The organism is Marinoscillum sp. HNIBRBA16962 (assembly GCF_057801515.1).
This window is the reverse complement of the sequence record NZ_CM173603.1, coordinates 6,020,156-6,077,180: the sequence shown is the minus strand read 5'-3', so window position 1 is coordinate 6,077,180 and position 57,025 is coordinate 6,020,156. Positions and strand designations below refer to the sequence as shown.

57 protein-coding genes and 2 tRNA genes (2 of these 59 cut by a window edge) are annotated in these 57,025 nt (G+C 43.7%); 38 read left to right on the top strand and 21 right to left on the bottom strand.

From position 1 onward, the window contains the following. From AC3E9V_RS25360 to AC3E9V_RS25350, 3 genes are all read left to right on the top strand, one after another. A protein-coding gene (locus AC3E9V_RS25360) for a sensor histidine kinase (RefSeq protein WP_488750973.1) crosses the window boundary here: on the top strand, positions 1-536 show its 3' end. It extends 1,063 nt beyond the left edge of the window; 536 of the gene's 1,599 nt are visible here — the last part of the coding sequence; the start codon falls outside the window, past its left edge; its stop codon occupies positions 534-536. Next, complete coding sequence (locus AC3E9V_RS25355) at positions 523-1,218, top strand: response regulator transcription factor (RefSeq protein ID WP_488750972.1); 696 nt, start codon at positions 523-525, stop codon at positions 1,216-1,218. The genes AC3E9V_RS25360 and AC3E9V_RS25355 overlap by 14 nt, the downstream gene beginning before the upstream one ends. A 98-nt stretch (positions 1,219-1,316) precedes the next feature. Beyond that, entirely contained in the window at positions 1,317-2,045 is a 729-nt protein-coding gene (locus tag AC3E9V_RS25350) for a 1-(5-phosphoribosyl)-5-[(5-phosphoribosylamino)methylideneamino]imidazole-4-carboxamide isomerase (protein ID WP_488750971.1), read from the top strand. Here AC3E9V_RS25350 and AC3E9V_RS25345 read toward each other — a convergent pair. From AC3E9V_RS25345 to AC3E9V_RS25320, 6 genes are all read right to left on the bottom strand, one after another. Continuing rightward, positions 2,042-2,332 (bottom strand): hypothetical protein, encoded by a 291-nt coding sequence (locus AC3E9V_RS25345; RefSeq protein WP_488750970.1) that lies wholly within the window; start codon positions 2,330-2,332, stop codon positions 2,042-2,044. The two genes, AC3E9V_RS25350 and AC3E9V_RS25345, sit on opposite strands and share 4 nt — an antisense overlap. Positions 2,333-2,537: 205 nt before the next feature. Beyond that, positions 2,538-4,076: a YifB family Mg chelatase-like AAA ATPase gene (locus tag AC3E9V_RS25340; protein WP_488750969.1), complete on the bottom strand. Its 1,539-nt coding sequence runs from the start codon at positions 4,074-4,076 to the stop codon at positions 2,538-2,540. Positions 4,077-4,144: 68 nt separating this feature from the next. Continuing rightward, on the bottom strand, positions 4,145-4,714 hold the full coding sequence (gene lpcA, locus AC3E9V_RS25335; protein ID WP_488750968.1) for a D-sedoheptulose 7-phosphate isomerase: 570 nt from the start codon (positions 4,712-4,714) through the stop codon (positions 4,145-4,147). Positions 4,715-4,728: 14 nt separating this feature from the next. Continuing rightward, complete coding sequence (locus tag AC3E9V_RS25330; protein WP_488750967.1) at positions 4,729-5,142, bottom strand: hypothetical protein; 414 nt, start codon at positions 5,140-5,142, stop codon at positions 4,729-4,731. Positions 5,143-5,212: 70 nt separating this feature from the next. After that, positions 5,213-7,036, bottom strand: coding sequence for an ABC transporter ATP-binding protein (locus AC3E9V_RS25325; protein ID WP_488750966.1), 1,824 nt, complete (start codon positions 7,034-7,036; stop codon positions 5,213-5,215). Next, positions 7,036-8,691, bottom strand: coding sequence for a hypothetical protein (locus AC3E9V_RS25320; RefSeq protein ID WP_488750965.1), 1,656 nt, complete (start codon positions 8,689-8,691; stop codon positions 7,036-7,038). Before AC3E9V_RS25320 ends, AC3E9V_RS25325 begins: the two co-directional genes overlap by 1 nt. An 89-nt stretch (positions 8,692-8,780) precedes the next feature. On the opposite strand from AC3E9V_RS25320, the gene AC3E9V_RS25315 reads away from it, so the two are divergent. The 10 genes from AC3E9V_RS25315 to pncA all read left to right on the top strand — a co-directional run bounded on the left by AC3E9V_RS25315 (position 8,781) and on the right by pncA (position 17,982). Then, positions 8,781-9,029, top strand: coding sequence for a type B 50S ribosomal protein L31 (locus AC3E9V_RS25315; RefSeq protein WP_488750964.1), 249 nt, complete (start codon positions 8,781-8,783; stop codon positions 9,027-9,029). A gap of 100 nt (positions 9,030-9,129) precedes the next feature. Further along, the gene (locus tag AC3E9V_RS25310; RefSeq protein WP_488750963.1) at positions 9,130-10,317 is read left to right on the top strand and encodes a GlmU family protein; all 1,188 of its coding nucleotides are present in this window, start codon (positions 9,130-9,132) and stop codon (positions 10,315-10,317) included. A gap of 3 nt (positions 10,318-10,320) precedes the next feature. Further along, positions 10,321-11,445, top strand: coding sequence for a DNA polymerase III subunit (locus AC3E9V_RS25305; RefSeq protein ID WP_488750962.1), 1,125 nt, complete (start codon positions 10,321-10,323; stop codon positions 11,443-11,445). A 2-nt stretch (positions 11,446-11,447) separates the two neighbouring features. Beyond that, positions 11,448-11,879, top strand: coding sequence for an ATP-dependent zinc protease family protein (locus AC3E9V_RS25300; protein ID WP_488750961.1), 432 nt, complete (start codon positions 11,448-11,450; stop codon positions 11,877-11,879). Next, the gene (rimK, locus tag AC3E9V_RS25295) at positions 11,880-12,779 is read left to right on the top strand and encodes a 30S ribosomal protein S6--L-glutamate ligase (protein ID WP_488750960.1); all 900 of its coding nucleotides are present in this window, start codon (positions 11,880-11,882) and stop codon (positions 12,777-12,779) included. 180 nt (positions 12,780-12,959) lie between these two features. After that, positions 12,960-13,874: a hydroxymethylbilane synthase gene (gene hemC / locus AC3E9V_RS25290; protein WP_488750959.1), complete on the top strand. Its 915-nt coding sequence runs from the start codon at positions 12,960-12,962 to the stop codon at positions 13,872-13,874. A gap of 274 nt (positions 13,875-14,148) precedes the next feature. Further along, positions 14,149-14,982, top strand: a complete 834-nt coding sequence (locus AC3E9V_RS25285) for a peptidylprolyl isomerase (protein WP_488750958.1) — start codon at positions 14,149-14,151, stop codon at positions 14,980-14,982. A 3-nt stretch (positions 14,983-14,985) separates the two neighbouring features. Beyond that, entirely contained in the window at positions 14,986-15,876 is an 891-nt protein-coding gene (locus AC3E9V_RS25280; protein ID WP_488750957.1) for an SDR family oxidoreductase, read from the top strand. 85 nt (positions 15,877-15,961) lie between these two features. Then, the gene (locus AC3E9V_RS25275; protein WP_488750956.1) at positions 15,962-17,374 is read left to right on the top strand and encodes a nicotinate phosphoribosyltransferase; all 1,413 of its coding nucleotides are present in this window, start codon (positions 15,962-15,964) and stop codon (positions 17,372-17,374) included. Positions 17,375-17,376: 2 nt separating this feature from the next. Next, positions 17,377-17,982 (top strand): bifunctional nicotinamidase/pyrazinamidase, encoded by a 606-nt coding sequence (gene pncA / locus AC3E9V_RS25270; RefSeq protein ID WP_488750955.1) that lies wholly within the window; start codon positions 17,377-17,379, stop codon positions 17,980-17,982. Between the two features lie 50 nt (positions 17,983-18,032). Here the strand turns inward: pncA and AC3E9V_RS25265 are convergent, their stop codons facing one another. Genes AC3E9V_RS25265 through AC3E9V_RS25255 form a run of 3 tightly spaced genes read right to left on the bottom strand, consistent with a single transcriptional unit; the run spans position 18,033 to position 19,088 of the window. Beyond that, on the bottom strand, positions 18,033-18,569 hold the full coding sequence (locus AC3E9V_RS25265; protein ID WP_488750954.1) for an RNA methyltransferase: 537 nt from the start codon (positions 18,567-18,569) through the stop codon (positions 18,033-18,035). Position 18,570: 1 nt separating this feature from the next. Beyond that, positions 18,571-18,828 (bottom strand): Txe/YoeB family addiction module toxin, encoded by a 258-nt coding sequence (locus AC3E9V_RS25260; RefSeq protein WP_488750953.1) that lies wholly within the window; start codon positions 18,826-18,828, stop codon positions 18,571-18,573. Beyond that, positions 18,825-19,088: a type II toxin-antitoxin system Phd/YefM family antitoxin gene (locus AC3E9V_RS25255; protein ID WP_488750952.1), complete on the bottom strand. Its 264-nt coding sequence runs from the start codon at positions 19,086-19,088 to the stop codon at positions 18,825-18,827. The genes AC3E9V_RS25260 and AC3E9V_RS25255 overlap by 4 nt, the downstream gene beginning before the upstream one ends. 133 nt (positions 19,089-19,221) lie before the next feature. On the opposite strand from AC3E9V_RS25255, the gene mutS reads away from it, so the two are divergent. Next, the gene (mutS, locus tag AC3E9V_RS25250) at positions 19,222-21,834 is read left to right on the top strand and encodes a DNA mismatch repair protein MutS (protein ID WP_488750951.1); all 2,613 of its coding nucleotides are present in this window, start codon (positions 19,222-19,224) and stop codon (positions 21,832-21,834) included. A 62-nt stretch (positions 21,835-21,896) separates the two neighbouring features. Here mutS and AC3E9V_RS25245 read toward each other — a convergent pair whose 3' ends face one another. Then, complete coding sequence (locus AC3E9V_RS25245) at positions 21,897-22,172, bottom strand: hypothetical protein (protein ID WP_488750950.1); 276 nt, start codon at positions 22,170-22,172, stop codon at positions 21,897-21,899. A 287-nt stretch (positions 22,173-22,459) separates the two neighbouring features. Between AC3E9V_RS25245 and AC3E9V_RS25240 the strand changes: the two genes are divergently transcribed. Further along, on the top strand, positions 22,460-23,224 hold the full coding sequence (locus AC3E9V_RS25240) for a metallophosphoesterase (protein WP_488750949.1): 765 nt from the start codon (positions 22,460-22,462) through the stop codon (positions 23,222-23,224). A 14-nt stretch (positions 23,225-23,238) separates the two neighbouring features. On the opposite strand, the gene AC3E9V_RS25235 is transcribed toward AC3E9V_RS25240, so the two are convergent. Further along, a complete protein-coding gene (locus AC3E9V_RS25235; protein WP_488750948.1) occupies positions 23,239-23,433 on the bottom strand; it encodes a hypothetical protein in 195 nt (64 codons plus the stop codon). 43 nt (positions 23,434-23,476) lie between these two features. Between AC3E9V_RS25235 and AC3E9V_RS25230 the strand changes: the two genes are divergently transcribed. Continuing rightward, positions 23,477-23,614, top strand: a complete 138-nt coding sequence (locus AC3E9V_RS25230; RefSeq protein WP_488750947.1) for a hypothetical protein — start codon at positions 23,477-23,479, stop codon at positions 23,612-23,614. 265 nt (positions 23,615-23,879) lie between these two features. On the opposite strand, the gene AC3E9V_RS25225 is transcribed toward AC3E9V_RS25230, so the two are convergent. Further along, positions 23,880-23,965 (bottom strand) — tRNA-Leu (locus AC3E9V_RS25225). A gap of 203 nt (positions 23,966-24,168) precedes the next feature. Further along, a tRNA-Gly gene (locus tag AC3E9V_RS25220) sits at positions 24,169-24,241 on the bottom strand. A gap of 302 nt (positions 24,242-24,543) precedes the next feature. Here AC3E9V_RS25220 and AC3E9V_RS25215 point away from each other — a divergent pair. The 4 genes from AC3E9V_RS25215 (at position 24,544) to AC3E9V_RS25200 (ending at position 30,332) form a co-directional block, all read left to right on the top strand. Beyond that, complete coding sequence (locus AC3E9V_RS25215) at positions 24,544-24,837, top strand: hypothetical protein (RefSeq protein WP_488750946.1); 294 nt, start codon at positions 24,544-24,546, stop codon at positions 24,835-24,837. A 142-nt stretch (positions 24,838-24,979) separates the two neighbouring features. After that, positions 24,980-28,315, top strand: a complete 3,336-nt coding sequence (locus tag AC3E9V_RS25210) for a PAS domain-containing sensor histidine kinase (RefSeq protein WP_488750945.1) — start codon at positions 24,980-24,982, stop codon at positions 28,313-28,315. An 8-nt stretch (positions 28,316-28,323) separates the two neighbouring features. After that, positions 28,324-29,310 carry an ATP-binding response regulator gene (locus AC3E9V_RS25205; protein WP_488750944.1) on the top strand — a complete coding sequence of 329 codons (987 nt, stop codon included), beginning with the start codon at positions 28,324-28,326 and terminating at the stop codon, positions 29,308-29,310. 11 nt (positions 29,311-29,321) lie between these two features. Next, positions 29,322-30,332 (top strand): response regulator, encoded by a 1,011-nt coding sequence (locus tag AC3E9V_RS25200; RefSeq protein ID WP_488750943.1) that lies wholly within the window; start codon positions 29,322-29,324, stop codon positions 30,330-30,332. Positions 30,333-30,609: 277 nt separating this feature from the next. On the opposite strand, the gene AC3E9V_RS25195 is transcribed toward AC3E9V_RS25200, so the two are convergent. The 3 genes from AC3E9V_RS25195 to AC3E9V_RS25185 form a co-directional block, all read right to left on the bottom strand. Continuing rightward, a complete protein-coding gene (locus AC3E9V_RS25195; protein WP_488750942.1) occupies positions 30,610-30,864 on the bottom strand; it encodes a DUF6952 family protein in 255 nt (84 codons plus the stop codon). Beyond that, positions 30,845-31,156, bottom strand: a complete 312-nt coding sequence (locus AC3E9V_RS25190; RefSeq protein WP_488750941.1) for a thioredoxin family protein — start codon at positions 31,154-31,156, stop codon at positions 30,845-30,847. Before AC3E9V_RS25190 ends, AC3E9V_RS25195 begins: the two co-directional genes overlap by 20 nt. A 118-nt stretch (positions 31,157-31,274) precedes the next feature. Then, a complete protein-coding gene (locus tag AC3E9V_RS25185) occupies positions 31,275-34,394 on the bottom strand; it encodes a sensor histidine kinase (protein WP_488750940.1) in 3,120 nt (1,039 codons plus the stop codon). A gap of 187 nt (positions 34,395-34,581) precedes the next feature. Between AC3E9V_RS25185 and AC3E9V_RS25180 the strand changes: the two genes are divergently transcribed. Beyond that, positions 34,582-34,791 (top strand): hypothetical protein, encoded by a 210-nt coding sequence (locus AC3E9V_RS25180; RefSeq protein ID WP_488750939.1) that lies wholly within the window; start codon positions 34,582-34,584, stop codon positions 34,789-34,791. A gap of 320 nt (positions 34,792-35,111) precedes the next feature. Here AC3E9V_RS25180 and AC3E9V_RS25175 read toward each other — a convergent pair whose 3' ends face one another. Continuing rightward, a complete protein-coding gene (locus tag AC3E9V_RS25175; RefSeq protein WP_488750938.1) occupies positions 35,112-35,285 on the bottom strand; it encodes a hypothetical protein in 174 nt (57 codons plus the stop codon). A gap of 135 nt (positions 35,286-35,420) precedes the next feature. Here AC3E9V_RS25175 and AC3E9V_RS25170 point away from each other — a divergent pair, with 135 nt between their 5' ends. The 10 genes from AC3E9V_RS25170 (at position 35,421) to AC3E9V_RS25125 (ending at position 45,261) form a co-directional block, all read left to right on the top strand. Further along, entirely contained in the window at positions 35,421-35,750 is a 330-nt protein-coding gene (locus tag AC3E9V_RS25170; RefSeq protein ID WP_488750937.1) for an ArsR/SmtB family transcription factor, read from the top strand. 40 nt (positions 35,751-35,790) lie between these two features. Beyond that, positions 35,791-36,186, top strand: coding sequence for a VOC family protein (locus AC3E9V_RS25165; RefSeq protein WP_488750936.1), 396 nt, complete (start codon positions 35,791-35,793; stop codon positions 36,184-36,186). Between the two features lie 18 nt (positions 36,187-36,204). After that, entirely contained in the window at positions 36,205-36,618 is a 414-nt protein-coding gene (locus AC3E9V_RS25160) for an ArsI/CadI family heavy metal resistance metalloenzyme (protein ID WP_488750935.1), read from the top strand. Between the two features lie 47 nt (positions 36,619-36,665). Then, positions 36,666-37,559, top strand: a complete 894-nt coding sequence (locus tag AC3E9V_RS25155) for an arsenite methyltransferase (protein ID WP_488750934.1) — start codon at positions 36,666-36,668, stop codon at positions 37,557-37,559. A 19-nt stretch (positions 37,560-37,578) separates the two neighbouring features. Beyond that, the gene (locus AC3E9V_RS25150) at positions 37,579-38,199 is read left to right on the top strand and encodes an arsenate reductase/protein-tyrosine-phosphatase family protein (RefSeq protein ID WP_488750933.1); all 621 of its coding nucleotides are present in this window, start codon (positions 37,579-37,581) and stop codon (positions 38,197-38,199) included. Then, a complete protein-coding gene (arsB, locus tag AC3E9V_RS25145; RefSeq protein ID WP_488750932.1) occupies positions 38,196-39,251 on the top strand; it encodes an ACR3 family arsenite efflux transporter in 1,056 nt (351 codons plus the stop codon). The genes AC3E9V_RS25150 and arsB overlap by 4 nt, the downstream gene beginning before the upstream one ends. A 113-nt stretch (positions 39,252-39,364) precedes the next feature. After that, the gene (locus tag AC3E9V_RS25140; protein WP_488750931.1) at positions 39,365-40,354 is read left to right on the top strand and encodes an AAA family ATPase; all 990 of its coding nucleotides are present in this window, start codon (positions 39,365-39,367) and stop codon (positions 40,352-40,354) included. Positions 40,355-40,393: 39 nt separating this feature from the next. Next, positions 40,394-40,636 carry a DUF433 domain-containing protein gene (locus tag AC3E9V_RS25135; protein ID WP_488750930.1) on the top strand — a complete coding sequence of 81 codons (243 nt, stop codon included), beginning with the start codon at positions 40,394-40,396 and terminating at the stop codon, positions 40,634-40,636. 272 nt (positions 40,637-40,908) lie between these two features. Further along, positions 40,909-42,159, top strand: coding sequence for a hypothetical protein (locus AC3E9V_RS25130; RefSeq protein ID WP_488750929.1), 1,251 nt, complete (start codon positions 40,909-40,911; stop codon positions 42,157-42,159). A 225-nt stretch (positions 42,160-42,384) separates the two neighbouring features. Continuing rightward, the gene (locus AC3E9V_RS25125; RefSeq protein WP_488750928.1) at positions 42,385-45,261 is read left to right on the top strand and encodes a TonB-dependent receptor; all 2,877 of its coding nucleotides are present in this window, start codon (positions 42,385-42,387) and stop codon (positions 45,259-45,261) included. Between the two features lie 133 nt (positions 45,262-45,394). Here the strand turns inward: AC3E9V_RS25125 and AC3E9V_RS25120 are convergent, their stop codons facing one another. Beyond that, a complete protein-coding gene (locus tag AC3E9V_RS25120) occupies positions 45,395-46,006 on the bottom strand; it encodes a hypothetical protein (RefSeq protein ID WP_488750927.1) in 612 nt (203 codons plus the stop codon). Position 46,007: 1 nt separating this feature from the next. On the opposite strand from AC3E9V_RS25120, the gene AC3E9V_RS25115 reads away from it, so the two are divergent. From AC3E9V_RS25115 to uvrA, 3 genes are read left to right on the top strand one after another with little or no spacing between them, the layout of a single operon-like run. After that, the gene (locus AC3E9V_RS25115) at positions 46,008-46,907 is read left to right on the top strand and encodes a TIGR01777 family oxidoreductase (RefSeq protein ID WP_488750926.1); all 900 of its coding nucleotides are present in this window, start codon (positions 46,008-46,010) and stop codon (positions 46,905-46,907) included. Positions 46,908-46,948: 41 nt separating this feature from the next. Then, on the top strand, positions 46,949-47,680 hold the full coding sequence (locus AC3E9V_RS25110; RefSeq protein WP_488750925.1) for an LOG family protein: 732 nt from the start codon (positions 46,949-46,951) through the stop codon (positions 47,678-47,680). Positions 47,681-47,739: 59 nt separating this feature from the next. After that, positions 47,740-50,598: an excinuclease ABC subunit UvrA gene (gene uvrA, locus AC3E9V_RS25105; RefSeq protein ID WP_488750924.1), complete on the top strand. Its 2,859-nt coding sequence runs from the start codon at positions 47,740-47,742 to the stop codon at positions 50,596-50,598. A gap of 236 nt (positions 50,599-50,834) precedes the next feature. On the opposite strand, the gene AC3E9V_RS25100 is transcribed toward uvrA, so the two are convergent. Then, positions 50,835-51,131 (bottom strand): hypothetical protein, encoded by a 297-nt coding sequence (locus AC3E9V_RS25100; protein WP_488750923.1) that lies wholly within the window; start codon positions 51,129-51,131, stop codon positions 50,835-50,837. Positions 51,132-51,358: 227 nt separating this feature from the next. Here AC3E9V_RS25100 and AC3E9V_RS25095 point away from each other — a divergent pair, with 227 nt between their 5' ends. Beyond that, the gene (locus AC3E9V_RS25095) at positions 51,359-52,384 is read left to right on the top strand and encodes a sensor histidine kinase (RefSeq protein WP_488750922.1); all 1,026 of its coding nucleotides are present in this window, start codon (positions 51,359-51,361) and stop codon (positions 52,382-52,384) included. After that, entirely contained in the window at positions 52,381-53,100 is a 720-nt protein-coding gene (locus AC3E9V_RS25090; protein WP_488750921.1) for a LytR/AlgR family response regulator transcription factor, read from the top strand. The genes AC3E9V_RS25095 and AC3E9V_RS25090 overlap by 4 nt, the downstream gene beginning before the upstream one ends. Positions 53,101-53,302: 202 nt before the next feature. Here the strand turns inward: AC3E9V_RS25090 and AC3E9V_RS25085 are convergent, their stop codons facing one another. Beyond that, positions 53,303-53,668, bottom strand: coding sequence for a hypothetical protein (locus tag AC3E9V_RS25085; RefSeq protein WP_488750920.1), 366 nt, complete (start codon positions 53,666-53,668; stop codon positions 53,303-53,305). A gap of 30 nt (positions 53,669-53,698) precedes the next feature. Continuing rightward, entirely contained in the window at positions 53,699-54,832 is a 1,134-nt protein-coding gene (gene hemW, locus AC3E9V_RS25080; RefSeq protein WP_488750919.1) for a radical SAM family heme chaperone HemW, read from the bottom strand. A gap of 40 nt (positions 54,833-54,872) precedes the next feature. Here hemW and AC3E9V_RS25075 point away from each other — a divergent pair, with 40 nt between their 5' ends. After that, entirely contained in the window at positions 54,873-56,507 is a 1,635-nt protein-coding gene (locus AC3E9V_RS25075) for a BamA/TamA family outer membrane protein (RefSeq protein WP_488750918.1), read from the top strand. Further along, positions 56,507-57,025, top strand: the beginning of a protein-coding gene (locus tag AC3E9V_RS25070) for a DUF4271 domain-containing protein (protein ID WP_488750917.1). Its footprint extends 552 nt past the window's final position; the window shows 519 of its 1,071 coding nt (coding positions 1-519); its start codon is at positions 56,507-56,509; its stop codon lies beyond the right edge, outside the window. The genes AC3E9V_RS25075 and AC3E9V_RS25070 overlap by 1 nt, the downstream gene beginning before the upstream one ends.

The following is a 57,025-nucleotide window of genomic DNA, read 5'->3' as shown; positions in this document are numbered from 1 at the left end:
TGGGTGAGCAGGTGGAACGTGTGCTAAACATGGCCGCTCTGGATAAAAACGATATTGAACTGAAATGCGAGGCATTGGATATGGAATCAATGGTAGCAGCAGCTATCGATAAGACCTCCATCCAGGTAGAAAAACGTGGGGGGCAGATTAAGTTTATTGACAATGCGGACCGAAAAACGGTCTTTGGAGACAAAACCCATTTGACAAACATTTTGGTCAACCTGCTGGACAATGCTAATAAATATTCACCCGAGTCTCCCGCCATATCCATTCGGCTGTACAATAAAACGGATCAGCTGATGATAGCCGTTCAGGACCATGGCATTGGTATGACCAAAGAGGCGATCAATCATATTTTTCAGAAATTTTACCGTGTGCCTACAGGAAATATCCACGATGTGAAAGGCTTTGGTCTGGGACTGGCTTATGTGAAGACCATGACCGAGCTACACCATGGGTCCATCTCTGTGGAAAGCGAACCGGGAAAAGGAAGTAAGTTTACCATATCATTACCGCTACACCATGGAGAAGCCTAGACTATTAGTGGCCGAAGATGACCCCAACCTGGGTCAGATCCTTAATGAGTACTTGAGCCTCAAAGGATATGAAACCACCCTTTGTAAAGACGGAGAAGAAGGGGTGCGTAAATTTCAGCCGGGTAAATTCGACTTATGTGTCCTCGACCTGATGATGCCGAAGAAGGACGGATTTCAGCTCGCATCTGAGATCAAAGAAATTGAGCCGGAGATCCCCATTATTTTTCTCACGGCAAAATCCATGAAAGAGGACATCCTCCAGGGCTTCAAGATCGGGGCGGATGATTACATCACAAAGCCGTTTAGTATGGAGGTGCTGCTTATGAGGATCAAGGCAGTCCTCAACAGGACCATGAAAGAGGATCAGGACAAAGACCTTCCCAGGGAGGTAAAAATTGGTAGTCTGAGCTATGAATATGCCCAAAACAAGCTGGTAATGCCTTCGGGTGAGATCAAACTTACGACAAAGGAAAATGAGCTGCTCAAATTGTTTTTAGAAAACCTCAATCAAACGGTCAATCGTAGTATAGCTTTGAAAAAGATCTGGAAAGATGACTCCTATTTCAATGCCAGAAGTATGGATGTGTACATTGCCAAGCTCCGCAAATACCTTAAGGAGGAAGAGTCACTGAAGCTGTTGACAGTACATGGAGAGGGGTTTAAGATGGTTCACCTAAATTGATTTCCATTCGGTATATTTGTGACCGCTGAGAAACATTAACCAGCCCGTTTTTTATCTTGAGAAGCGGATTTCAAACTTTTAAGCCCCAACTTGAACCTATGCTTTTAGTCCCTTCCATTTCCGTCATTAAGGGTAGAACCATTCGACTCACTCAGGGAGATTACGAAAACGAAAAGGTCTATGATGTCAGTCCGCTGGATGTCGCGGAACGTTTCGTTGACCATGGCGTTTCCAGGATTCACCTTATAGATCTGGAAGGCGCCAAACAAGGTTCGCCGGTCAACTACCCTACGCTGGAAATGATAGCCGGCCACACAGATCTCAAGATTAATTTTGCAGGGGGATTGCATACGGACGGGGCTATACTGAAATCCCTGGAATATGGAGCTTCTGACATCACAGCAGCTACTATTGCAGCCTATAATAAGGAGCTTTTTGCTTCATGGATTATGTCTTATGGCCGTGAAAAAATCGCCCTGGGGGCCGATGCACTAAATGGCTTGATAAAAATAGGTGGCTGGCAAAAGGACACAAAGATTGATCTCATTGATCATGTTCAGTATTTTTATGATCGGGGGTTGAAGTATTTGAAGACTACAGACATCTCAAGAGACGGTGCACTTGAAGGACCTTCCTTTGATTTATATAAGGATTTGATGAAGCGCTTTCCTGAGCTTTGCATTTTTGCCAGCGGTGGAGTGCGGAATATGGAAGATATCAAGCAGTTGGAAGACCTTGGGGTATATGGAGTGATCTTCGGAAAAGCTTTTTACGAAGGTAAAATTACCCTGAAAGACATAGAGACCTTTATCAAAGAGTATAATTAAAATTGATATTCGTTGCCTACGGGGTCTTCGTTATACTTCAGCTTATAGATAAAGTAAAAAACAAAATTGAATTTGCTGAGTGAGTTAATGGTAGTGCTATCCTGACTTTTCTTTAATACCTCTGTCTCCGTCTCTTCAGGTATGATCTTCACCACAGGGGCCGGACTTTGTCCTTCAGGCTGGTTTTCTTTAAGTTCTTCTTTTTTACCTTCTTCTGTAGTGCCTGTATTTTTTGATTCGCCCGTATTTTCTGTGTTGTTATTGGTACTTGCATATGCAGGTCCCACCAGAAAGAGTGCGACGAAAAGGATCGATATGGAGACTAGTCGTTTCAGTTTAAGTAAGGTTAGTTCAGTAAAATTACGAAAAAGAAGTCTTAAGGTTGAGTTTTTATCACTTTTTATGAGGCAAAACGCTATAATCGAAATAAAAGATTGAAAATTTTATTTCTGTAAAATTTTAAGTGGATTTTTCGACGTTTCACCTGTTTTTTTAGCCTGCCCAGCCTTCACGATCCAGACTCCTGTATTGGATTGCTTCAGCTAAATGCTCGATTTTGATCTCTTCACTCTCGGCCAGGTCAGCGATGGTTCGCGATACTTTCAGGATCCGGTCGTAAGCTCTCGCAGAAAGGCCCAGCTTTTCCATGGCTGTTTTGAGCAGTGTTTTACCTGCGGCATTGATCTTACAAACTTCTTTGCTTTGGGTGGACCCCATCATGGCGTTGTTGAAGATTTCAGGGTTTTCTTTAAACCGCTTTCGCTGGATATCTCTGGCGCTGATCACCCGCTCTCGAATCTCAAGGCTTGACTCAGCTTTCCGGTCTGCAGTCATCTGGTCAAATGACACAGGAGTTACTTCTACATGAATGTCTATCCGGTCCAGAAGGGGCCCGCTTACTTTATTCAGGTATCGTTGTACAACACCCGGCGCACAGACACATTCTTTCTCCGGGTGATTGTAATAACCGCATGGACATGGGTTCATACTGGCTATCAACATGAAGTTAGCCGGGTAATCCAGGGATACTTTGGCTCTGGAGATAGTCACCCTTCGCTCTTCCAGTGGCTGGCGCATCACTTCAAGCACCGTCCGCTGAAACTCCGGGAGTTCATCTAAAAACAGTACGCCATTATTGGCCAATGAGATCTCGCCGGGCTGTGGAATACCCCCTCCGCCAACCAATGCAACATCTGAGATCGTGTGGTGTGGACTTCTGAATGGCCTGTTAGAAATGAGTTTTGCATTATCCCCCAGCCTGCCAGCTACAGAGTGGATTTTTGTAGTTTCCAAAGCCTCATGCAGTGATAAGGGTGGTAGAATAGACGGCAACCTTTTGGCAAGCATGGTTTTACCCGCTCCCGGGGGACCGATCATGATTACGTTGTGTCCCCCGGCCGCAGCAATCTCCATGGCCCGTTTGATGTTTTCCTGACCCTGTACATCCGCAAAATCAGAATCTACTTGATCCAGATCATGGAAAAACACGTCCCTGGTATCATAATCCAGTGGTTTTAATACTTCAGAGCCATCGAGGTGTCCTATAGCCTCCTGTAGGGTTTCTACTCCTATGACGTCCAGATCATCTACGATTGCTGCTTCAGAAGCATTTTCCATGGGAAGTATAAATCCGCTAAATCCCTTTTTGCGTGCTTCAATAGCTATTGGTAATGCGCCTTTGATTGGTCGCAGTATTCCATCTAGAGAAAGCTCTCCCATGATCACGTATTTTTCCAGCTCAGGAAACTCTACCTGCCCGGAAGCTTGTAAGATTCCCAATGCAATAGGTAAGTCATAGGAAGAACCTTCCTTTTTGATATCTGCAGGCGCGAGGTTTATGACGATCTTTTGGCGGGGCATTTTGTAACCAATGTGTTTTAAGGCAGAATCCACACGTTGTTCGCTTTCTTTTACAGCTGAATCGGGGAGCCCTACCATGAGAAACTTGGTCCCTTGTCCGACATTGATCTCTACGGTTATGGTGTACGCATTTACACCATAGACAGCACTTCCATAGGTCTTTGCAAGCATGGGTTCGAAGATAGCATAAAATGGGAAAGAGAAGAGATAATGATTGAGAATCTCGAGATTGTATTTAACTAAACAGCCTCTTCAATCAGCTGAATTAAAATATGGATTACTTTGATGTGCACTTCCTGAATTCGGTCGGAATAGCCAAAGTGCGGAACATTGACCTCTACATCCGCCAGGTCAGCCAGCTTACCACCATCATGCCCGGTTAGAGCCACCACCTTTATCCCTTTCTCGTGAGCAGCATGTACGGCGTTTAGGATGTTTTGGGAGTTGCCACTGGTGCTGATAGCTAAAAAGGCATCATCAGGACGGCCAAGGCTTTCAATAAAACGAGAAAAAACCGCATCAAAACCATAGTCATTAGCCACACAGCTCATATGGGTAGCATCTGAAATGGCTAAGGCTGGCAGGGATTTTCGGTCTTCTCTAAATCTTCCGGTTAGCTCTTCGGCAAAATGCATGGCATCACAATGAGATCCTCCATTGCCGGCAGCAATAATTTTGCCGCCGTTTTTGATGCATGCTGAAAGTAGCACGGCCGCTTCCTCAACAGCCCGGAGGTTTTTATCATCAGAAAGAAAGGCGTCAAGCGTTTTTTGTGCTTCTTGGAGTTCGGCCAGGATGGTTTTCTTCATACCAAATGCCCGACCTAAGCTAGTTTGTATTCGTCTTCCTTGTCCTCTTCTCCTTCATCCTCATCGTTCTCATTATCCGGGTCACTCTTGCTCACCTCCTCGTCTTCCTCATCATCCTCTGGTTCAGCGTGTGAGTCCTGAGTCCGATCATAAAGCTTTGCCTTTAGTCGCAAAACTTCCTCTTCTGCCTGACGAACCTTGCGGCGCATGGTAATGAGGTGAAAGTTTTCAGAAACCAGCTCTGTGATCATCAGGATACTGACGACCAGTAGCAGATATAAAAGGTATTCCGGTAGCTTTCTAAGCATGGTAAAATCCACCTTTTCCTTGTAAACATCCATGTTGGCCAGGATATCTATACTGAAATAGAGTACCAGAAAGGCGATCACCAGGTATACCGGATAAAAAAATATTTTGAACTTTCTCATTTGCTCGCTTATAATAGGGCGAAAAGTTAGAAAATTAATTGTGTCTCATCTAATCTTTTTGGATGAAGGCTTAAAAAGCCTGTATCTCCGAGAGCTTTTTATACAAACCGCTGGTTCGGGTCAATGTTTTATGAGTGCCTTCCTGAACAATTTCTCCATTATCTATTACGAGGATTTTGTCTGCATGTTGGACAGTGCTGATGCGGTGGGCAATAATAATGGCTGTCCGGTCTTTCATCAGGTTGGTGATGGCCTGCTGAACGGCCTTTTCGGATTCTGAATCCAGCGAGCTTGTGGCTTCATCCAGAATCAGTATGGGAGGGTTTTTGAGGATGGCTCGCGCTATGCTGATGCGCTGTCGCTGGCCGCCGGAGAGCTTGTTGCCCCGTTCACCAATATTGGTGTGGTATCCATTATCCATTTCCGTAATAAACTCATGAGCATTGGCAATTTTTGCAGCATTTTCTATGGCTTCCTGCGATGCGGTTTCTGTCCCGAAAGCAATATTGCTTTCCACTGTGTCATTAAACAGAATGGTTTCCTGGCTGACTACGCCGATCAGGTTCAGCAAGTCATCTGACCGCAGGTCTCTCAGGTCCTGACCATCCAGAAGTATCCTCCCGGCCGAGGGGTCATAGAACCGCAGAATGAGATCCGTAAGTGTGGATTTTCCTCCCCCGGAAGGACCTACCAGTGCCACAGCCGATCCTTTTTTGATTTCTAAATTGATGTTTTTGAGGACGGGTTTTTGCTCGTATGAGAAGCTTACATGCTCAAATTGTATCCCACTATCAAAGGACTTTACGGGCTTAGCGTTTTTCTTATCCTTTATTACAGGTTGAGTATCCAGGAGTTCAAATACCCGCTCCCCGGCAGCTACACCTCGATTTACAGTCCCAAAAGCTGCGGAAAGCGCTTTTGCCGGATTGAGCACCTGGGCGAAGATGAGGAGGAAGCCAATAAATTCTGCTGCATCAAGTGAAGATGAGTCGTTCAGTACCATGGTGCCACCGATCAGCAGGATCATACTTAGCACAGACACTCCCAGAAACTCCGAGAGCGGCGCAGCAAGGTTGGATCGGGTGGCCATTTTGAAGTTGTAGCGGGCATACTGATTGATATTTCGCCGAAATTTTCCCATCATGTAATTGATAGCCCCAAAAGCTTTTATGATCCGCATCCCGCTCAGGCTTTCGTCCAGTGAGCTGTTAATTTTTCCCAGTGCCCGCTGAGATTTTGTGGCGCTCCGTTTAAGGTGTTTTGTTAAAATAGATATTAACGTGCCGGAGATCGGGATCAGGATCAACGTGTACAAAGTTAGCTGGTAAGACATGCTGAAAAGCGCAATGAAATAGCCCAGGATCAGGAACGGTTCCCGGATGAAAACTTTCAGAGATTGAACTATTGATTGTTCTACTTCCGTTACGTCTCCTGTTATCCTTGAAATAATGTCCCCTTTGCGGTGCTCGGTAAAATAGGACAGCTCCAGCTGAACGATATGCTGGTACAGTGCATTGCGGAGGTTACGGATCAGGTTTACCCGGATCCTGGCAACGATCAGCTGGGATAAATACCTGAACAGGTTGGAAAGGAAAACAGACCCTATAGCCACTCCGCATATAAAGTAGAGGGCATAGACCTTTCCTTTGACTTCCATCAGCTGGGTAAGCTGGTAATAAAAAAGGTTTTTGAAATATGAAATGGTAAATGAAAACTCAGGAAGCTGATGTACCAGTTGTGCCTCGGAGGTTTCAAAAAGCACCTGTAAGAGTGGGATCATCACCGCAAAATTGACCACACTGAAGATGGTTGCCAGCACTATCAGTACCAGGTACTGTGGAGCATACCAGCCAAGCGGTCGTGCATAACCTAATATTCTGAAAAAGGTGCTCATCAGAACAGATAACTTCTATCCGGGAAATTCCATCTCAAAGAGACAGAAAAAACAGAAGAGTTAAAATCTTCAGCCGCGGATTCAGAGGATTCATTTCTCCAGATCCCGTTAAGGTTGAGGAGCATGTTGTGATAAAGCTGATAACTAGCCTGTCCTCTGATCATCACCAGATCAGTTTTATCGCCCTGCAGCAAATTATTGTCGTAATCACCCGGCCGGTTTGCCGGCAGGTAAGGTTCCAGAATGTCCCTGCCATAGCTTAAATTATTCTGATCATTTCCGTATTGCGCCACAAGAATATCACCCTCCAATCTCAATTTTGGGAGTGGTCGATAATTCAATGAGAATAAAAGCTCCCGGAAGTTGGCCCCCAATGGGTGAGCCAGCGCCAGGTTGTAGTGGCTGTACGAAGTGAAATTTGTTTCGTGACTATACACATAAGGCCGTACCTGGTTCCATTCGGCCTGGGCATGGAGATTGGCAATGCCAAATACGTCGAAGTACTTTGCGCCAAGTTGGAAACCCTGCTTGTTTCCCCACCAGCCGGTACGGTTGATAGCCTCTTTTATAACAAGCTCATCAATCACTAACTGTCCGTAGAGTGAGATCCGGTTCCAGAGGTTCCATTTAAAATCTGCCCCGATGATCACATTATCGGCACTTCCATCCTGCTGCTCGAGCGCCCTGTAGAAGATCACCGGGTTCATGTATTCAATCTTTAGATTATTGTCTACTGAGTCACCATAGATGACTGACTCAAACAGGCCTACGGTCAGGGTTGGTTTAATTTGAACACTCAGGTGATGATTGGTCAGGTATTTTTTAGTAAATGCTCCCGTTCCCTGCAGACCAAAAGTGCCGCCCTGTGTTTCACCTACCATCTGAGCGAAAATGTTGGTGTACTGGATTTTCCAGATTCGGGTGTTGAGCCTCAGATAGGGGTAGTTATTACCAAAATCAGAGAGGATTAATGAACGTCGGCCATCCCCTATAAAGTGCTTGCCATACCCAAATTGAGCGCCGATGTGTCTGGAGATATTAAAGTCTACATAGGCCTTTGCCCGCAGGAAGTCCACTCCGGTTTCCTGGTACTGTTTCCAAAATCCTTCGTACGGAACCCCCAGTGTGGTATCGGTTACATTTCGCACATACATGGGGTATCGAGCCTGGTTTTCCGTCAGCATGGTATAGAAGCTCACCTTGTCATCTATGGTACCCCGAACCTCCAGCCCGCGGTAGTTCTCGAAAATTATATCCTCCGTGTTAGAATCTTTCCCTCCACCCAATACTACAATGGGATTGATATGCAGATCCAGGTCGGGATCCTGATAAGCATAAAAATCAGATGAGTACTTGAAGAGGGTATTCCATAAGGGCCTGGGGTTTTCAGGTACACTATCCAGATACTCTCTCGTTTCCAGTTTCATGAAGCTGAGATTATACCTTTCCACGGTGTTCTGTGGCTTCAGGCTCCGGGTTTGTGTGGAGATATACCTTCTTGAGATTGGTTTGATAGTGGTAAAAACTCCCGATTCGGATCGGACATCCCATTTGTCCAGAATGGAATATGCGGTGGAATTTAAAGGGATATCAGTGGACTGCGCAGCTAAATAGCTGGTTGTCAGGAGAAGAAAAAAGGAGATAAGGTGCTTCACGTTGTAAAAATATTAAAAAAGGTACTTTTGATTGTCGTAGATTTTATTCTATCTTTGCATTCCTTTTTAAAAAGAAGCAGATAACAATTATGAAAAAGGACATTCATCCGGAATACAAAGAAGTGGTTTTTTTAGATACTACCAGTGATTTTAAGTTTCTGACAAAATCGACTATGACGAGCGACGAAACGATCAAGTGGGAAGATGGTAATGAATATCCATTGATCAAAATAGAAGTTAGCTCTGCATCTCATCCGTTTTACACTGGAAAGAAGATCTTTTTGGATACTGCAGGTCGAGTGGAGAAATTCAACAAGAAGTACAAGAAAAGCAAGTAGTTATATACATATATCAAGTAATTGAGAGTCTTCAGGGTTATCCTGAAGACTTTTTTCGTTTAATGCCACAATGGAATCATGAAGGTTTTATTTTTGCTGCATGAGTATTCTTTTTGTGGATCAGCCGCAAGCCAGAAAACGGCTACACCCTCTCACCTTTACCCGACCTGTTGCTGACCTGCGGGTTGGTATTTTGACTTTAGCTGAAAAATGGATCAGGTATTTACAGGTTGATGAGTTTGGATTTTTTACAGAAGCTTATCTACAGGCTAAATTTCAGAGAATTACTCCCGGGAATGATTCTTATTGGGTTGTTGATGGCATTTTACCTACAGTACCTTTAGTGGAGAAAGTAAAGGCCCTTAAACCGGGAGAAGCCCTTTACCAGGGAAAGCAATTGTTAGTTGCAAGGGGTGCAGAGAACCCAACGGAGGCAGATTACCTGAAAATAGAGTTTTCAGACCAATCAACGCAGACCATAACGAGAACCTGGGACATCTTTCGCCTAAATGGTCAGGAGATCAGAGCTGATTATGAGCTGATAACGAAAGGAAGATCACCACGGAAAATCGAGGATCCGTATACGATCACTTACGGTGAAAATATTTTTCTGGAAGAGGGTGTGAAAGTAAAAGCGGCCATTTTAAATGCCGAAAACGGACCTATCTACATAGGTAAGAATGCCGAAATACAAGAAGGCGCCATGATCCGCGGACCTTTTGCGCTTGGGGAGTCGAGTGTGGTGAGTATGGGTACTAAGGTAAGAGGTGATAGTTCCACAGGGCCGTACTGTAAGATCGGAGGGGAGATCTCTAACAGTGTCTTGTGGGGGTATAGTAACAAGGCGCATGATGGGTTTTTGGGCAATTCGGTGATCGGTCAGTGGTGTAACCTGGGTGCAGGCACCAACAATTCAAACCTTAAGAATAACTACGATCCGGTGAGCATGTGGGACTATGAGCACGAGACATTCATGAAAACCGACATGCAGTTTTGCGGGCTCATCATGGGCGACCACAGCAAGTCTGCGATCAACACCATGTTTAATACAGGGACTACCGTGGGAGTGGCGGTTAATACGTTCGGAGAAGGTTTCCCACGAAGTATGATCCCCTCATTTTCCTGGGGGGGCGCCAGTGGTTTTGTTACCCATCACATTCGTAAAGCGTTGATCACTGCCAAAATTGTGATGCAACGAAGAAATATCGAGCTCTATGAACCTGATAAAGCCATCCTAAACCATATCTTTGACTCCACCGCCCGATCCCGGGTTTGGGAAAACGAATGATCTATGCAGTTTGCTGAAATACCCGGACTGACCGAGATAAAAGAATCGCTGGTTGCCTCGTATAAAAACAACCATATTGCTCACGCACAGCTTTTTAATAGTGCTGTAGGTGGTGGCGGACTGCCAATGGCTCTGGCGTTTGCTACCTTTTTGCTTTGTGAAAACAAGCAGGAGGACGACTCTTGCGGTCAATGTCCTGCCTGCCAGAAAATGGCCCATCTGGTACATCCGGATGTTCATTTCTTTTACCCCAAGCCTTCAGCAAGTAAATCAACCGAATATGATAAACTGTATGCTGAAACGCTGAAAAAATGGCGGGAATTTGCCTCACAAAAACCATACGGCAACATTGATGACTGGGTGAATTTTAACGGATATGAAAATAAAAATGTGCTGATCTCCAAAGAGGATAGCCGCAAAGTGATCAGGACAGTCAGCATGAAATCTTTCGAGGGGAACTTCAAAGTCCTGATCATGTGGTATCCGGAGTTTATGCACCCCTCAGCTGCTAATGGTATCCTGAAGGTTTTGGAAGAGCCGCCCACTCAAACCATTTACCTGCTGGTGAGCTATGCTTATGACAGCTTGCTGGCCACTATCAAATCAAGAACCCAGATATTTACGATACCTCCTTTTAAAGAGGGATCCATAAAAGAATATCTTATCAGCGAAAAGGAAGCAGTGCCGGAGACCGCTGAGAAGATCGGTAGGTTGGCTGGAGGAAGCCTGGGTAAGGCTATTGATGAGCTGGACAATGCAGGGTCGGTTGCTTATCAGAAATTTCAGAGCTGGATGAGGGTGTGTCTGAGCGGTGATTATACAGAAATGGTAAAGCTCACCGAGCAGTTTTCTCAAAGCCCCAAACCAGCTCAGCGCAACGAACTCGAATTTGCCATCTCGCTCATTCGGGAATCAATATTATCTAAAGTTGACGATGAAGCTCTGATGTCTCGTGAAGGAGAAGAAGGTGTTTTTATCAAAAAGTTTGGAGGATTTGCTTCTTTAGAGGTATTGGAAAAGATCTACCAGTCGATGGGAGATAGCCTGACTCAGCTACAGCGGAACGCAAATGCCAAGATTACGTTTATGAATCTTTCATTGGCTTGCAGTCAATTGCTCAGATCCTGATTATGAAAAAGAAAGTGATAGGACGTTCGGACAAGGTTGACCTCCCGGAGCTTGGCATAGAAGCCGCAAAAGCTAAAATCGATACCGGGGCATACACCTCTTCTATCCATTGTAAAAAGATCAGGGTCAAAGATGAAGTGCTGAGCTTTTACCTGCCTATAGAGATCCGGGGTAAATCCGTGATCAAAAAGTTTCAAACCAAGCTCTTTACCCAGAAGACGATTAAAAGTTCTAATGGTAAGTCGGAAATACGCTACATTATCAAAACACACATCATCCTGTTTGGCAAAAGTTATCTGACCGAATTTTCCCTGTCAGACAGGAGTTTAATGAAAAACCCCATTCTTCTCGGCCGAAAACTCCTGAAGGATCGTTTTATAGTAGATGTCTCAGAGAAGAATCTTTCTTATGAACAGACCAAAAATCATGAATAAATGAAACTGGGGATTTTATCCAGAAAAAAGGATTTGTATTCTACTCGCAGGCTTGTGGAGGCTGCTGAAGAAAGAGGTCATGAAGTACAAGTCATAGATCACCTTAAGTGTGATATGATGATTCAGCGAAATGACCTGGAAATGTACTACGAAGGTGAACCTCTTAAGGATTTTGATGCCATTATCCCCAGAATAGGAGCGTCTGTAACCTTTTACGGTACTGCTGTCGTTCGTCAGTTTGAAATGATGGATGTATTCAGTGCCAACAGGTCGCTGGCGATCACTCGATCCAGAGATAAGCTCCGAAGCATGCAGATGCTGGCTGCGGCGGGGTTGGGATTGCCGCGAACGGCCTTTACAAACTATTCGAAAGAAGAAAAACAGATTGTTCAAAGGCTGGGTGGAGCGCCACTGATCATTAAACTCCTTGAGGGTACCCAGGGGCTGGGTGTAGTGTTGGCGGAGACCATTAAAGCTGCCAAATCTGTGATTGAGGCGTTTCACGGACTCAAAGCACGTATTATCGTTCAGGAGTTTATCAGAGAAGCCAAGGCGGCAGATATTCGGGCTTTTGTAGTGGATGGTGAGGTGGTGGGCGCTATGAAGCGTCAGGGTAAGGAAGGAGAGTTTCGGTCTAATCTCCACCGGGGAGGCACATCAGAGCTGATCAAACTCAAGCGATCAGAAAAAACTGCTGCCATTAAAGCAGCGGATACTATGGGGCTGAAAATAGCCGGAGTGGACATGCTCCAATCTGACCGTGGTCCGTTGATTCTGGAGGTTAACAGCTCCCCGGGCCTGGAAGGGATTGAAAAAGCCACTGAAAAAGATATCGCTGGCAAGATCATTGAATATGTAGAGCGGAATTACCAAAAGCGAAGGACAAAGAAACACGCATGATTTTTTAACCTCAGAGATATCAAAGAGTTTCACAGAGAGATCGAAGGATGGGTGAAATAAATCAAATAACAAATCAACGTATTTAGGTTGAAGAACAGGGGTATTCGTCGGCTAATAAATAAATACTATGCTCAGAGTAACTCTGCGTGATTATCAGATTTCTCTGCGGTTAGAATAAATATGGAAGAAAAAATCAAAATAGGAACTCGAAAAAGCAAGCTTGCTCTTTGGCAGGCAGAATATGTGGCGGAGATGCTTGAAGCCGGAGGTATTCCGACGGAATTGGTATTGATGGAAACGAAAGGAGATAAAGTCCTTGATGTTTCTATTGCCAAAATTGGCAGCAAAGGGGTTTTCACCGAGGAGCTCGAAGATCAGCTAAGCTCGGGAGCAATTGATATAGCTGTGCACAGTGCTAAAGATATGCAATCCACGCTTCCGGAGGGATTCGAAATCATTGCTTTTACAGAACGCGAAAAGGTCAACGATGTGATCATTGGCGACAAACCCATTGACCTGAATGCCGAGGTAGTTCTGGGTACCTCGTCTACCCGGCGAGTTGCATTGTTTCAGCATTTTTATCCCAAAGTGAAAACAGTGGAAGTCCGGGGAAATTTGCAAACACGGATCAAAAAGATGCAGGATGGGCTGTGTGATGGACTGGTGCTGGCCTATGCCGGAGTACATCGTATGGGTTATGATGATATGGTTCGGGTAGAGCTGCCTTTAGAAAAATTCATCCCGGCTGTTGGTCAGGGGAGCGTAGCTGTGGAGGCTCATGAATCCCTGTCTGGTGAAAAAAGATCCGCCATCCGTGACCTGGTAAATGATAATCAGGCGGAGAAGAGGCTTTTGGCCGAAAGAGCCTACCTGGCTAAGTTGGAGGGTGGTTGCAGTATACCGGTTTTTGCTTTGGCTCACTTAAATGGTGATGATCTTAAAATTTCCGGGGGGATCGTAAGCCTCGATGGCTCGGAGCGAATAGTTAAATCCATTACAGGAATTGATCCTAAAGCCGTGGGAGAAAAACTAGCTGATGAAGTACTTTCTGCAGGCGGAGGTAGCATTTTAGCTGCAATTCGTCGTGAGCTTTGACCCAAAATTGTCATTGGAAAATGACAATACTGACGCTTAGGGTCAGTACAGGTTTGACGAAAAAGTGGATTTATTGTTTGATACTCCACTTTTTGTCAGGTGATGACGTTTCAGTCACACCCTGACTTTACGTCACGGGGTTAACCTCGACGATCCCGACGTTTATTGTCGGGATCGTCGACCCCTCGGGATTTGTGTTGACAAATCCAGGTTTGAGTCTCCAAACGATCGGTTATCTTTGAAATCAAAATCAATAAGAAAAACCAATAGACTGATGAAAAAACTAGTTATAGCAGCTTTTGTGCTCATGGTCGCATTGTCCGCCTGCAACAGTAATAAGGATTATGTAGTGACTATTCATACCGAATATGGCGACATGAAGGCTATATTATATGAAGAGACTCCATTGCATAAGAAAAACTTCATTGAGCTGGCCAGGTCCGGAGCATATGACAGTACCACGTGGCATAGGGTCATGCAAGATTTCATGATCCAGGGTGGGGATGTTTATGCCAAAGAGGGCAGCCAGGAACCTGCTGAGGATAGAATACCTGCTGAGATAGTCGATGGTTTTTATCATACCAAAGGAGCTTTGGCTGCTGCTCGTCAGGGTGATCAGGTAAATCCTGAAAAGAAATCTTCCGGTGCCCAGTTTTATATCATCGACGGCCGCAAGTTTACTGAGAAGGAACTTACAACGGACCAGTACAAGTTGAATCAGGCCATCAGTCAGATGCTTCAGGATGACCAATATGACAGCCTTCGTCAGATGTTTGTTGAGCTTCAGCAGCAAGGTGATGGCCAGGCGATGAATCAGCTGGCCCTGGATTGCAAGGGATATGTAGAACAGGAGATGGGTATAGATGTCGGTGTTGACGTAGATCCGAAGAGACTGGAATTATATACAACGACAGATGGCGCTCCACACCTGGATAATGAATACACCATATTTGGAAGAGTTGTGGAAGGCCTTGGAGTAATTGATAAAATAGCTGGTGTGATGAAGAATGGCAGTAAACCAGTAAAAGACACCTACATCACTATGGATGTGGAAATGGTTCCTAAAAAGCAAATTACAGAGAAGTACGGATATGAATATCCGGAGTAATCCATGAGAGTTCTCGTAACCGGCGCCAATGGCTTACTCGGTCAGAAGCTCGTGAAGCTGTTGGCGCCTGAAGTTACCCTGTATGCTACGGGAAGGGGGCCTGACCGGAACCCGGAAGGAGAGCGATACACCTACCTTTCAGCGGATCTTACCAATAAAACACAGGTAAAAAAGTTAATTGATGCTTCTAAGCCTGAAGTAGTCATTCACTGTGCCGCAATGACCCAGGTAGATGAGTGCGAACAAAACAGGGAAGCGTGCCGGGCAGTTAATGTCACAGCTACGGAATACCTTCTCAAAGCTTGTCAGGGTCAGAATGTGTTTTTCCTGTACTTGTCTACGGATTTCGTCTTTGACGGAACGAAACTTTCCCTTAACGAATCTGAGATACCAAATCCCATCAGCTTTTATGGAGAAAGTAAACTGAAAGCTGAGCAGCTGGTTCAGGCCAGCCAACTAAAATGGGCCATCGTCCGGACCGTGCTTGTTTATGGTGTTGCGCACGATATGAGCCGGTCCAATATTATCCTTTGGGTGAAGAAGAGCCTGGAACAAAACCAGACCATCAAGGTAGTCAACGATCAGTACAGGACCCCTACTCTTGCGGAGGATCTGGCTGAAGGCTGTCGGCTGATTGTGAGGGATCGGCATGAGGGCATTTTTCATATCTCGGGAGATGAGACGCTAACCCCGTATGACATTGCCGTAAAAACCGCTGAGTTTTTTAACCTGGACAAGGGGCTTATTACTCCCGTGGACGCATCTACTTTTACTCAGCCCGGAAAGCGTCCGCCAAAGACGGGGTTTAATATCACGAAAGCAAAGACAGTGCTGGGTTTCAGGCCGCATTCATTCGAAGAAGGACTGAAAGTCTTAGCAGAGCAGCTTGCATGAGGTAGCCATCACCGGACTGCCGAAAGTCATTCGTTTTTCCTCAACAATACCCTAACTTTCCTGTTGCAACAACAAAGGCAGGAACATGTCACTGATCACTCAGAATTTAGGGCTATACACGGATTTTTATGAGCTGACTATGGCTCAGGGTTATTATCTGAATGATCGACATAAGACTCCTGCTACCTTTGACTATTTTTTTCGAAAAAATCCTTTTGGAGGTGGTTTTACCTTGTTTGCCGGGCTTGAAGAAGTTCTGGACGGGCTGGAAAACTTCCGGTTTGAGCAAGATGGTCTGAGGTTTCTACAGGAAGAGACAGGGCTGGATAAACGATTTGTTGAATACCTTAAAGACTTTGAATTCAGAGGAGCGATCCATGCTGTTCAGGAAGGTGATCTGGTCTTTCCCGGAGCCCCGGTTTTACGGGTGGATGGCACCATCCTGGAAGCTCAGCTGGTAGAAACCTTTTTACTGAATGTACTGAATTTTCAATCGCTCATTGCTACCAAGGCCGCCCGGATCTGTTATGCAGCACGCGGAAAATCTGTTATAGACTTTGGTCTAAGGAGGGCGCAAGGGTACGGTGGTATCCAGGCTTCCAGGGCAGCAGCTATTGATGGAGCAGTAAGCACCAGCAATGTATATGCAGGTCTGAAATATGGACTAACACCGGCAGGTACACAGGCACACTCGTGGATCATGGCCTATGAAAGTGAGCTGGAATCATTTCGAGCATTTGCCCGGGCTTTTCCGGACAAGTGCATTTTGCTGGTAGATACATACAACACTTTAAAAAGTGGGGTTCCAAATGCCATAAAAGTGGCTAAAGAGATGGAGGAGAGAGGCCATAAAATGAAGGGGATCCGTCTGGATAGTGGTGACCTGGCGTATCTCAGCAAGCGATCGAGAAAGATGCTTGATGAAGCAGGGTTAGACTATGTGAAGATTGTGGTTTCCAATCAGCTGGATGAGCATCTGATTAAAAGTTTATTTGATCAGGGAGCCCCTATCGATGTATTTGGCGTAGGTACCTCTTTAGTCACCGGCCAGCCGGATGCCGCACTTGACGGTGTGTATAAGCTGGCCATGAGTGATGATCAGCCAAGGATCAAACTCTCTGAAAACATTGAGAAAATCACTTTGCCAGGAAGGAAAAGGGTAACCCGGCTGAGTGATCAGGAGGGCTTTTATGCAGATGTGGTACAGCTTGAAAATGAGTCAAAATCAGGGATGGCTTATCATCCGATTTATCCGGATAAGTTTTTTGATGCTTCGGGATATTCCAGGGAGCCCTTACTTCATTCGGTAATGGAAAATGGTAAACGGACCCGGGCGAAGCGTTCCGTTCAGGAGATCAGCACATTCGCAAGCGAACGATTGGAGCTACTGCCTGATGAGTACAAGCGATTTGAAAATCCGCATACCTACAAAGTCAGTATCAGTGAGGAGTTAAAACGGTTAAGAGATCAGATTATAAAGAACGTGAAAAGCAGCTAACTATGAAGGCTTTATTGATAGTGGACGTACAGTACGATTTTTTGCCGGGAGGAGCATTGGAGGTCAGAAACGGGGACGAGATCATCCCTGTGATCAACCGGCTCCAGGAGAAATTTGACCTGGTGGTGGCTACACAGGACTGGCACCCGCAGAACCATGGGAGCTTTGCTTCCAACCACGGAGGGAAAAAACCTTTTGAAATGGGGGAGCTGGATGGTGAAGAGCAGGTGATGTGGCCTGATCACTGCGTGCAGGGCACCACTGGATCTGAGTTATCAAAGAAACTTCATATTGGTAGGATCGAGGCGATTTTCCGAAAGGGTACAGACCCAAAAATAGACAGCTACTCAGCCTTTTATGACAATAAGCATAAGAAGAAAACGGGCCTGACAGACTATCTAAAAGGCCGTGGGATTGGTGAAGTTTATGTCACCGGACTAGCAGGAGATTTTTGTGTGTATTTCACTGCAAAGGACGCTGTGCAGGAAGGGTTTAAGACCGTTTTAGTAGATGATGCCACTCGTCCTTTAGATCCGGATAAGTTTGACGAGCTTAAGAAAGAGTTGATAGAAGCCGGAGGCAGTGTAGTGAGTTCGGAAAGTATTTAACGTTTCAGGTATTCCGAAAAACGCATCATTTTAAAAGAGACTAATGCTTGCTATAGGAATGCTTTAGTCTTGGCTACAAAATCCCAGGCAATTACCCCTACAGAGACCGAAATATTTAGAGAGTGCTTAGATCCGAATTGGGGTATTTCCAGAACTATATCCGATGCTTTCACCACTTTTTCTTTCACCCCAAACACTTCGTTTCCAAACACAAAAGCATATTTTTGATTTGGTTCAGGCAAGAATTCATTAAGCGAAGTACTCTGATCGGCTTGCTCCACTGAGCAGATAGTCCATCCATCTGATTTCAGCTCATCAATCAGACTGTTAATGTCTTTTTTATGCTCCCAGTTTACCGTTTCTGTCGCTCCGAGGGCGGTTTTATTGATATCACGATGTGGAGGTTTTCCAGTAATGCCACAAAGCCATATTTTTTCAACCCGAAATGCATCTGCGGTTCGGAAGGCGCTGCCCACATTATTCAGGCTGCGAATATCGTCCAGGACAATGCATGCATTCAATTTTTCCGCTTTTTTAAATGCTTCCGGTTCCAGGCGATCTAGCTCTTCGTTTTTAAGTTTTCGCATCTTACTGATAATGAAATCTGCATGAAATGATCAAAAGACCACTTTCATCATATTTATAGACAAGGCGCTGCTCTTGATTGATCCTTCTGCTCCAATGACCTTTTTTGTCAAAACGGAGTGGCTCCGGTTTTCCTATACCATCAAAAGGAGTTCTTAAAATACTTTTGATAAGCTCATTAACCCGTTTGACTATTTTTTTGTCAGTTTTTTGCCAGTATTGATAATCCGCCCAGCCATTTTCCGTAAAACTCAGCTTCATTCTATACCCAGATCTTTTAGCGATTTGGGAATCACTTTGCCTTCTTCGGCTTGCCGCATAGATTCAAAGAGGTGCCTGGCATTGGCGGGACTACTTAGTAAGTAGGCAGTTTCCTTGAGTGATTCGTAATCTTGCAGAGATAACATGACCATGTCTTTGTTCCCCTTTCGATTAATGATCAGTATATCATGATCCTCCAGGGTTTTGTCCATATCGGCTTTTAGGTTTTTCCTGAAATCTGTCAAAGTGGTCGTTCTCATAAAGGATTATTATGTACGTTATTCTGTACAAAATTAATAAATTCATTTAATTCCTTTTTCAATAAGTTTAGCTTTTTTGCTTTGCTTATTATTGCATTTAAATTCCGTTTCAAAACTACCACCAATCTCCAGGATGGCGAAATCCAAAAAAAGCAGTGAAACCCCGCTCATGAAGCAGTACAATGCCATCAAGGCAAAGTATCCGGGAGCATTATTGTTGTTTCGTGTGGGGGATTTTTATGAGACATTTGGCGAGGATGCCATCAAAGCAAGCAAGGTGCTTGACATTGTCCTTACAAAACGTGCCAATGGTGCCGCTTCACACATCGAGCTGGCCGGATTTCCTCATCATTCGCTGGATGCGTATCTGCCACGGTTGGTGCGTGCGGGTAACCGGGTAGCTATCTGCGATCAGCTGGAAGACCCTAAAGCTGTGAAAGGAATCGTGAAGCGCGGTGTGACGGAGCTGGTCACGCCCGGTCTTTCCATGAATGATAATGTGCTGGAGCAAAAAAGGAATAACTTCCTGGCAGCCATTCATTATGGAGATAAGGATAACGGAGTGGCATTTCTGGATCTTTCAACGGGCGAATTTTTTGTGGCCCAGGGAAATGCGGATTATGTAGAGAAACTGATCCAGGGCTTCCAGCCATCAGAGATCATATTTTCAAAGAATGAGAAAGAGCGATTTGAGCGGACGCTTGGCCACAATTTCATCAACTTCAATCTTGAAGAGTGGATCTTTAGCCTGGAGTATGGCTATGAAAAGCTAACCAGGCATTTCAACACAGCTAACCTGAAGGGCTACGGTATTGAGGAGATGAAGTCTGCGATTATTGCCGCTGGAGCAGTACTTTTTTACCTCGAAGAAACCGAGCATAAAGAAGTCCGTCACATCAACAACCTTTCCCGGATTGATGAGCAGCAATACGTGTGGCTGGATAAGTTTACCATCCGAAACCTGGAGCTGATCAACCCCTCACAACCAGACGGAACAGCCCTGATCGATGTGCTGGACGGCACAAGCACACCTATGGGGAGTCGGCTCTTGAGAAAGTGGCTGGTGCTGCCACTTAAAAATAAAGATCAGATAGAGCGGAGACTCCATACCGTTGAGGCGTTTATCGAAGAAGATGAGCTACTCAATGAAGTATCGGCTCACCTGAAGCAGATCAGTGATCTGGAGCGATTGATCTCCAAAGTAGCTACCGGCCGTATCAACCCGCGCGAGATGTTACAGCTGAAAAAAAGTCTGAGGCAGATCGGGCCGATCAAAGAACAACTCAGCCAGTCCACAAGTGAGAGCTTCAAAACACACCTGGACCAGCTCAATGACTGCTCTGCGCTGCTGGAGCGGATTGAAAATGAGCTGAGAGAAGAGGTGCCCATCAATGCCACGCAAGGCAATGTGATGAAGGATGGTGTAAACGAAGAGCTGGACGAATTTCGGAAGATTGCATACTCTGGCAAAGATTACCTGAAAGGCATTCAGGAACGCGAGATGGAAAAAACCGGGATCACTTCATTAAAGATTGCCTACAATAAAGTTTTTGGGTACTACCTGGAAGTGACCAATGTCCATAAAGACAAAGTACCGCAGGAGTGGATTCGTAAGCAGACCCTGGTGAATGCCGAGCGGTATATTACAGAGGAGCTTAAAGTTTATGAAGAAAAGATCCTGAAGGCTGAAGACCAGATCTTTGTGATAGAGCACAAACTGTATCTGGAGCTGGTATCATTTGCTGCGGAATATATCGATGTGATCCAGCAAAATGCCAGGATTATTGCCACATTGGATTGCCTGGCGTCTTTCGCATTTTTATCTAAGCGAAATAGCTATATAAAACCCTCCATTTCGGAGGAGTTTTCACTCGATATCAAAGCGGGGCGTCACCCGGTCATTGAGCAGAACATGCCACCTGAGGAGGATTATATTCCCAATGATGTTTTTCTTGACGACCAGTCTCAGCAGATCATGATCATCACCGGACCAAATATGGCCGGTAAGTCTGCGTTGCTCAGGCAAACAGCTCTTATCGTACTGATGAGCCAGATCGGATGTTTTGTGCCTGCCGGCTATGCGCGGATAGGCCTGATCGACAAAGTGTTTACGCGGGTGGGCGCTTCGGACAATCTTTCACGTGGAGAGTCTACGTTTATGGTAGAAATGACCGAAACGGCTAGCATCCTCAACAATTTAAGCAACCGCTCGCTGGTGCTGATGGACGAGATCGGCCGGGGGACCAGCACTTACGATGGCATTTCCATTGCCTGGTCTATCGTAGAGTTTTTACACAACCATCCACAGTATAAAGCAAAAACACTTTTTGCCACTCACTATCATGAGCTCAACGAGCTGACGAATGATCTGCCCCGGGTGAAAAACTTCAATGTGGCTGTAAAGGAACTGGATAATAAGGTCATTTTTATCCGTAAGTTACAACCGGGCGGCAGTGAGCACAGCTTTGGGATCCACGTGGCACAGATGGCCGGCATGCCCAACCAGATTGTGATCCGCGCTAATGAGATCTTGAAGCATTTGGAAGTGGACAAACTTTCTGAAGGTGAGAAAGAAAAACTGGCTGAGTTGCCCAGCAGTCAGTTTCAGCTGAATCTGTTTGAGTCAGACCCGAGATTTGAGAAGGTAATGAAGATGCTGAGGGAGGTAGATGTCAATACCATTTCTCCTGTAGAGGCCCTACTCAAAGTCAACGAAATGAAGGAGATACTGAAAGGGAAAGAATGAAAAAATGCTAAGGAGCATAATTGCCGCCTTAGCATATTCATATAAAACCAGATTAAAAAATACTACACAATAATCCGAACCCGATCTCTTTTCAAAGGCCGGGTAACTTTGGGCTTTTCTTCAGGCAGTTCTTCCAATGCCTTTTCATAACTTCTGATGATCGTTTCCAGCACCAAGAGGTTATAAAAATACCTGCTTCCTGCTTCCTTGTTTACCTGTTTCTTGATATGAGTTCTTACACGACGTGAGCACTCTAATCCCACCCTTAACTCTTTTTTGCTAAGTCTCTTCACTCCCACCTCGTGATCTGAAGCTATTCTATCTAAGTTGCTGTTCATTGGCTGGTTCTGAAATTGAAAAATCCGCTAGTATAAATATAGTATTGAAAGCATAGAAACAAAATAATTTATTGACATTATTTTAATATGAAGGTTTTTACGGTTGTATTATATTAGAATTATAAAATTTTTTATAGGTAAAATTAAAAATCATAGAATACTTCAGAGGTCAATAAATCACATATAGTTAACAGTAACTTTACAGCTCGATTTTTCGGGAAACAGGATTTTTCTTTATAGTGCTTAAATGAACCATGAAGTACGAGTCAGCCAGATGATCCATTAATATGACTATTCAATACGCGTCAGATCTACATTTGGAGTTTGAATCCAATAATGCATTTATGGCTCAGAATCCCCTGGAGCCAATAGGTGAGGTATTGATCCTGGCCGGAGACATTACCTATCTGGATAATTTTTGGACGTCCAATCCATTTTTTGATACCATTTCCGATCAGTTTGAAAAGGTATACCTAACTCCGGGGAACCACGAGTTTTATCAACGGTCATTTGATATCAAGGATGTGGTGCCAACCTTCAAAAAGGAAATCCGGCCCAATGTATCTTATCTTAATAATCAGGTCGTCTATCAGGATGATGTGAGGGTCTTATTTACTACTCTGTGGACCAGTGTAGAGCCTCAACGGTCTTTTTATGTGGAGCAGATGATGAATGACTTCAGGCAGTCAGTTTATGACGGAGAGCAATTTAGAGTTTGGCAGCATAATAAATGCCATGCGTCAGCATTACTTTTCCTGGAAAAAGAGCTGGCAAAACCGTTTAAGGGCAAGACTGTGGTTGTCTCGCATCATGTGCCTTTCATGCCGGAGCGTTGTCAGTACGATTTTGCAGCCAGCGTAAATGACGCATTTCATGTGGATCTGGAAAGGTTATTTTATGACTTCAGTATAGACTGCTGGATCCATGGCCACAATCACTGGAACATGGCGCCATTCCGTATCAACGAGACCATGGTTTGTACCAATCAATTGGGGTATGTGGATCGTGGAGAGCATTTGAGGTTTAGGGGGGATGCGGTTGTTGAGGTATAAAGTCTCTAAAAAACCTACTTATTTTCTAACGCCCTTAGCCTCTTATCAAATTCTTCATTTTTGTCGGCTTGATGTTCAATATAGGCATCAATTTCTTCCGCAAATTCATGAAATGCGTCAGCCAGTTGTGCCTGGCCGTCGCGAAGGAATTCCATCTTGGCTTCCACCACATTGATTTTTTTACGGATACTATCCTTAAAATCTTTCATAGTTCTAAATTAAACCAACTCAATTACACCACAAAAAGTTGTAATGGATGTTGCTGTTGCAATAAGTCCAATGCTAATTGAAACCACTAAAGATCCTTCTGATGTTGCAGGAGAAAGAATTGCCCACTATGCAAGAGATATAGCAGATGCTGTAGAGGCAATACTGCAAAGCGGTAAATAGTTTCTAAAAAACTTTTTGCCTCCAAATTCGCCACCTAAAAAATATAAAAGCCTGACAATCAATCGATTATCAGGCTTATACGTACCCGGGACGGGACTTGAACCCGTACGACCTTTAAGGGTCACAGGATTTTAAGTCGCGGGCGGCTAGCCCTGCGTGTCTACTATTTAGCTGACAAGCTTTCACAGTATCTTGCGGGAAATGAAAAATCCAGCAGGAGGTAATAAAAAAAGCCAGACTTTTTTACAAAGCCTAGCTTTTAACGTACCCGGGACGGGACTTGAACCCGTACGACCTTTAAGGGTCACAGGATTTTAAGTCCTGCGTGTCTACCAATTCCACCACCCGGGCCTTCATCTACTCATATAGATGCCAACTCTTATGAGCTGGAATTTTTCAATACTTTATTTCACCACCTTTACTCACAGAAACATCGTGGAGGTGAGCGGGCCTCCATCTACCAAAGTAGATGCTAGCTGTTTTAGCTAGTGGATTTCCTGCTACATTGAGGTAGCCACAAAAAAATAAGTCCCGGCGTATTCACCAGGACCCTGAGCGGGAGACGGGATTCGAACCCGCGACCCCGACCTTGGCAAGGTCGTGCTCTACCAGCTGAGCTACTCTCGCTTATTTTCCCCTTCTGATCGTTTTCAAAAGGATTGCAAATTTATATGAAGCGTAGGAAAATAAATAACCTTAAAAGAAATTTTTTCTTTGAGCTCTTTGATCGATGGAATATTTCATTTGACCGATTATAAATGGTTTAGCAGGATTATAGTATTGATATTTGCTTTATCAAATCATCAGAAATGGTGATTTGGTGAAATCTCCGCCAAACCCCCTAATCCTTTTTCATGGATTAGAAATCTGCTTATGGCGGAGTGATCACCGCAAACAAAAAGCCGTTTCCATAAAAGGATTAACAAGTCATGAAAGAAAAGATATTAGATCAAAGCCCGAAGGTTATTAATCGCCTTGTTTCGCCTGATAAGACCCAAATTTACTTCAACCTGATCAAGCCCGGAGAATCGGAAAGCTACCTCTACTACAAAAAGTGGGATCCTGGTAAAGGAGCTTTTTCAAAAGCCATAAAACATCCCCAATGGCAAAATGAACCGGGAGTGGAAATCCTCGGTTTTCAAACCACACACAGTGGAGTATATGCCCGTGTCAAGTCCGAAGGTTTGATAAAGAAGATCCATATGAAAGAGCTAAAATCATAGCGATCAGCATGTATTGACAAAACCTATTGGTTTATCATGATCTTCTCAGGAAAACTAAGGTTTAGCACCATCTGTCGAAAAAAACAATAGATCAAATCCCATCCTGGTTAGAATTAAGGTGTAAAATCAGAAGTGGGGCAGGATGGGAGCAAATCAATTACATGATAGCACAAACTTAAAATCCGGAGAGGCAGAGGCATTAACAGATGAATTTAGTCTATCGCCTGATTGGATTGATCACATCTTTGAAAATAAGGCAGCCGGCATATTTATACTGGACACAGCTGGTGACTTCAAAAAAGTAAACAAAGCATTTCTGGAGCTGACCGGGTATACCCGGGAGGAGTTAGACACGCTCAGCATTCTGGACCTTACTCCCGCGGAGGATATTGAGCGGTTTAGTAAAAACGCAGCAAGGATCCTTTCAGGAGAACTGGAATCCCTCGTTCAGCACAGAAAAATGCTTACAAAGTCATCCGGATACCGGTGGATAGAGGTCAGTGCTTCTGTGATCAGAGAAGACAATCTTTATTTACTCTGCTTTGTTAAGGACATTCACGAGCAAAAGCTTGCCATGGAGCAGCTGAGGATCAAGGAGGAACAACTCCACCAGGCACAGGATGTAGCGAAAATTGGCTCCTGGGGAATGGACCTTCGGACCGGAGAGATACAATGGTCACAGGGGATGTATGACCTGATGGAGCTACCTTATGATTTTCAGCCAACAATAGAAAAGATCCTGGAATATATACACCCGGATGACCGGGACCAGTTTATTGAAAAGCTGGCAGGCCAAAAAGAAGTCAAGAATCTCGAGATCAGGCATCTGACAGTTTCTGGAGTTAAGCACGTGTTGGTTAACTCCAGGATAGAATATGAAAATGAGTTCCCGATTAGATATCACGGGACGTCTCAGGATATCAGTGACAGTCGTTTTGTTGAAAAGCGTTTGGAGTTGGTACAGGAAATTGCTCGCTTAGGATGGTGGGAGGCAAACCTTGTCACTGATGAAGACGATATCTGGTCTGACTCTATGTATGAGTTGCTGGGGCTGAGAAAAGGAAAAGACCGGCCGTGTTTTGACACTTTTTTTACCACGATCCACCCGGAAGACCGGGACAAGGTACTGGGGGCAATGAGTAGCGATGAGCAAATGCGAAAAGGCTGGCACAACAAAGAAACGAGACACAAACTGCCAGATGGCACCTACGGTTATTTTCTCAGTAGCGGGCACTTTGTATGGAATGGGGACCGCCCTGTAAAGTTAATTGGTACGATGAAAGACATTTCCAGGATGAAGGAAACTTCCACCCTCCTGGAGGAAGCGCAGAAGATAGCTCGTTTAGGTTTGTGGGAGGTTGACCTGACTACCAGAGAGGTTTTATGCTCAGACACTACCTATGATATAATGGGAGTGGATCGTAGGGATGGTCCGTTACCTTTTGATCAATATGTGGAAAGGGTACATCCCGATGATCGTGCCTGGCTATATACGGATCTCCAGGAGCTTAAAGAAGGCTGGGTCAATAAAGAGCTAAGGTATCTGAAAGAAAGTGGTGGATATACTTATGTCCTGACCAGTGGGAGGGTTATTTTCAATGGAGATAAGCCGATTAAAATAATTGGTACCAATATGGATATCACCTCTCTGAAGGAGACTCAGTTGAAATTAGAACAGGCACAACAGATCGCTAAAATGGGTTGGTGGGAGTTTGACCTGACAGGAAAGGGGGATCATAAGTACTCACCGGAGCAGATGGAGATCTTTGAGATCTCAAGTGAAAAAGATATTTCTACCTTAGACGATTTTTACGATTTAATTCATCCCGATGATCTGGAGTTAGTAAAGCAAAGTTTGCAAACTGCACTTAAGAAGGGCGAATGGAATGGTCTTGTCAATCGAATAAGATGTAAGAAGGGGGGCTATAAATACATCACCAGTAATGCGCGGGTAGATTTTCAGAAAGGGAAGCCTTCCAGGTTATTCGGAACGGTATACGATGTAACCGATTTCAGAGAGACTCAGCAAAGGCTTGAGGTGGCACAAAAGGTGGCTAAAATGGGCTGGTGGGAATATGATATGACCGGTGAAGGCGATCACATGTTTTCCACGGAGTATCTGGGTATTATGGAGGTTTCCAGCGTATCTGAGATAGACTCATTCGAGACCTTCATTGCCCGTATTCATCCGGAGGAAAGGGATTTTGTACTTGAGAAGTTTAAGGAAGCATTAAAGAACAGGGAATGGCACAATCTGATATACAGGGTTAGGCAGCGAAATGGAGGGTACAAGTACATAGCCACCCATGGCAATGTGGAGTGTATGAATGATGAACCCCGAAGGATTATTGGTTGTGCTTATGACATCACTGACCTAAAGCATGCCGAAGAAGAATTATCTAAGAACCTGGTAAACCTTGAGGCCATGGTAAACTCCATGGAGAATATCGTATTTGTCATTGATGATCAGCTAAGGTTCAGGGAAGTATTTTGTAATGATCCGGATAAGCTGGACAGGAAACCTGATGAATTTTTAGGAAGAAAGGTTGGAGAGATCTGGAAGGGTGATTCATCTAAAGGGTTTCTGACAGAACAGTTGTGCCGGGATGCTTTACTGAAGAAAAGTATCGATAATAAGATATACAGGTTTGGCCCTGAGGGTCAGGAGCTTTGGTGGGAAGCCAGCTTCAGAACCTTTGTCAGCCAGGATGGTAAGCAGTGGCTCACTGTCATTATTAATGATATTACGGCTAAGAAAAAGGCAGAGGAGGAAACATTGAAGAGCATCAGGAAAGAGAAAGAACTTTCGGAGATGAGATCCCAGTTTGTAGCAATGGCCTCTCACCAGTTTCGCACACCACTTTCAGTGATCAGCTTCAATATGCAGCTTTTGGAGCTCTCAGAACCGGATGCGCATGTAGTAGGGAAAGTTGTGCGGCGTACCAAGTCGGAAATAGAGCGACTTGTTACCCTCATGGACGATATCATGGCAATGGGTAAGGTTCAGTCCAATGCCTTGGAGCCCAAACTGAAACCGGTAAATCCGGTAGCGCTGATCAAGCGTATAAAGTTAAATGTAGAAGCACAGCAGGCAGACGACCGTCAGCTTAAAATCAACGTGAGTGGAAAGGAGAAGGCACTGAATCTGGATGAAGAGCTCATAGAGCATGCACTCACCAATCTCATAGAAAACGCCTTCAAATATTCTCCTGATGCGAAAGATCCCGAGGTTAACCTTGTATTTAAGCCTGATAAAATTCGATTAAGTATAGTGGATTATGGGCTTGGTATTTCAGAGGAGGATCATGCAAAGCTTTTCTCACCTTTTTATAGGGGACAAAATACAGAGCACATTACTGGTACCGGACTGGGATTAGCAGTAGCACGAGAATTTATACAGCTGAGTGGAGGAACTATTTTTTTGAATAAACGAAGGAAAACTGGAACAGAGTTTTGTGTGGACCTTCCTGTTTTATAAATGAACTGATGGAATCAAGAAAAAAAATACTCGTCATAGACGATGAGCAAAATATAGCAGAAACAGTATCTGACATCCTGAAAATTAAAGGCTTTGATGTCAAAGTAGCTTATGATGGAGCAGCGGGCCTTTCAATGGCTATAGAAGAAAATCCTGATCTGATACTTTGTGACATCATGATGCCCGGAATGTCAGGACTGGAAGTGCTGAAAGCTATCCGTGAAAATAAAATGATCAGGAAGACCCCATTTGTGTTTCTGAGCGCTAAAGGACATAGAGAGGACTTTCGGCTGGGCATGGAGTTAGGGGCTGATGATTACCTCATCAAACCAGTCAGTAACAATGAGCTGTTCAGGACGATCTGTAACAGGCTGGATAAGCATACAGAGCTGCTTCACTATGGTCATAAGCAGGAGAATGACAGAATACGAAATGATTTGCACGATACACTGCAGCAAACCATTTTGGGTGTGCAGATGAAATTGACCAATTATCGGGATAAAGTGAAAGATAAGGTTGATATCAGGGAGATTGAAGACAGCCTGGATTATATCAAGCTGGCTATGTCTCAACTTCGGATCATACTGGAGCTGGATATAGTCAATCTTCCGGAGGGGGTTTCCTTCCAGGAAAGGCTCAGCAAAGTGCTTGAACGGATTTCAACTTATGTAGGCTTTCAAATCAGCTTTCAAAATGAACTGGAAGGATATATAGAAAGAGAGAAAGCACATCACCTTTTGAAAGTGGTGATGGAGATCCTCAACAATGCCATCAAACACTCAAAGGCAAATAAGCTGTTTATTCATCTTACTGAAGAGAATGAAAAGATCAGCCTGGTCATTTTGGATGATGGAGTTGGTTTTGAAGTGGAGGAAATTCGTAAGGGGTACGGTTTGAAAAACATTCAGTCAAGGATGGAAGCTGTTGGGGGTACGGTGCACTTAGACACCTGTCCGGGGTCTGGCACTACCTATGAGATCCTTTTTGATAAATGAGATGAGAAGGAATGAAACGATTACTGCTTATTGAAGACGAGCCAAATCTGAGGGAGAGCCTTTCGGATATTCTGGAAATTTCCGGATATGAAGTGATACAGGCTGCTGATGGTGAGACGGGCATCGGCAAGGCCTTTCGCGAGTGTCCGGATGTAATCCTTTGTGATATCAACATGAAAGGCATCAATGGGTACGAGGTGCTTACGGAGTTGCGAAAAACTGACCTTTTAGACCTTGTACCTTTTATATTTCTTACCGCAAAATCCAGCATGGCAGATCTGAGGGAGGGCATGGAGTTAGGGGCTGATGATTACCTCATCAAACCTGTGGACCATGAGGTGCTTCTCAAAAGCATAAAGGCAGCGGAGAAGAAAAAAGCGGGGCTGATCAATCAGCTTGGAGACCTTCAGAATGAGCTAAATAAGGAGCGTCTGAAGATACGCAACCTGGATCGGTTAAATTCTCATGAGATCCGCAGGAAGCTTTCCATCATCCAAAGCATATTTCCCCTGATAAAGTCAGGTGAATTGAATCTGGAAGAAGGATTGAATATCATTGAAGAGTCTGGTGAAGAAATAGAAACCACGGTCCACCAAATAAATGAGATTTTGAATCAGGGGGAAATGGACCAGCCCGCGGATAGTAGAGACCGTCTTTCACAGCTGACTTCTATCTGGCTGATAGATGATGATGCCACACAAAATCTGATTAGCAAGGTCTTGCTTAAAAAGCTTGATGAAAGTTGGGATATAAAAGATTTTAGAGACGCCAGGGAGGCTCTGAGTAAACTTAAAGATAATCCACCTGACCTGATATTGCTGGATATAAATATGCCGGGGATGGATGGATTTGGGTTTTTGGATGCTCTGTCAAAGCTTAAAATGAAGGTGCATGTGATCATGCTTAGTTCTTCCATTTCTCCACAGGACATTCGCCGCTCTTTAGGCTTCAGGCAGGTAATCAATTATTTTACCAAACCTCTTAAACGAGAAGTTCTGACTAATTTTTTGGCTAAAGGATAAGAAAAGCTGCCGGGGTAACGGCAGCTTAATGAAGTTCTAATTCAACCTCAGTTCGATATAATAAAAAACAAAAAACCTATCTAACCGTCCCAGTTCCACTGCGGCTCAGAGCTTTTTCTTGTTGGTAGTGTGGAGGGAAAGGCGTGGAGTCTTTCAAAATCGAAGAGATTCCACGCCTGCCTGCCGGCATAGGCAGGGCTTCCAGCTCGCAAACAGCCCTGCGAGCCTCTGAATGACTTTTTTTGTTTTTTATTAAAGTGCTTACGTCGACTTCACGTTAATTTATAGATCCCATAACACGCTCCATGAAGGCATTCAGCGCTTCCTTTTGAGGCTTGCCTTTTTTTACGTCTTTGTGGACCTCCAGTGAGCCATAGAGATTAGAAAGCAGCTCGCCAATCACATCCAGCTCCTCATCTTTGATCCCTTTTGCTTCAGACAGGTGCTCCAAAAGCTCAATGGTCTCTATGACCCAGTCCTCGTCATTTTCGTTGATAAACTCTACTATATGCTTAATTACTGGCAATCTCATTGACAAGCTCTTTTACATTATCAATTTTATTTCCTTCAAATTGATTTACCAGCTGGCCATTTTTAAAGCTGGCAAAGGTTGGCAGGTTTTTGATCTGTGCCAGGTTTCTTGAGTTAGGCAGTTTTTCAGCATCCACATAGACAAACTGTACATCCTCATGCTCGCCAGCCATGCGTTTGAACTTAGGTTTGGTCAGGCGGCAGTTACCACACCACGCTGCGCCGTATTGTACCATGACCTTTTCATTTTGAGTGATTACTTCCTGAAGGTTATCTTCTGTTAATTCAATCATCCTTTTATTTGATTTGCAATTGAAAAATGTGATTTTTTTGTCCGCAAAAATCGGGTAAATATAATAGCCTGATGTTATCAACCTATAGCTTTTTATTAATGTTTAATTATGACAAACATCATAGAAGTTCCGGATGAAAGGTCTGGTAGATCGGGAGTTTCACTTTGATTTTACTACCTACTCCTTTTTTTGACAGGAATACCACCTCCCCATTATGGTCTTGTATGATGGAGCGCACAATAGTTAAACCCAGACCCGGGTTTTTTTCTTTGGTAGAGAAAAAGGGCTCAAATACCTGTTGGTAGTTTTTAAGATGTACTCCTTCCCCATTATCTGATATTTCCAGGCCTATATGCTCATCACCCTTACGGTAAATCCTGATGGTAATTTCACCTGCTTTTTTTATGGCCTGAGTGGCATTCAGTAAGATATTTACGATCAGCTGGTGGATACGGGCGGGGTAGCACTCTATTTTTGGGATGCTGCTATACATTTTGTTGACGGTGATCCTGAATCCTATTTGGTTGCCCATTAGTGTCAGCGCTGTTTCCACCTCTTGCTCCAGATCTATGAAGGAGAAGAAAGACTGTGAGTCAGCGGTAAAAGAGCGGAGGCTTTTGATGATGTTGGTGCTTTTTTCAGCCCCGTCCAGAATGGACCTGATCAGCTGGTCACTTTCCTGAACAAGGTACTCATATTCTTTCCTGGTTTTTTCCAGACTTTTCCCGTTGGTTTGGGTCATTTGCTGGTGCAGGTTATTGATTTCATTAAGGTTTTTTTGCAGGCATTCCGCTCCACCTCGTATGTAATTGAGCGGATTATTCATTTCATGAGCAATACCCGCTGTTAGTAAACCCATGGAGGCTAGTTTTTCAGATTGAATAAGCTGACCCTGAGCGGTTTTAAGCTCACTAATGGTTTTTAATAATTGATTGTTTTGCTTGTTGAGCTCATTCGTCTTTTCGGTTACGCGCTCTCGTAGTACGGCATTGCGCTTGTTAAGGCTCCTGTTTCTGTACAGGACACCCAAAAAGATCATAATCACTAAGACCACTCCCGCAGTAATCTGAAACCAAAGTGTTTTATAAAACGCCCTGGCAATGATTATTGTCTGTGAGGTGGTTACCTGGCCCCACTTTCCTTTACCTACCCTGGCTTGTACATAAAATTGATAGCTGTCAGGTTTTAAATTCCGATACACCACATTCCTTTGAGCCGAGACAGGGAGATATTGCCAGTCCTCATCAAAGCCATCGAGCTTTATCCTGTAGTTGATGATGTCTTCATTGTAATAAGATGTAGCCCGGTACTCAAATATCAGGTTGTTTTCATTATAATCAAGGTTAAAGCTGGTTATAGGCTTACCATTCACTAAAACATCAACGATTTCCACTTCAGGCCTGGGATAGGAGATCAGGTCATCATCTCTGAGGATGGACATTCCTTCGTCAGTACCAATAAATAGACGTCCGTCTTCCGTTTGGATAAAAGCATTTCTGTTTATCTCATTACCGATGAGTCCGTTGTCTTTTGATAAGTGTAGGTGCGGATTTACATTATAGCGATACACGCCGTTTTCAGTCCCTACCCACAGGTTGTTTTTTTGATCTACTAATAAACTGTAGGCACTATGCTCGTTTCCTTCTTCCATAAGTTTAATACGGTCCCCTTCTATAGTAGCCAGCCCATTTTTTGTGGCAAGTATGACGGAGTTCTTGTAGAATGTAGCTGAGTAGATGCTGGAGGTCTCCAGGTTTGAAGAAGAGATGAAAACATCGTTTTTTAGATCATGAATGCCGTTAACAGTTAGTAAATACTGCAGGCTGTCAGAAAAAAAAATCTTTCTGATATAGGAGTTAGCACCTCCTTGCGGGACCAGGGAATAAACCTTTTTCAAATGATTTTTTTCCAAAACGTATAGTTCATCCCGATTTGCAGCATAAAGTCTGCCATTATGTACTTCAAGGTCAATTACCCTGCTTTGAGATTTGGGAACTGGCAGTATTTCTGTAACTCCCTGATGGTATTTTACCACTCCTATGGAATTGGCTGCCAGGTATACGGCGCCTTCATACTCGACGATATCCATAACCCGCGGCTGAAAATACTTCATGTCAAATGGAATCAACCTGAGACTTCCATCAGGCTTCAGGATTTGGAATCCGGAGTTTGTGCCCAGAAAAATATTACCATCGGAAGCCTCTAAAATTGCGGTTACTTCATCTTCCAGAAGCTGCGTTTTATCGTAATAGTAGGTGGATCTGTTATACACTTTAAATCCCCCGCGCATGGTCACAACCCACAAGTTGTTTTCATGATCCAGAATAGCGTCCAGGCAGGTGTAGTCTTTCCCGAAAGATTCTGCCAGGATACTTTGCTTCTCACCCGTAGAGAGGTTGTAGCTTATAAGTGGGGAGTTGTTACTGTAGTAGATGGTGTGGCCTTTAAGGAGTAACCTGGCATTGCCATATATTGAATCAAAACCTATGTCCTGATCTCTGAATAGATATGTAACAGAGCCACGATGATAATAGCCCAGCCAGTCTGCTCCCAGAAGATAGATCCTCCCGGTAAATTCGTCCTTTAAAAATCTAAAAACATTGCTTTTTTGGACAATAGGTTCAGCATAGCCTTCGCTATCATTGTATGCATAAAGGCCTTTGTTTGTGCCCAGCAGAAGCCCTTCATCCAGCATTTCTGCTGAATAAATGATGAGCTTTTCCCCGTCCTGATTTTTTATAGTATAGCTACTCCACCCGTCCTTTTCATGGTATATAAACACTTGTGAGCCATAGGAGATAACAACACCCGGGTATTCAGGGTTTTCATCGGTACTATAGCGGGTGTAGGGGTTTTTATTTACAAAGGCCTCCGGAAGCTCAACCGGATTCCAGCCCTTTGGTGTCTTTCTGGCCATAATCGACCGACCATCTTTTAAACCAATCAGGTAACAGGATGAGTCTGACCTCATCTTCATCTGCATGTACCCATTTCTGGGGATAAAATTTAAACTGTCCGGAACAGCCTTCCAGTATAGCCCATCATAGATGGCCAGACCATTTTCAGTTGCAAACCATATTTCTTTATTGGTGTATTGAGCGATATCCTGAATTCTGTTGGATAATAAACCTTCCTGATCTTTGTAAACCTTTGCGGGAAAATACTGTCCAAGTAATGGACTACTAAAAAGCCTTGTGAAAAAGAGTAAATAAACTGCTATCCTCGCAGAAAGATTCATGCTGGTTAAATGAAGTTATTACTTTAAAGTAAAGCTAACGACTTGCAAGCCTATTTTAAAATCTTTTGATAAAGGCTTATTGTGTCGATAAAAGGCCTTTTTCGCAAAATTGGCAGAATTTTAAAGAACTTTGGCAGGATTTAGTAGAATAAATAATTCAACTTAGCAATATTAAAATTTCACCGCTATGCAATATCTCATCTGGTACAATCCCAAAACCGGCCAATACAATCATGGTTCGGAGATGGACTTTAATGTCAATAAATCTCTGACCGGAGATGACCTTATGGTCTTATACGAACTTGAAGAAACCGAAATTTTCCTGGTAAAGAAAATCGTAGCGCAGCTTAATAATGCAAGAAAAGAGCAGGAAAGACAATTCATCTCCTCAAATTAAAGCGCTAATAGAAAATATTTAAAGCTAAGTCCGGTTGCGCGAAGCATCGGTCTTGTCTATAGCTGGTTGGGACCCCGACGTTTATCGTCGGGGTTTTTTTAGTTTCAAGCAATAAATCCGGGAATTGTGTTACCCTTTGCCCATAGGCGTACCTTCGTAGCCTGTACATTATGAAAAGGGGATATGAAGGGGTGTTTACCTGGTGATCCTTCACTTACCTCCCAGCCGCACATTCATTTTTATATTAAAAGACAATGCTACTTCTTTAGGGTATACTCCTCAGAAATCCGGATTGATCGGTTTTTTAGCTTTGTATCTACCTATTTCTCACCTTTGGATTTGTTCCTCTTTTTTGGCTGATCGTATTTTTCACGAAATATAGTGTGATCAAAAGGATCGATTCCAAGGAAATGCCTTTTATCAAAATAGTGTCCACTAGCTTCTCCTATCCGGTGATGAAAGCTCCTGTTGTTGTTTTTTTCTAAGGTTCCCATGGCATTAGTAATGTTGATTATCTACTACGAATATCAAACCTTTACCCTGTGATTGAAATGACTGGCGTTAGAAAAAAAAATGACTTTTCCCTGTAAAATTGTAACCATGTAATATATTAATCGTAATATTGCGATATGGGAATCACCAAGTCACAGTTATTTACACAGGAACAAAATGATCTGGCTGTTTTGGCTAAGGCATTTGGTCATCCGGCAAGGATTGCCATCATCCAGCATTTGCTTAAAGCAAACCAGTGTATTAACAGTGATCTGGTGAAAGAGCTGGGGCTGGCTCAGGCCACCATTTCCCAGCACCTGAAGGAGCTAAAGTCGCTGGGCATTATTAAAGGTACTGTAGAAGGTACTTCGATGTGCTATTGCATTGATTCGGAAGTGTGGAATTATACCAAAAAGATCTTCAATAGATTGTTTGACCAGTATCAGGACCCTAAAGAGTGCTGCTAAAAAAATTTGAATACATTCATCGTAATAAAGCGATATACAAATGATAAAAGAAGTTAACGTAAGTAATCTCAGTGACAGCATCAGGTTTTATTCTTTGCTGTTGAATAGCAAACCAAGCTTTATCAGCTTCGATTCAGCGATTTATCATCGCCAGGATCTGGAGATCAGATTGTTTGAGGATGCAGATTCAGGAGGAACCTCCAAGATGATATCGGTATTGGTGACTGACCGGGAACAGTTTAAAAAGACCTTTAAAAACCTGCAAAATGTGCTGAAAAATAAACTCGCAGGCCATTGTCAGCTACTGGATGGAAAATTTACGGTCACTGACCCGGATGGGGTTGCCTGGGTTGTTACCACTACAGAGTTAGCAGATATAGATCTGCAGAAAGAATCAGCGTCAAACAATTGTTATTTGGAACCAATCAATTTTTAAACAAAACATATAATTATTATGCAAGAACAAATGAAATTTCACATTGGACTAAACGTTTCGAACATTGACGAAACGATAGCATTTTACAAGGATTTATTCGGAACGGATCCGGTAAAAGTAAAAGAGGATTATGCCAAATTTGAGCTGGATAATCCTGGTTTGGTTATCTCATTTATTCAATCATCTAAAGTGGCTTCTCAGTTTGGGCACCTCGGATTGCGCGTAAATTCTGCTGAAGAGTTGACTGAGCGAAAAAAGCAGATCGAAGGCAAATTGGATATTGCTCTGGAAGAGGAAAATACCAACTGCTGCTATGCTGTGCAGGATAAGTTTTGGGTAAATGATCCCGACGGGTACGAGTGGGAAGTATATCACTTCAAAGAAGATGTCAAAGAGGAAAATAAAAAGCATTCGGCTGTAGCTTGTTGCTAATTTTTTCAACTATTTATCGTAATATTGCAATATAAAATTAGAGCGATATGGAAACATCTGAAAACCTTAAAAAGGTGGTTAGAGATAAGTACAGCCAGATTGCAAATCAGGAGCGGGCAGTAAATGCCTCCTCCTGTTGTGGTGCCACCTCTTCTTCCGGCAAGATATATAACATCATGACTGATAGCTATGATGAGCTGGAAGGGTACAACCCTGAAGCAGACCTGGGGCTGGGGTGTGGGCTACCTACGCAATTTGCCAGAATAGAGAAAGGTGATACGGTGATCGATCTGGGTTCAGGTGCTGGCAATGACTGTTTTGTAGCCAGGCATGAAACCGGTGAGACCGGCAAAGTGATCGGGATAGATTTTACGGAATCCATGATCCGGAAAGCTCGTGAAAATGCCGAAAAGCTGGGATTTAACAATGTGGAGTTCCGGCAGGGAGATATCGAGGATATGCCCGTTTCAGACGACGTAGCAGATGTGATCGTGAGCAATTGCGTCCTGAATCTGGTGCCTGATAAGCCTAAAGTTATTTCTGAAATTTTCAGGGTACTAAAACCGGGCGGCCATTTCAGTATTTCTGACATAGTACTGGTTGGCGAGCTGCCTGAGGCTTTGCGCAAGGATGCAGAGATGTATGCCGGCTGTGTAGCAGGTGCTATTCAAAAGGAAGATTATCTAAAGTACATTCAGGAGACAGGTTTTGAAGAGATCACTATCCAAAAGGAAAAAACCGTTGAGATCCCGGATGATATTTTGGTTAGGTATTTAAATGAAAGTGAAATTGCATCATTTAAAGCTGGAAACACTGGAATTTACAGCATCACCGTTTATGCCAGTAAGCCTGGTGGGGTGGCAAAAAAAACGGAAAACAAAAAGGTTGAGCCAATGAACGATGAAGCAGGGTGTTGCAGTCCTGGTTCCGGGTGTTGCTAATTTTCAGAATAATTTTGATATGAAAAAAATAAAACTGTACCCACCGCTCCAACGGGCGGTGGATTCTTTGGATTTAGAAAGCATTTCACCAGAGCGAAAAGAAGTATTGGAAGAGCTGATCTCCTTTATTAGTGGGAAACTTTCAAAGGGCAATCCTGTGCATTTGAATTTTATCTGTACCCACAATTCACGCAGGAGTCAGTTCTCTCAGGTATGGGCCCAGGTTGCTGCAGATTATTATGGAGTCAATGCCCGCTGTTACTCCGGGGGAGTGGAAGTTACCGCTTTTAACGAACGGGCTGTTGCCTCACTGGAGAGGACTGGGTTTACCATAGAGAAAGAAGGTGATAATAATCCAAAGTATTCTGTTTTCTATGCTGAGGATTGTGATCCGGTCGTGGCATTTTCGAAGCTTTTTGACGATCCAGTGAACTCAGGAGATAGTTTTGCTGCTGTAATGACCTGTGCACATGCTGATGAAAACTGCCCGATTATACCCGGTGCGGAAACCCGTATTCCGGTAAGATATGAAGATCCTAAGGCGTTTGATGATACGCCACAAGAGCCAGCTAAGTATGACGAGCGATCCCGACAGATAGCAACAGAAATGTTTTACGTCTTCAATAAGCTTTCTAAATGAGTACTAATAAAAGATTGAGTTTTTTAGATCGATATCTCACCTTGTGGATTTTTTTGGCAATGGCTATAGGTGTCACGGTTGGGTATTTGTTACCGGAGAGCTCAGCGCTTATTAACACCCTGAGCAGTGGAACAACCAATATTCCCATTGCCATAGGATTGATACTTATGATGTACCCACCGCTGGCTAAGGTTAATTACGGACTCCTGCCGCAGGTATTCAAAAATGTGAAGATCCTGTCACTTTCCCTCGTCCTCAACTGGATAATAGGTCCGGTATTGATGTTCATACTGGCTATTGTATTTCTGGCAGATTACCCTGAATATATGGTGGGATTGATCCTCATCGGGCTGGCCAGGTGTATAGCCATGGTTCTCGTATGGAATGATCTGGCCGAAGGCAGCAGTGAGTATGGTGCAGGCCTGGTAGCCCTGAATAGTATTTTTCAGGTTTTTGCATACAGTTTTTATGCATGGATATTCATTACCGTGTTGCCACCCTATTTTGGCTTTGAGGGAGCTTTGGTAGATATTTCCATCGCAACAATTGCAGAGAGTGTGGCCATTTATTTGGGCATTCCCTTCCTCGCCGGATTCCTGAGCCGGGTGATTTTAATAAAAGTCAAAGGTGAAGACTGGTACAAAAACCAATTCATACCAAGGATCTCACCAATTACACTGATAGCGCTCCTTTTTACTATCGTGATCATGTTTAGTCTGAAAGGTAACCTGATCGTCAGTATCCCGATGGATGTGGTGCGTATAGCTGTTCCTTTACTCATCTACTTTGTCTTGATGTTTGGCATTGGATTTTTTCTTTCCAAAGTACTGGGGGCGAGTTATGATAAGAATGCCTCCATTGCTTTTACGGCCTCCGGTAACAATTTTGAACTGGCCATTGCTGTTGCGATTGCAGTCTTTGGAATAGATTCCGGTCAGGCCTTTGCAGGCGTTATTGGTCCATTAGTAGAGGTGCCAGCGCTTATTTTACTGGTAAAAGTGGCATTTTGGCTGAAAAGGAAACTTTATGGACCAGCTTCCGATTTTTCTTAACAATTGTTAAAAACTGGAAACAAATTAGGCAAATCCTCCGTCCCTTGTAAAACGGCATTTTCAGTTTAAAGAAAGCCTAGTATTTTTGCAGCCGTAAAAAAGGAATGTAAACTATGGAGCAACAAGTAGATCAGGATCTCAAGAAAGAGCATCAGCAGAAGATCAAGCAGGTGATCAAAGAAGTAGGAAAGGTGGTTGTGGGCCAGGAGTATATGGTCAACCGTCTGCTTATTGGTTTATTCACTCAGGGACACGTCTTACTGGAAGGTGTACCTGGACTTGCCAAGACGCTCACTGTCAATACACTTTCTGATGTACTGCATCTTGACTTCAAAAGGATCCAGTTTACACCTGACTTGCTGCCGGCTGATCTGATCGGTACGATGATCTATAACCAGCAGAAGGCTGAGTTTGAAGTGAAAAAAGGCCCGATCTTCTCAAACCTGATCCTTGCAGATGAGGTGAACCGTTCTCCGGCTAAAGTACAATCCGCTTTGCTGGAGGCTATGCAGGAAAAGACAGTGACTATTGGCGAAACCACTTTTGAGCTTGATCGTCCCTTTTTGGTGCTGGCCACGCAAAACCCGGTAGATCAGGAAGGAACCTATCCGCTACCTGAGGCGCAGGTAGACCGATTTATGCTCAAAGTTCACGTGAACTACCCCACCAAGGAGGAAGAGCTGGAGGTAATGCGTAGAATGGCCAACATGACTTTTAAAGCTGAGCTGGAAACCATCCTGAATAAGAAAGATATTTTTGCAATCCGCGAGGAGATCAATCAGGTGATCCTGTCAGAATCGCTTGAGAAGTACATCATAGAGCTGGTATTTGCCACCAGAGACCCTAAAGCTTACAAACTGGAACAAGAGGCGCAATACATCCAGTTTGGAGCCTCGCCAAGGGCTTCTATCAACCTGAACCTTGCTGCTAAAGCCATAGCCTATTTTGATGAGCGCGACTATGTCCTTCCTGAAGATATCAAGGAGATAGCTGATGACGTGATGAATCACCGGATCATTCTGAACTACGAAGCTGAAGCTGACGGTATCACTACACATGACATCATAAAGCAGATCCTCAGTAAAGTGAACATAAGCAAGTAATAGGAAAACCTATTCAGCCAAAATTGAGTATCTTTCTATATGGATGCTAAGCAAAAACTTTTGTTGGAAAGAATTACCATCAATCCCGGACTGATGGGAGGAAGGCCCACCATTAGAGGTTTACGCTTTACGGTGGGCGATGTGTTAGAATTATTATCCAGCGGATTGTCTACAGCGGAAATTCTCAAACAACACCCCGTCCTTGAAAAAGAAGATATTAATGCCTCACTTTTGTATGCTTCACTGAAGGCGAAAAATACCGTAATTATACATGCAGCCTGAATGGGAAATTTGGGTGAATTACGAATATTTCACTTGCTGAGATAGATAAGGGAGCACATCAGGTTAAGACACCTTAGACCAGGTTAGCCTGTACTGATAATCAATAATTTACAGCAATTTACAATTCCTTAACAAACGTAACCCGGTGGTAAAAAACCTGATATTAGTTTAATGATATCGTAATGCCGGTAGCTCACCGAGTTAACATTAGTCCCTCAACTTTGCTGCGTAATTGATTTAGAAAAATCTAAAACGTATCAAAAGAGATTATTATGAGAAAATTACTTGCTTTAGTTTTTATGCTATCGGGATTTTTATTCTTCACGTCATGCGATGATGACGGAAGTGATGACGGAGACGAGCCAACCGTAGACGGGATTGAAGTATTGGTAGAGTCCAATATTTCTTCCGGGGTAACATGGTCATCTGACTCTGTTTATGTCCTGGGTGGCAGGATCACTGTTATAGATGGTGCAACTCTTACAATAGAGCCTGGAACAATTATAAAGGGACAAGGTGGAACAGGAGCGAATGCCACCGCCTTATTAGTTGCTCGAGGAGGAAAGTTGATGGCAGAAGGGACAGCTTCAGCCCCTATCATCTTCACTTCTCTTCTGGATGAAATCACTCCTGATGACGTAGCTGCTGGAAATTTTGCAAGCCCTAACCTTGATCCGGATATTAACGGTCTCTGGGGAGGTGTAATCGTGCTTGGGAAAGCGACGATTTCTGCTTCAAATGATAATGAGGAAGATGTGAGTGAAGTGCAGATAGAAGGGATCCCAACTAGTGATTCCAATGGATTGTATGGAGGCAATGTAGATGATGACAATTCCGGAGTCCTTCGATACATTTCTATCCGTCATGGGGGTACTAATATAGGGTCCGGAAATGAAATCAATGGATTAACTCTTGGAGGTGTAGGATCAGCTACGGTAGTAGACCACATTGAAATTGTAGCTAATCAGGATGACGGGATCGAATGGTTCGGGGGAACCGTGAACGCGAGTAACGTAGTTGTTTGGAATTGTGGAGATGACGGAATTGATACAGATCAGTCCTGGCAGGGAACACTTGACAATTTCCTGGTAGTTGCTGCTACGGGTCATGCATTTGAATTGGATGGTCCGGAAGGCTCTTTCGCGGCTGGCCATACCATCATTAATGGTACTGTTTTGATGTCATCAAACGAAGTTGACGAAGATGGAGATCCTTTGCGTGTTACTGAGGATATTATAAACGTTGATAAAAATTCAATTGCCGATTTAGAAAATATCTTCTTCACCAACATAGTAAGCGGGCAAAAGATCAGCGAAGACGATAATCTCCCGCTTGCTGATGCTCCGGGCGTTACATTTACCAGCATAGAATTGGATGTTCCTGAAGCGGATATCCTGGATTATATCAACGATACCACCGTGCCTTCGGGTGTCTCTGCGGTAAGTACTGCTACTGTAGGAGCGGATGCTTCTGTTTTCGGCTGGACCTGGGCTTCTCAATCAGGCGGATTAAGTGGTCTTTAATTCGGAACGAAGAGCGTAGACAATACATTAAGTTTAAAATGCAAGCCTGTTGGGAATTTCCTGACAGGCTTTGTTTTTATAAGGATATCAAAAAGAGCCTTAATCCTGACTTAACATTGGTTACAAGTAAATAACATTTTGCCTGTCGAATCATAACAGTGCCTTAAACACTCCAGGAGACCCTTCCTCTAACTTTGCACTCAATTAAATAACCTATAAGACAGAATGTTTAAAACGTATTTGACAGCAGCTGCTGCTATCATTTTATTTTCATTTGGTGCGGCAGCACAGAAAGGCCTTATCCGGGGAACGGTAATTGACGATGCCACAGGCGAATCCCTCATTGGCGTAACAGTTGTTTTAAAAGGCACTTCTAAGGGTGCAATTACTGATTTTGACGGGAAATTTGAGATTTCCGTAGATCCGGGAACCTATGATATTCAGGCATCCTTTGTTTCGTTTCAGACCGTAACCATCACTGGCCTTAATGTTGAAGCTGATGAGACCAATGTAATTGATCAGATCAGGTTAAAGGAGTCAGTGGAAGAACTGGAGGCGGTTACAGTTACAGCCGAGGTAATAAAGAACTCGGAAGCCGCATTGCTTACAGTCAAAAGAAAATCAGCAAATCTGCTGGATGGCATTTCAGCAGCAAACTTTAGAAAGATAGGGGACTCTGATGCTGCCGATGCTGTAAAACGTGTCACGGGCGTATCAGTAGAAGGTGGAAAGTATGTTTATGTAAGGGGGCTCGGGGATCGCTATACCAAAACGATGCTAAACACAGTGGATATTCCCGGGCTTGATCCGGACCGGAATAGCCTGCAGGTAGACATTTTTCCGACCAATCTGATTGATAACATGGTGGTTATGAAGTCTTCTGTGGCGGAGTTGCCGGCCGATTTCACTGGTGGAGTTGTCATCATTGAGACCAAGGATTTTCCGGATGAGCGTATTTTTGATATATCTGCGAGCCTTGGTTATAATCCTTCGATGCACTTTAATAGTGATTATTTGACATATGAAGGAAGCAATACTGATTGGTTGGGTTTTGGTAATGGTGCGCGTTCCTTGCCTGTAGAAGCCAGAAGGTCCACAATTCCTTCTCCGCTTAGCCGTGACCCTGAAGGTGAGGTCAACGATTTTCTTAAATCATATAATCCAACATTAGGAGCTGACAAGCAAATGAGTTTTATGGACTATAGCATGGGGCTTTCATTGGCTGACCAAAAAGCTCTGCCGAATGGCCATAAGCTAGGCTACATCTTTTCGGCAACCTATAAGAATTCTACTAAATTTTATGATGATGTAGTATATGGTGAATATCAGAGAATGAGGAGCGCCAGTGAATATGAATTGCGGCAGGCAACCATTCAAAATGGTAAAATTGGAGAGAATAATGTCTTGCTCGGTGGTTTAGCAGGTGTTGCGTATAAAACCAATCGTTCCAGGTATAAATTTACGGTAATGCATCTCCAAAATGGAGAAAGTCGTGCAGGACAGTTTAACATTGAAAACGACGGAGCTGCTGTAGGGCAGTCGGGATATTTTGCCACGTCAGATAACCTGGAGTATAACCAAAGAGGGCTTACCAATCTTCTGCTAAATGGAGAACACAAAAATGAAGATGGCTCCTGGAACGTAGACTGGAGAATTTCTCCAACCTTGTCAAATATATATGATCCTGACATTAGAAAGACAGCGTTTACACTATCGCCTGTTGATACATCCTTCATTGCCGGAGCGGGAGGAAATCCCAGTAGGATTTGGAGAGAGCTTGATGAAATTAATTTGGTTGGAAAGATAGATATCACACGAGAATATCAGCTTTTCAGGAGGGATTCAAAGCTAAAGTTTGGGGTAAGTCATGTATATAAGCAAAGGGATTATGAGATTTTGAGTTTTGACTTACAGTTTTTCGGAAATCAACCTGATTTTGGTTATGACCCGGCAAATATACTGATCGACGAAAATCTTTATCCTACTGGAAATCTTTACTATTCGTCCGGAAATAATTCACCAAACCCTAATGCTTACAATTCAAATGTTAATAATACCGGAATATATCTTTCCAATGAATTTGAATTTATTGATCGACTTAAGACCACATTAGGTATCAGAGCTGAAAAATATGTTCAGAGACATACAGGCAGGGATGTAGAGTACGCAAGTTTAGGCACTGGTAATAACCTGGATAACAATAAAGTACTTGATTCTTTTGAATTCTTTCCATCAGCTAATTTTATTTACTCTGTTACTGACAACCAAAACTTCAGAGCGTCTTATTCCAGAACGATTGCGCGGCCTTCTTTCAAGGAGTTGTCATTTGCGCAGATCCTCGATCCCATTACTAACAGGATATTTAATGGTGGTTTGTTCACTTATTCGGGCTGGGATGGTCAGCTTTCTGAAACCAGAATTGACAATTTTGATGTACGGTGGGAATACTTTATGCGAAGAGGGCAGCTTTTTTCCATAAGTGGTTTTTACAAATCTTTTGATGATCCTATCGAGTTGGTGAGGATTCCGGAACAACAAACCAGTACCGAGTATCAACCTAGAAATGTCGGAGATGGTCGTGTGTTTGGTGCTGAAATAGAAATAAGAAAGAGCCTTGATTTCATCTCCCCTGTACTTAATCCGATTAGTATATCCGGTAATATAACGTTGGTAAAGTCTGTCATTGACATGACATCAACTGAGTTCAATTCACGAACAACCTACAAAAAGGATGGTCAAACTATTGAGGATACAAGGCAGATGGCCGGACAGGCCCCTTATATCATTAATGCCGGGTTGTCATACGATCGTGATGATATAGGATTGGATGCTGGTTTGTTTTACAATGTAAAAGGTTCAACGCTGACTATCGTTGGAGCCGGACTTTTCCCCGATGTATTTGCAGCGCCATTCCACAGTTTAAATTTCAATCTGAATAAAGATTTGGGAGCTGAAAAAAGGACTTCTATTAATGTAAATGTTTCCAACATTCTGGGAGACCAGAGAGAAGAATTCTACACAGGATTTAGAGCTGAAGATCAGTACTTCACACAGTTTAGCCCGGGTACTTCTATCAGCTTAGGACTTAAGCATTCTTTTTAAATATAGGTTATTTTAAAGAGTGTGAGCCACTTCTGTAGAGGAGTGGCTTTCCTGTTTTATAGATGCACTAAAATCTTCGTAAACTGGTATTCGCGAAATAATCTTTTGAGACACACCTTTTGCTAAAAGCAGGCTATCCCCATGTCAGATAAATATCCTTCAGCTCCTCCTGAAGCGCTTCCAGTTGTTGTTCCTTTTTCATGAGGACTTTGATGCTCGTTTCTCCCTTGTCTACTTTTTTGCTTATTCTTTTAGCTTCCTTTTCCACTTCTTCGATCTGTTCCTCCAGTCTTTTTATGTAAAAATGCTTTTTAAAGTCCTGCAGTATCAGTTTCACTTGTTCCAGATAGGTAGGTATTCTTTCTGTTGGAATATTATCATCCTTGATTGTGAGGAAAAACTTGCTCCCGTCTCTGTTGGCCATCGTTTTTGAGAGCAGGATGATATCCACAGTGCCGTTGTTTTCAGAGCTGGGAATGGTTACCTGGTAATAGCTTTTCATATTTAATGGTCGCCCAAACTCCCTGGCATACCTCCACCAGCCTTTTTCTACCGTGTTGGCAGACTTATCAAAATGGGTGCTGAATCCTTTTCGAGCCACACCCTCAAAGGTGAGCCTTTCTTCCGTAATGGTCGCATCAAAGTCTGTTTTCTGACTTTGGCATACCAAAACATCAAAAAACATCAGAAAAGTCAAGAGGATTCCGGTTTTGATGAGTTTACTTATATCAAAGGGTGATTGCATTATGGCAAAGATATTAATCACAGGCGGAAGCGGCTTAGTCGGAACACACCTTAGTAAGCTTTTAACGGATACGGGGCATAAAGTTGTACACCTGAGCAGGTCCGTAACCGGGAAAGAAGAATACCCGACTTACAAGTGGGATATTGAGAAGCAGGAGATAGACCTGGATGCATTTTCAGGAGTAGACCATCTGGTGCATCTTGCCGGGGCCGGTGTAGCTGATAAGCGATGGACTAATAGGCGTAAAAAAGTCATATTGGATAGCCGGATAGATAGTCTTGCACTACTCCATAAGACCATCAAATCTCAGAAAATATCAATCAGGTCCTTCGTTTCTGCCAGCGCTATCGGGTACTATGGCGCTGATACCGGAGACAGGTTGCTTACCGAAGATGCAAGTCCCGGGACAGATTTTCTGGCGGAAGTCGTTAAAACGTGGGAGGCAGCTGCGGATGATTTTCGGGAGCTCACCCGGGTTGCTGTAGTGAGGATCGGGGTAGTGCTAAGCGATGCGGGCGGTGCGCTTCCCGCCATAGCCCGACCTGTACGATTTTTTGTGGGTGCACCGCTTGGGTCGGGCAAACAGTTTGTAAGCTGGATACACATAAATGATCTTTGTGCTATATTTAAGTATATTTTGGAAAAAGAAATTACGGGAACGTATAACGCTACAGCTCCAAATCCCGTTACCAATACGGAACTGACCTGTCAGATAGCCGAGACGCTTCGAAAACCCCTGTTCCTGCCACATATACCTGCTTTTGTCATGAAAATGATGCTGGGAGAAATGAGTCAGGTTGTGTTAGGAGGAAACAGAGTTTCCTGTGAAGCAATAAAAAAGCAGGGCTATCAGCATCAGTTTCCGCAATTGGAAAAAGCGCTGTTTGATTTGCTTAAATAAACAGGCTGGTGTTTTTAGTGTATTCATGATCATCATTTTTTATGGTAGGAAAAGAGAATAGTAAACCTAACGAGGAAGAAAAGATCCTTCAGGCCTTTAAAGACCGGGACTGGAATGAGATTAAAACCACTGATTCGTGGGTGATCTTTAAGGTTATGGCTGAGTTTGTAGAAGGCTTCGAAAAACTTGCCAAGATTGGCCCGTGTGTCTCGATATTCGGGTCAGCGCGTACAAAAGCCGACCACAAGTATTACCAGATGGCTGAAGAGATTTCTTCCAAGCTTGTAAGGCATGGTTACGGGGTAATCACCGGAGGTGGACCCGGAATCATGGAGGCAGGTAACAAAGGAGCCCACAAGGAAGCAGGGAAATCCGTAGGTCTAAATATCGACTTGCCACACGAACAGTTCAACAACATATACATCGACAGGGATAAGCTGATCAATTTTGACTATTTCTTTGTAAGGAAGGTCATGTTTGTCAGATACTCACAGGGCTTTATCGTAATGCCCGGGGGATTTGGCACATTGGATGAGCTCTTTGAGGCCCTTACCCTTATCCAGACAAAGAAAATAGGCAGGTTCCCTATTGTGCTGGTCGGCAGAGAGTTTTGGGGTGGGTTGATCGACTGGGTCAAAACAACTTTGTTAAGCGAAGCGAAAAATATAAATGAGGAAGATTTAGACCTGTTCAGACTCGTAGACAATGCTACAGAAGCTGTGGAAGCGATCGATGAGTTCTACAGTAAGTACCTGCTGAGTCCAAACTTCTAAAGCTGCCATATAAGTTCTATTTTTGCGCTTTATTTTCAGACATTGAATAAACCACCCGAATGATCGATCAGCAACTTACCGTGAGTCAACCGGATGAGACAGTAGCCCATCAGAATGATCAGATTGAGATCTTCGGGGCAAGGGAGCATAACCTGAAGGATGTAAACCTTACAATTCCCAGAAACAAGCTGGTCGTCATCACAGGCATCAGTGGTAGTGGAAAATCCTCATTGGCCTTTGATACCATCTATGCAGAAGGTCAGCGACGCTATATGGAGAGCTTTTCTGCCTATGCACGGTCTTTTATTGGCAATATGGAGCGACCGGACGTGGATAAGATCAACGGTCTCAGTCCCGTCATCTCCATTGAGCAGAAGACAACCTCCCGAAATCCACGATCTACCGTAGGCACCGTTACCGAAGTGTATGACTTTTTACGTTTGCTTTATGCCCGGGCCGGAGATGCATACTCTTACATCACGGGTAAAAAAATGGTGAAGCAATCTGAAGATCAGATTGTAGACCACATTTTGAAAGCTTATGGTAGTCAGAAGCTGATTGTCCTTGCTCCAGTTGTGAAAGGAAGAAAGGGCCACTACAGGGAGCTTTTTGTCCAGATCCGAAAAATGGGCTTTACAAAAGTACGGGTAAACGGAGAGATTCAGGATCTGGTGCCTAAGATGCAGGTAGACCGGTACAAAACGCATGATATTGAAATTGTGATTGACCGGATCATCGTGCAGAAAAAAGATGAGCGACGTATCAGGCAGTCCATACAGTTGGCTTTTAAGCAGGCCAATGGTGTGCTAATGGTTCAGGATGAAAAAGGCGAAACAGCTCATTTTTCCAAGTTTCTTATGGATCCGGAGTCCGGGCTGTCTTATGACGAACCTGCACCCAACACCTTTTCTTTTAATTCTCCTTATGGTGCCTGCCCTTCCTGTCATGGCCTGGGAGTCATCGAAGAAATATCAAGAGAATCGGTCATTCCGGATCCCAAACTTTCTATTAGCAGGGGTGGTATTGCTCCGCTGGGAGAGTATCGGGATATCTGGATATTTAAAAAAGTCGAGGCAATTCTCAAAAGAAAGAAATTCAGCATTTCCACACCGATCAAAGACTTGCCGGAAGAGGTTATTGACCTTTTACTTTATGGAGACAGTGTGCCGGTAGCGGTAAGCTCTGTAAAGTACCCGGGTACCGACTGGCACACCAAGTTTGAAGGCATCATCAATTTCCTGGATAAGCAAAGGGACACGGGGAGTGAAAAGATCCGTCAGTGGGTCAGTGACTTTACCGATATCAGGACCTGCCCGGATTGCGAAGGCTTCAGGCTAAAAAAAGAATCACTTCATTTTCGCATAGATGGTAAGCATATTGGGCATTTGGCCGCAATGAACATAGACGAGCTGGCTGAATGGTTTGTGGGTATTGAAGACCGTATGGATCAGCGGCAAAATCTGATAGCTGCGGAAATACTGAAAGAGCTTAGAAAGCGCATTGATTTTCTGCTCGATGTAGGACTGACCTATCTGAGCTTGAACAGACCCCTGAGATCCTTGTCAGGGGGTGAAGCTCAGCGGATTCGTCTGGCCACGCAGATAGGTACTCAGCTGGTCAACGTACTCTATATCCTTGACGAACCCAGCATAGGTCTCCATCAGCGCGATAATGTAAAGCTTATTCACGCGCTGAAAGATCTGCGTGACCTGGGAAATACGATTATCGTGGTAGAGCACGATAAGGATATGATGCTGGAATCTGACTTTGTAGTGGATATAGGGCCGGGGGCCGGTATTCATGGTGGGCATATCGTAGCGGCCCAGTCGCCGGATGTCTTTCTCAGGAATAATACAGTCACTGCAGATTACCTGACCGGTGTTAGAACCATCGCCATTCCTGAGAAGCGCAGAAAAGGGAACGGAAAAGCGCTGGAACTGAAAGGGGCTACGGGTCATAACCTGAAAAATGTGGATCTGAAGCTCCCGCTGGGGACCATGATTTGTGTGACCGGAGTGTCTGGCAGTGGAAAGTCCTCACTGATTCATGAGACATTGTACCCGGTATTGAAAAAGCATTTTTACAAGTCCAGGACCGAGCCATTGCCTTACAAAGAGGCGAAAGGCCTGGACCATCTGGATAAGGTGATCGAAGTGGATCAGTCACCAATAGGAAGGACACCGCGCTCCAATCCGGCCACCTATACCGGAGTGTTTACGGATATTCGGTCGTTATTTTCTGAGCTGCCAGAGTCCAAGATCCGTGGTTATAAGCCGGGGCGCTTTTCTTTTAATGTGAAAGGAGGCCGTTGCGAAACCTGTCAGGGTGGCGGTATGCGAGTGATCGAGATGGACTTTCTCCCGGATGTGCACGTACCATGTGAAACCTGTAAAGGGAAGCGCTATAACCGTGAGACGCTGGAAGTTCGCTTTAAAGGAAAGTCCATTTCTGATGTGCTGGATATGACTGTGGAGCAGGCCGTGGAGTTTTTCGAAAACCAGCCAAAGATCCTCCGAAAGATCGAAACGCTTTATGAGGTGGGGCTGGGTTATATTTCTCTTGGGCAGCATGCCACTACCCTTTCCGGGGGAGAGGCTCAGCGGGTAAAGTTGGCAACTGAACTGTCTAAGCGAGATACTGGCAAGACGTTTTACATTTTGGACGAACCCACCACCGGACTGCATTTCCAGGATATTCAACACTTGCTTGAGGTACTTGAGAAGCTGGTGAGTAAAGGGAATACCGTGCTCATTATCGAGCATAACATGGATGTGATCAAGGTAGCAGATCACCTGGTGGACCTGGGCCCAGAAGGTGGGGTAGGTGGTGGACAGATCGTCGGGCAGGGTACCCCGGAAGAGCTAACTAAAGTCAAAGCAAGTTATACGGGCTCATTCCTTAAGAGTGAGCTAAAATAACGTGGGTTCGATGTATAATCACAAGATTTTGGATTGAATGATACCTATTATTCTCCTCTTGTCTGTCCGCCGTACTACCAAGGCAGGCGGAAGAGGAGATTCAGAGGAGTGTTTAGCAAAAAACTCATCATTCAATCCAAAATTTTCATGCTCAATGGTTATGTTGAACTCGTTAAAATAAAAAAAGCCGAAACTTCTCTGAAGCGTCGGCTTGTTTAGCCCTGTTTTAAATTATTTTAGTCTTTCAGGTAATAGCTGTCGCCCTGATATTCAAATAAAAATTCGCTATCCTGGATTCTTTTCAGGTCAGTCAATGGAAGCTTGTTTTTCACAAATTCCTCCTGATTGTACTGTCCGAGTATGTTTCCGTCCATATCAAAGATTTTGATTTTGTTCCGGGAGAATTCATAATCGACATGCGTCTCGGCAGCATCCTGCATTTCTTCAAGAACCCAGCTATAATCCCTGGCTTCTACCGAGTTTGTATCAGCCGAGTTGAAAAAAATAATTAGTCCTAAGAGTAATGTGTTCATTTCCTTATTTTATTTTGAGTTTTTGAGTTCGATATTCTATACGTAAAACAAAATACGGGGTTTGTTAAAAAACAATAATTAATCTTCCTTATTTCTTATTAATTTTTCATGCTGATTACTACTGGTTTGGGAAGTGTTACGATCACACGGATAGTGGATTTCGTTACAATTTCATACGTTTGAACGATGATTGATAGCTCCTGATGTTAGAGGACTGAGAAAATTTTATGAATAAGCGGAAAATTTATTGGATCTGTCAGATTGGAGGGTGGTCTTTTTATGGCTTCTTGCAGATCTTCCTGTACTCCACGGCTCAGACTCCTGACAGTACTCATTTGCTCGGAGAGTTCTTACAGGTGGTATTTTACATCCTTTCCACACATTTTCTCAGGTATGTTCTTGTTCATTTTGGTTGGCTGGGGTACAATTTTGTCAGGCTCATACCGAGAGTCCTGCTGGTCATTGTTGCGCTGAGTGTCCTCAATTATGGATTTCTGGTGTTTTATGCATTTCTTACCGGAGAGCTTACTCCCCGGGACTTTATGCTTTCAGTGTTGATCCTCAACATTTTCGGGCCTATGATCATCTACTTTATATGGACGATGATCTACTTCACCTTTCACTATTTTGAGCGTTATAATAAATCACTGAAATATGAAGCTGCTGCCAAGGAAATAGAGCTTAGGAACCTTAGGTCTCAGCTCAATCCGCATTTTATCTTTAATGCGCTCAATAGTATCCGGGCGCTTGTGGACGAAGATCCGGTGAAATCTAAAAATGCCATCACACAGCTTTCAAATATTTTACGCAATTCCCTGATCATTGACAGGCAGCGACTGATCACCTTTTCAGAGGAAATAGATACGGTAAAGGACTACCTGGAACTGGAATGTATTCGGTATGAGGAGCGGCTCAAAACCGCTTTTGATCTGGACCCTAAGTCGGCAAAATACCTTATTCCCCCCCTGATGATCCAAACTTTAGTCGAAAATGGTATCAAACACGGCATATCTACGTTAAAGGACGGAGGCAAGATCTCTATCCACTCTAAAGTGGACGATGATAGCCTGCTTATTCAGATCAGGAATGCTGGTCAGTATTTAAATGGGAAATCACAAGTAGCCAAAGGCTTTGGACTGACAAACACCAAAAAACGCCTAGAGTTAATTTATGGAGATCAGGCGTCATTTAGAATTTTCAACGAAACAAAAAGAACCGTATTGACCGAGATCGTTTTACCCAAGACTTTATGAAGACCTTAATTGTAGATGATGAAAGACTGGCTCGCAAAGAGCTTATGAGTTTACTTGAGCCCCACAAAAAAATAGAAGTAGTTGGTGAAGCTACAGACGTAGATGACGCTATCGATAAAATCAGAAAACTCAATCCCGGCCTGATCTTTCTGGATATACAGATGCCTGGTAAATCCGGCTTTGACCTGCTCGAATCTTTGGATTCCGTCCCAAAGGTTATCTTCACCACTGCCTATGATGAGTTTGCTATCAAGGCATTTGAAGTAAATGCACTGGACTATTTACTTAAGCCTATCCAGGCTGAACGCCTCGCAGATGCGATTGGTAAATTAAAAATGGATGAGGAGCCACTGCAGCCGGTGGGTAATGAGAAGAAACCTTTGGGAAAAGAGGACCAGGTTTTCGTAAAAGATGGCGATAAATGCTGGTTTGTGAAACTTTCCGAAGTTCGTCTTTTTGAGTCTGATGGTAATTACATCAAAGTTTATTTTGGAGGAAACAAACCGATGATCCATAAATCATTAAATGCGCTGGACGAGCGACTGGATGACCGGACCTTTTTCCGGGCCAGCAGAAAACACATTATCAACCTGGGGTGGGTGGAAAACATAGACACGTGGTTTAATGGCGGGTTGCTTGTGCAGCTTAGAGGAGGCGAAAAGATAGAGGTCAGTAGGAGACAGGCTGCCAGGTTTAAGGAAAAAATGAGCCTTTAGGCTGAAACTGTCACGGGTTAGTCCTACTTTGTCAAGTTGCGATTAAGCAGTAAAGGGAGTATGGGTTTGATAAATTTTTCTGTAACCCCCATCGCCCCCTTTACAAGAAAAAGGGGGAATATTGTATCAAACCCATACTCCACTATGAAATTTCGCAACTCGCAACAATTCAACCCGCAACCTGGCAACCCGACTAACCCGACTAGTGATTGATATGCTGGAGAAATTCTTTATCGATCCCCCAGTCCTTTGAGAGGTTGATCATAGCTGTGGTTTCCATCTCCGTTACGTAGCCTTTCTTGTGGTTATCTTCCCAGACATCCATGAGCATTTGCAACTTCGAAGCATCGTTTATTTTTCCAATGGTCTTAAAGAAGTATTCCTTGGAGCGATCAAAGGCAGACATGTAATCGCGAGCAATAAAATTATTTGCCCAGGTGAGTTCGTCTTTAGCATCCAGCTTTTTGGCCGACACTTCCAGAAGTTTAGATTCATCATCATCCAATCCATGATAGTGAAATATCAAGGACTTCAGCAGCATGGTGGCTTTTTTTAATTCCTGATCCATTGAGTCGTAATGATTTGCTAAAAATAGGTATTACTGATCGTCATAAAAAAGTCTCAGCGATATTTCATCAGCCACGAGAAACCCCCTGCGAGTAAGTGAGAGCCTGCTCCCATTTCTTTCCATCAGGTTTTCATTAAGATATTGATCGATCAATTGTTTGTGATCCTTCTCCAGATCATAACCAAAATGTCTACTTAAAAATTCTGTTTCTATGCCTTTTTTAGTACGCAAACGTGTGAAAAGATATTCATTGGCCCGGTCCGTCAAGGTTAACTTCTCCACTGTCAGAGGCAGTGTCTCTTCATTTAACGCCTTGATGTAAAGTGCATTGTTGCTGATGTTAAAAGTCCGGTCATTGCCATCGTAAGAGTGGGCCCCGGGTCCTATACCGAGATATTTTAGGTTCTCCCAGTAAGCCGAGTTGTGCCGGGAATGCCAGCCCGGCCTGGCAAAGTTTGACACCTCATAGTGCTCATACCCATGATCAGTGAGCCAGTCCATGGCAAGCTGGTATTGACGTGCGCTCATTCCTTCATCCACTTCCTGTAGATTTCCTTTTTTGGCCCATTTTCCAAATACCGTTTTTTCTTCAATGGTAAGCCCATAAATGGAGAGGTGGGGTAAATTAAAGCTCAGTATTTGCTGAAGATCCCTTTGCCAGTAATCCAGCTCGTCCGGTGGGATCGCATAGATCAGATCGGCTGTTATATTTTCGAAACCAGCAGCTTGTGCCCTTTCGAGCGAATGAATAGCTTCCTTTTTGGTATGAGCACGATTGATATATTTTAGTCGTCCTTCATCAAAAGTCTGGATACCAATACTCAGCCGGTTTATGCCCAGGAGCCTGAGATCTTTGAGTTTTTCAGCAGACAGGTCATCAGGATTTGCCTCCAGGGTAATTTCAGGCTCTTCCGATAGTGCGAAATTTTTCGTGATGGTTGTAAATAGTTTTTCCAGTTCCGTCGCTTCCAGTAGAGAAGGTGTACCCCCTCCAAAGTAGATGGAGTCTATCGGTTCCCCGTTCAGGTAGTTTTTTCTCAGCTGCAACTCCTTCACCAATGCGTTTGTCATTTCAGCTTTTCGACTCAGATTCGTACTGAAGTGAAAATCGCAGTAATGACAGGCTTGTTTGCAGAAAGGGATATGAATGTATATTCCGGCCAAAGATTGTATCAATTATATTGCAAAGGTACACAGGTAATTTATGCTTAGACTGTTCCTATACGCACTAGTCTTTTTGGGGGTTCTGACCGCTCAAAGTCAATGGACAAACCAGGTGTTTGTAGACGGACATTTTTTTAAAAAGCAGACGTTCAGAGATAGCATCGGGCGAGCTGGATGGATACACCAGCGCCTGGTCAGTTTCTGGGACAAAGGATATTTGTTTGCAGAACTGGATTCTATATCAGCCAATAGAGTATATATCCATCAGGGCGAGAAACTTCAGCAAGAAATATCAGCTGTAAAGGTTTTTGACGCAGACAGCGGGGTATATAAAGCGATTCAGGTGAAAAGCCCACTCAGGTTCCTCAACAGCCTTACCAGAAACGGGTACCCCTTTGCTCGTTTGCAGGTTGATTCGGTTTTGGTTGAAAATGATAAATACAGTGCAATATATTATCTCGACCCAGGGCCGTTGATCCGGTATGACTCATTGTACCTGCTATCAAAAGTCAATGTCAACAGGTCCTTTTTACAAAATGCGCTGAATATGAAAAAGGGAGATTTATATTCAGAACAGACCTTTCAGGAGATACCGGATAATATTGAACGAATCCCATTTCTGCAGCTGAAGCAAACCGCGGATCTGGCATTTGAAAATGGTGGCGCGACCATTTACCTGGATTTGTTACAGGAGCCTTCCAGTTCGTTTGAAGGCGTGATTGGATTTTTACCGGGTCAGTCAGCTAACAATAAACTCGTGGTTACTGGCTATTTGGATTTGCAGTTAGCTAACTTATTTCAATCCGGAATAGGTCTTGATCTGACCTGGAACCGTTTTGCAGATCAGTCACAGGAGCTCAACCTTGGCTATTATCATCCCTATTTCCTTTCATCCAGGCTGTTTGCTGACCTCCAGCTCGATATCCTGAAGCAGGATACCACTTACCTCACCCGAAGCTGGAAACTTGGGCTGGGAACTTTCCTGAGCAGAACCATTGCCTTACAGCTGACTTATCAAAATGAAGCTGCAAGTTTGATTAGTGCAGACGTTCAGGATCTGGAAAATGGTTTTGCAGACTATCAGACAAACGATTATTCGCTTAGTCTCGGACACAGTCAGTTTGATGCTGCACTTGGATTCGGGAGAAAATCCAGGTTTCGGGTTGGCGCTTCATTAGGTGATAAAGAGCTCAAGAAAAACAGCAACCTGGATGATGAAACCTATGACTCGCTCAGGACAAATTCTTTAAGGGTGATACTGAATGGAGCTTTTAAATATCAACTGCCATTTCTTTCAAGGTCTACATTTTATCATGAAGTTAAGTCCGGGTTTATTTTCAATGATCAAATTCTTAACAATGAGGTTTCCCGGCTGGGTGGTCTCAGGTCGGTTCGTGGTTTTAACGAGAATTTCTTTTTTGCGCAGCATCATATTCTGAGCCGTATGGAGGTCCGGCAGTACTTTGAGAGGCGTTCGTTTTTTATGTTGTTTTACGATCAGCTTTTCTATGCCCGTAGCAATGTGTGGGACTGGCCGACAGGATTTGGTATGGGCCTAAACCTAAATACTTCTAATGGCTTGTTTACTTTTGCGATGGCCGTAGGAAAGGCAGAGGATATTTCGCTTGATTTTTCGAATGTAAAAGTGCACCTCGGTTACACAACCAAGTTTTGATGAAGACTATTTTTTTCTTTTTGTTAGCGATAGGTGTTTTCAATGGGAGTGCCCAGGATACGTTGGTGCTTAGTGATCTGCGTCATGGCTGGATGGGGCTTACAAAGAAAGGAGAGTTCGTGCCGGTTTTGGACAGGTCGAAACATGAGGTAGTTGTTTTTGAAACGGGCAAAACAAAAACAAACCCGCTGTTTCTCAAACTGTCATCCGATTCACCAGTAGACATTTGGTTTGGTAGCCGGCTCCTGTACCATGACTTTGATAGCACCATTTACCTTCCGTGTGATACCATATCGGTTAATTCACGCTTCAAGGTTTTTTCATCTGGTGGCATCCCCGGTGGCTTTCAAAGTAAATTAGTTACTATCCGGAGCCTGGAGGTGGTTCATGACCCGATCTCTGAAAAGAAATATGATTTTTTTAATGAGAGATACTTGATTATTGGTACTGTGCTGTTGCTTATGGGTGGCGTATTTCGCAGGTACTTCCCTATCACTTTCAACCAGTCATTCAGAAAC

Excerpts from the sequence above, each read along its gene's own strand:
- AC3E9V_RS25325 (WP_488750966.1), bottom strand. The coding sequence starts at position 7,036 with ATGAGCACCTTTTTCAGAATATTAGGTTATGCACGACCGCTTGGCTGG.
- AC3E9V_RS25340 (WP_488750969.1), bottom strand. The coding sequence starts at position 4,076 with ATGCTTGCAAAGACCTATGGAAGTGCTGTCTATGGTGTAAATGCGTAC.
- AC3E9V_RS25260 (WP_488750953.1), bottom strand. The coding sequence starts at position 18,828 with ATGAAGCTGAGTTTTACGGAAAATGGCTGGGCGGATTATCAATACTGG.
- AC3E9V_RS25165 (WP_488750936.1), top strand. The coding sequence starts at position 35,791 with ATGATAAAAGAAGTTAACGTAAGTAATCTCAGTGACAGCATCAGGTTT.
- AC3E9V_RS25155 (WP_488750934.1), top strand. The coding sequence starts at position 36,666 with ATGGAAACATCTGAAAACCTTAAAAAGGTGGTTAGAGATAAGTACAGC.
- AC3E9V_RS25195 (WP_488750942.1), bottom strand. The coding sequence starts at position 30,864 with ATGAGATTGCCAGTAATTAAGCATATAGTAGAGTTTATCAACGAAAAT.
- AC3E9V_RS25175 (WP_488750938.1), bottom strand. The coding sequence starts at position 35,285 with ATGGGAACCTTAGAAAAAAACAACAACAGGAGCTTTCATCACCGGATA.
- uvrA (WP_488750924.1), top strand. The coding sequence starts at position 47,740 with ATGATCGATCAGCAACTTACCGTGAGTCAACCGGATGAGACAGTAGCC.
- AC3E9V_RS25180 (WP_488750939.1), top strand. The coding sequence starts at position 34,582 with ATGCAATATCTCATCTGGTACAATCCCAAAACCGGCCAATACAATCAT.
- AC3E9V_RS25240 (WP_488750949.1), top strand. The coding sequence starts at position 22,460 with ATGACTATTCAATACGCGTCAGATCTACATTTGGAGTTTGAATCCAAT.
- AC3E9V_RS25085 (WP_488750920.1), bottom strand. The coding sequence starts at position 53,668 with ATGGATCAGGAATTAAAAAAAGCCACCATGCTGCTGAAGTCCTTGATA.
- AC3E9V_RS25275 (WP_488750956.1), top strand. The coding sequence starts at position 15,962 with ATGTCACTGATCACTCAGAATTTAGGGCTATACACGGATTTTTATGAG.
- AC3E9V_RS25300 (WP_488750961.1), top strand. The coding sequence starts at position 11,448 with ATGAAAAAGAAAGTGATAGGACGTTCGGACAAGGTTGACCTCCCGGAG.
- AC3E9V_RS25160 (WP_488750935.1), top strand. The coding sequence starts at position 36,205 with ATGCAAGAACAAATGAAATTTCACATTGGACTAAACGTTTCGAACATT.
- AC3E9V_RS25170 (WP_488750937.1), top strand. The coding sequence starts at position 35,421 with ATGGGAATCACCAAGTCACAGTTATTTACACAGGAACAAAATGATCTG.
- AC3E9V_RS25350 (WP_488750971.1), top strand. The coding sequence starts at position 1,317 with ATGCTTTTAGTCCCTTCCATTTCCGTCATTAAGGGTAGAACCATTCGA.
- AC3E9V_RS25245 (WP_488750950.1), bottom strand. The coding sequence starts at position 22,172 with ATGAACAGCAACTTAGATAGAATAGCTTCAGATCACGAGGTGGGAGTG.
- mutS (WP_488750951.1), top strand. The coding sequence starts at position 19,222 with ATGGCGAAATCCAAAAAAAGCAGTGAAACCCCGCTCATGAAGCAGTAC.
- AC3E9V_RS25230 (WP_488750947.1), top strand. The coding sequence starts at position 23,477 with ATGGATGTTGCTGTTGCAATAAGTCCAATGCTAATTGAAACCACTAAA.
- hemC (WP_488750959.1), top strand. The coding sequence starts at position 12,960 with ATGGAAGAAAAAATCAAAATAGGAACTCGAAAAAGCAAGCTTGCTCTT.
- AC3E9V_RS25090 (WP_488750921.1), top strand. The coding sequence starts at position 52,381 with ATGAAGACCTTAATTGTAGATGATGAAAGACTGGCTCGCAAAGAGCTT.
- AC3E9V_RS25330 (WP_488750967.1), bottom strand. The coding sequence starts at position 5,142 with ATGAGAAAGTTCAAAATATTTTTTTATCCGGTATACCTGGTGATCGCC.
- AC3E9V_RS25315 (WP_488750964.1), top strand. The coding sequence starts at position 8,781 with ATGAAAAAGGACATTCATCCGGAATACAAAGAAGTGGTTTTTTTAGAT.
- lpcA (WP_488750968.1), bottom strand. The coding sequence starts at position 4,714 with ATGAAGAAAACCATCCTGGCCGAACTCCAAGAAGCACAAAAAACGCTT.
- AC3E9V_RS25075 (WP_488750918.1), top strand. The coding sequence starts at position 54,873 with ATGCTTAGACTGTTCCTATACGCACTAGTCTTTTTGGGGGTTCTGACC.
- arsB (WP_488750932.1), top strand. The coding sequence starts at position 38,196 with ATGAGTACTAATAAAAGATTGAGTTTTTTAGATCGATATCTCACCTTG.
- AC3E9V_RS25285 (WP_488750958.1), top strand. The coding sequence starts at position 14,149 with ATGAAAAAACTAGTTATAGCAGCTTTTGTGCTCATGGTCGCATTGTCC.
- AC3E9V_RS25125 (WP_488750928.1), top strand. The coding sequence starts at position 42,385 with ATGTTTAAAACGTATTTGACAGCAGCTGCTGCTATCATTTTATTTTCA.
- AC3E9V_RS25205 (WP_488750944.1), top strand. The coding sequence starts at position 28,324 with ATGGAATCAAGAAAAAAAATACTCGTCATAGACGATGAGCAAAATATA.
- AC3E9V_RS25215 (WP_488750946.1), top strand. The coding sequence starts at position 24,544 with ATGAAAGAAAAGATATTAGATCAAAGCCCGAAGGTTATTAATCGCCTT.
- AC3E9V_RS25100 (WP_488750923.1), bottom strand. The coding sequence starts at position 51,131 with ATGAACACATTACTCTTAGGACTAATTATTTTTTTCAACTCGGCTGAT.
- AC3E9V_RS25190 (WP_488750941.1), bottom strand. The coding sequence starts at position 31,156 with ATGATTGAATTAACAGAAGATAACCTTCAGGAAGTAATCACTCAAAAT.
- pncA (WP_488750955.1), top strand. The coding sequence starts at position 17,377 with ATGAAGGCTTTATTGATAGTGGACGTACAGTACGATTTTTTGCCGGGA.
- AC3E9V_RS25150 (WP_488750933.1), top strand. The coding sequence starts at position 37,579 with ATGAAAAAAATAAAACTGTACCCACCGCTCCAACGGGCGGTGGATTCT.
- AC3E9V_RS25255 (WP_488750952.1), bottom strand. The coding sequence starts at position 19,088 with ATGAGAACGACCACTTTGACAGATTTCAGGAAAAACCTAAAAGCCGAT.
- AC3E9V_RS25310 (WP_488750963.1), top strand. The coding sequence starts at position 9,130 with ATGAGTATTCTTTTTGTGGATCAGCCGCAAGCCAGAAAACGGCTACAC.
- AC3E9V_RS25185 (WP_488750940.1), bottom strand. The coding sequence starts at position 34,394 with ATGAATCTTTCTGCGAGGATAGCAGTTTATTTACTCTTTTTCACAAGG.
- AC3E9V_RS25095 (WP_488750922.1), top strand. The coding sequence starts at position 51,359 with ATGAATAAGCGGAAAATTTATTGGATCTGTCAGATTGGAGGGTGGTCT.
- AC3E9V_RS25305 (WP_488750962.1), top strand. The coding sequence starts at position 10,321 with ATGCAGTTTGCTGAAATACCCGGACTGACCGAGATAAAAGAATCGCTG.
- AC3E9V_RS25115 (WP_488750926.1), top strand. The coding sequence starts at position 46,008 with ATGGCAAAGATATTAATCACAGGCGGAAGCGGCTTAGTCGGAACACAC.
- AC3E9V_RS25355 (WP_488750972.1), top strand. The coding sequence starts at position 523 with ATGGAGAAGCCTAGACTATTAGTGGCCGAAGATGACCCCAACCTGGGT.
- rimK (WP_488750960.1), top strand. The coding sequence starts at position 11,880 with ATGAAACTGGGGATTTTATCCAGAAAAAAGGATTTGTATTCTACTCGC.
- AC3E9V_RS25265 (WP_488750954.1), bottom strand. The coding sequence starts at position 18,569 with ATGCGAAAACTTAAAAACGAAGAGCTAGATCGCCTGGAACCGGAAGCA.
- AC3E9V_RS25210 (WP_488750945.1), top strand. The coding sequence starts at position 24,980 with ATGGGAGCAAATCAATTACATGATAGCACAAACTTAAAATCCGGAGAG.
- AC3E9V_RS25130 (WP_488750929.1), top strand. The coding sequence starts at position 40,909 with ATGAGAAAATTACTTGCTTTAGTTTTTATGCTATCGGGATTTTTATTC.
- AC3E9V_RS25120 (WP_488750927.1), bottom strand. The coding sequence starts at position 46,006 with ATGCAATCACCCTTTGATATAAGTAAACTCATCAAAACCGGAATCCTC.
- AC3E9V_RS25280 (WP_488750957.1), top strand. The coding sequence starts at position 14,986 with ATGAGAGTTCTCGTAACCGGCGCCAATGGCTTACTCGGTCAGAAGCTC.
- AC3E9V_RS25200 (WP_488750943.1), top strand. The coding sequence starts at position 29,322 with ATGAAACGATTACTGCTTATTGAAGACGAGCCAAATCTGAGGGAGAGC.
- AC3E9V_RS25235 (WP_488750948.1), bottom strand. The coding sequence starts at position 23,433 with ATGAAAGATTTTAAGGATAGTATCCGTAAAAAAATCAATGTGGTGGAA.
- AC3E9V_RS25140 (WP_488750931.1), top strand. The coding sequence starts at position 39,365 with ATGGAGCAACAAGTAGATCAGGATCTCAAGAAAGAGCATCAGCAGAAG.
- AC3E9V_RS25135 (WP_488750930.1), top strand. The coding sequence starts at position 40,394 with ATGGATGCTAAGCAAAAACTTTTGTTGGAAAGAATTACCATCAATCCC.
- AC3E9V_RS25110 (WP_488750925.1), top strand. The coding sequence starts at position 46,949 with ATGGTAGGAAAAGAGAATAGTAAACCTAACGAGGAAGAAAAGATCCTT.